Origin of the sequence: Arcobacter pernae (genome assembly GCF_049472135.1) — a bacterium.
In the GTDB taxonomy this organism is placed as follows: domain Bacteria; phylum Campylobacterota; class Campylobacteria; order Campylobacterales; family Arcobacteraceae; genus Arcobacter_B.
Map to the genome: position 1 here is coordinate 230,685 of NZ_JBMOVV010000002.1, position 57,671 is coordinate 288,355.

59 protein-coding genes and 1 other RNA gene (1 of these 60 only partly in view) are annotated in these 57,671 nt (G+C 29.0%); 21 read left to right on the forward strand and 39 right to left on the reverse strand.

Annotation, left to right across the window (positions count from 1 at the left end):
- Nucleotides 1-34 precede the first annotated feature (34 nt).
- Nucleotides 35-328, reverse strand: coding sequence for an ArsR/SmtB family transcription factor (locus ACH5BF_RS03670; RefSeq protein ID WP_423272800.1), 294 nt, complete (start codon nucleotides 326-328; stop codon nucleotides 35-37).
- A gap of 407 nt (nucleotides 329-735) precedes the next feature.
- On the opposite strand from ACH5BF_RS03670, the gene ACH5BF_RS03675 reads away from it, so the two are divergent.
- The 3 genes from ACH5BF_RS03675 to ACH5BF_RS03685 all read left to right on the forward strand — a co-directional run bounded on the left by ACH5BF_RS03675 (nucleotide 736) and on the right by ACH5BF_RS03685 (nucleotide 4,198).
- Entirely contained in the window at nucleotides 736-2,532 is a 1,797-nt protein-coding gene (locus ACH5BF_RS03675; RefSeq protein WP_423272801.1) for a PAS domain-containing protein, read from the forward strand.
- 11 nt (nucleotides 2,533-2,543) lie between these two features.
- The gene (locus tag ACH5BF_RS03680; protein ID WP_423272802.1) at nucleotides 2,544-2,939 is read left to right on the forward strand and encodes a PAS domain-containing protein; all 396 of its coding nucleotides are present in this window, start codon (nucleotides 2,544-2,546) and stop codon (nucleotides 2,937-2,939) included.
- A gap of 647 nt (nucleotides 2,940-3,586) precedes the next feature.
- Entirely contained in the window at nucleotides 3,587-4,198 is a 612-nt protein-coding gene (locus ACH5BF_RS03685; protein ID WP_423272905.1) for a methyl-accepting chemotaxis protein, read from the forward strand.
- Nucleotides 4,199-4,223: 25 nt separating this feature from the next.
- Here ACH5BF_RS03685 and ACH5BF_RS03690 read toward each other — a convergent pair whose 3' ends face one another.
- The 4 genes from ACH5BF_RS03690 to ACH5BF_RS03705 all read right to left on the reverse strand — a co-directional run bounded on the left by ACH5BF_RS03690 (nucleotide 4,224) and on the right by ACH5BF_RS03705 (nucleotide 6,753).
- On the reverse strand, nucleotides 4,224-5,150 hold the full coding sequence (locus ACH5BF_RS03690) for an AEC family transporter (protein ID WP_423272803.1): 927 nt from the start codon (nucleotides 5,148-5,150) through the stop codon (nucleotides 4,224-4,226).
- A 158-nt stretch (nucleotides 5,151-5,308) separates the two neighbouring features.
- Nucleotides 5,309-5,731, reverse strand: coding sequence for an Hsp20/alpha crystallin family protein (locus ACH5BF_RS03695; RefSeq protein WP_423272804.1), 423 nt, complete (start codon nucleotides 5,729-5,731; stop codon nucleotides 5,309-5,311).
- Nucleotides 5,732-5,853: 122 nt separating this feature from the next.
- Entirely contained in the window at nucleotides 5,854-6,237 is a 384-nt protein-coding gene (locus ACH5BF_RS03700) for a VOC family protein (protein ID WP_423272805.1), read from the reverse strand.
- 252 nt (nucleotides 6,238-6,489) lie between these two features.
- The gene (locus ACH5BF_RS03705; protein WP_423272806.1) at nucleotides 6,490-6,753 is read right to left on the reverse strand and encodes a hypothetical protein; all 264 of its coding nucleotides are present in this window, start codon (nucleotides 6,751-6,753) and stop codon (nucleotides 6,490-6,492) included.
- A 111-nt stretch (nucleotides 6,754-6,864) separates the two neighbouring features.
- On the opposite strand from ACH5BF_RS03705, the gene ACH5BF_RS03710 reads away from it, so the two are divergent.
- The 3 genes from ACH5BF_RS03710 to ACH5BF_RS03720 are packed head-to-tail and all read left to right on the forward strand — an operon-like array spanning nucleotide 6,865 to nucleotide 8,442.
- Complete coding sequence (locus ACH5BF_RS03710) at nucleotides 6,865-7,356, forward strand: hypothetical protein (RefSeq protein ID WP_423272807.1); 492 nt, start codon at nucleotides 6,865-6,867, stop codon at nucleotides 7,354-7,356.
- Nucleotides 7,357-7,365: 9 nt separating this feature from the next.
- Nucleotides 7,366-8,094: a dienelactone hydrolase family protein gene (locus ACH5BF_RS03715; protein ID WP_423272808.1), complete on the forward strand. Its 729-nt coding sequence runs from the start codon at nucleotides 7,366-7,368 to the stop codon at nucleotides 8,092-8,094.
- A 9-nt stretch (nucleotides 8,095-8,103) separates the two neighbouring features.
- Entirely contained in the window at nucleotides 8,104-8,442 is a 339-nt protein-coding gene (locus ACH5BF_RS03720) for a DsrE family protein (RefSeq protein WP_423272809.1), read from the forward strand.
- 20 nt (nucleotides 8,443-8,462) lie between these two features.
- Here ACH5BF_RS03720 and ACH5BF_RS03725 read toward each other — a convergent pair whose 3' ends face one another.
- The 5 genes from ACH5BF_RS03725 to purB form a co-directional block, all read right to left on the reverse strand.
- The gene (locus ACH5BF_RS03725) at nucleotides 8,463-8,609 is read right to left on the reverse strand and encodes a hypothetical protein (protein WP_423272810.1); all 147 of its coding nucleotides are present in this window, start codon (nucleotides 8,607-8,609) and stop codon (nucleotides 8,463-8,465) included.
- A gap of 58 nt (nucleotides 8,610-8,667) precedes the next feature.
- The gene (locus ACH5BF_RS03730; protein ID WP_423272811.1) at nucleotides 8,668-8,889 is read right to left on the reverse strand and encodes a DUF3892 domain-containing protein; all 222 of its coding nucleotides are present in this window, start codon (nucleotides 8,887-8,889) and stop codon (nucleotides 8,668-8,670) included.
- A 592-nt stretch (nucleotides 8,890-9,481) separates the two neighbouring features.
- Nucleotides 9,482-10,513, reverse strand: coding sequence for a ribonucleotide-diphosphate reductase subunit beta (locus ACH5BF_RS03735; RefSeq protein ID WP_423272813.1), 1,032 nt, complete (start codon nucleotides 10,511-10,513; stop codon nucleotides 9,482-9,484).
- A 77-nt stretch (nucleotides 10,514-10,590) separates the two neighbouring features.
- Nucleotides 10,591-12,975 (reverse strand): ribonucleoside-diphosphate reductase subunit alpha, encoded by a 2,385-nt coding sequence (locus ACH5BF_RS03740; protein WP_423272814.1) that lies wholly within the window; start codon nucleotides 12,973-12,975, stop codon nucleotides 10,591-10,593.
- 76 nt (nucleotides 12,976-13,051) lie between these two features.
- Complete coding sequence (gene purB, locus ACH5BF_RS03745; protein ID WP_423272815.1) at nucleotides 13,052-14,380, reverse strand: adenylosuccinate lyase; 1,329 nt, start codon at nucleotides 14,378-14,380, stop codon at nucleotides 13,052-13,054.
- Nucleotides 14,381-14,529: 149 nt separating this feature from the next.
- Between purB and ACH5BF_RS03750 the strand changes: the two genes are divergently transcribed.
- Nucleotides 14,530-15,426 carry an RluA family pseudouridine synthase gene (locus ACH5BF_RS03750; RefSeq protein WP_423272816.1) on the forward strand — a complete coding sequence of 299 codons (897 nt, stop codon included), beginning with the start codon at nucleotides 14,530-14,532 and terminating at the stop codon, nucleotides 15,424-15,426.
- Here the strand turns inward: ACH5BF_RS03750 and ACH5BF_RS03755 are convergent.
- Together ACH5BF_RS03755 and ACH5BF_RS03760 are read right to left on the reverse strand one after the other, a co-directional pair.
- Entirely contained in the window at nucleotides 15,423-15,830 is a 408-nt protein-coding gene (locus ACH5BF_RS03755; protein WP_423272818.1) for a YqaA family protein, read from the reverse strand. The two genes, ACH5BF_RS03750 and ACH5BF_RS03755, sit on opposite strands and share 4 nt — an antisense overlap.
- Entirely contained in the window at nucleotides 15,830-16,729 is a 900-nt protein-coding gene (locus ACH5BF_RS03760; RefSeq protein ID WP_423272819.1) for a DMT family transporter, read from the reverse strand. The genes ACH5BF_RS03755 and ACH5BF_RS03760 overlap by 1 nt, the downstream gene beginning before the upstream one ends.
- A gap of 149 nt (nucleotides 16,730-16,878) precedes the next feature.
- Between ACH5BF_RS03760 and ffs the strand changes: the two genes are divergently transcribed.
- Nucleotides 16,879-16,976, forward strand: an RNA gene (ffs, locus tag ACH5BF_RS03765) — signal recognition particle sRNA small type.
- A gap of 68 nt (nucleotides 16,977-17,044) precedes the next feature.
- Here ffs and ACH5BF_RS03770 read toward each other — a convergent pair.
- Both ACH5BF_RS03770 and queF read right to left on the reverse strand, forming a co-directional pair.
- Complete coding sequence (locus ACH5BF_RS03770) at nucleotides 17,045-17,710, reverse strand: DNA-binding protein (protein ID WP_423272820.1); 666 nt, start codon at nucleotides 17,708-17,710, stop codon at nucleotides 17,045-17,047.
- 11 nt (nucleotides 17,711-17,721) lie between these two features.
- Complete coding sequence (queF, locus tag ACH5BF_RS03775) at nucleotides 17,722-18,099, reverse strand: preQ(1) synthase (protein WP_423272906.1); 378 nt, start codon at nucleotides 18,097-18,099, stop codon at nucleotides 17,722-17,724.
- Between the two features lie 149 nt (nucleotides 18,100-18,248).
- On the opposite strand from queF, the gene ACH5BF_RS03780 reads away from it, so the two are divergent.
- Nucleotides 18,249-19,259, forward strand: coding sequence for an NAD(P)-binding domain-containing protein (locus ACH5BF_RS03780; protein ID WP_423272821.1), 1,011 nt, complete (start codon nucleotides 18,249-18,251; stop codon nucleotides 19,257-19,259).
- 162 nt (nucleotides 19,260-19,421) lie between these two features.
- Complete coding sequence (locus tag ACH5BF_RS03785) at nucleotides 19,422-21,692, forward strand: methyl-accepting chemotaxis protein (protein WP_423272822.1); 2,271 nt, start codon at nucleotides 19,422-19,424, stop codon at nucleotides 21,690-21,692.
- Between the two features lie 32 nt (nucleotides 21,693-21,724).
- Here the strand turns inward: ACH5BF_RS03785 and ACH5BF_RS03790 are convergent, their stop codons facing one another.
- The 5 genes from ACH5BF_RS03790 to dnaA all read right to left on the reverse strand — a co-directional run bounded on the left by ACH5BF_RS03790 (nucleotide 21,725) and on the right by dnaA (nucleotide 27,806).
- Nucleotides 21,725-22,048, reverse strand: coding sequence for a hypothetical protein (locus ACH5BF_RS03790; protein WP_423272824.1), 324 nt, complete (start codon nucleotides 22,046-22,048; stop codon nucleotides 21,725-21,727).
- A 281-nt stretch (nucleotides 22,049-22,329) separates the two neighbouring features.
- Complete coding sequence (locus ACH5BF_RS03795; RefSeq protein ID WP_423272825.1) at nucleotides 22,330-22,740, reverse strand: DUF3010 family protein; 411 nt, start codon at nucleotides 22,738-22,740, stop codon at nucleotides 22,330-22,332.
- A 140-nt stretch (nucleotides 22,741-22,880) separates the two neighbouring features.
- On the reverse strand, nucleotides 22,881-25,199 hold the full coding sequence (gyrB, locus tag ACH5BF_RS03800) for a DNA topoisomerase (ATP-hydrolyzing) subunit B (protein WP_423272827.1): 2,319 nt from the start codon (nucleotides 25,197-25,199) through the stop codon (nucleotides 22,881-22,883).
- A gap of 50 nt (nucleotides 25,200-25,249) precedes the next feature.
- Nucleotides 25,250-26,320: a DNA polymerase III subunit beta gene (gene dnaN, locus ACH5BF_RS03805; RefSeq protein ID WP_423272829.1), complete on the reverse strand. Its 1,071-nt coding sequence runs from the start codon at nucleotides 26,318-26,320 to the stop codon at nucleotides 25,250-25,252.
- Between the two features lie 169 nt (nucleotides 26,321-26,489).
- Nucleotides 26,490-27,806 carry a chromosomal replication initiator protein DnaA gene (gene dnaA / locus ACH5BF_RS03810; RefSeq protein WP_423272831.1) on the reverse strand — a complete coding sequence of 439 codons (1,317 nt, stop codon included), beginning with the start codon at nucleotides 27,804-27,806 and terminating at the stop codon, nucleotides 26,490-26,492.
- Between the two features lie 240 nt (nucleotides 27,807-28,046).
- Between dnaA and ruvC the strand changes: the two genes are divergently transcribed.
- Together ruvC and purN are read left to right on the forward strand one after the other, a co-directional pair.
- On the forward strand, nucleotides 28,047-28,514 hold the full coding sequence (gene ruvC / locus ACH5BF_RS03815) for a crossover junction endodeoxyribonuclease RuvC (RefSeq protein WP_423272832.1): 468 nt from the start codon (nucleotides 28,047-28,049) through the stop codon (nucleotides 28,512-28,514).
- A gap of 81 nt (nucleotides 28,515-28,595) precedes the next feature.
- A complete protein-coding gene (purN, locus tag ACH5BF_RS03820) occupies nucleotides 28,596-29,171 on the forward strand; it encodes a phosphoribosylglycinamide formyltransferase (protein ID WP_423272833.1) in 576 nt (191 codons plus the stop codon).
- A 3-nt stretch (nucleotides 29,172-29,174) separates the two neighbouring features.
- Here purN and ACH5BF_RS03825 read toward each other — a convergent pair whose 3' ends face one another.
- Complete coding sequence (locus ACH5BF_RS03825) at nucleotides 29,175-29,663, reverse strand: MarR family winged helix-turn-helix transcriptional regulator (RefSeq protein WP_423272834.1); 489 nt, start codon at nucleotides 29,661-29,663, stop codon at nucleotides 29,175-29,177.
- A gap of 104 nt (nucleotides 29,664-29,767) precedes the next feature.
- Between ACH5BF_RS03825 and ACH5BF_RS03830 the strand changes: the two genes are divergently transcribed.
- Complete coding sequence (locus tag ACH5BF_RS03830) at nucleotides 29,768-30,088, forward strand: DMT family transporter (protein ID WP_423272835.1); 321 nt, start codon at nucleotides 29,768-29,770, stop codon at nucleotides 30,086-30,088.
- 39 nt (nucleotides 30,089-30,127) lie between these two features.
- Here ACH5BF_RS03830 and ACH5BF_RS03835 read toward each other — a convergent pair whose 3' ends face one another.
- From ACH5BF_RS03835 to ACH5BF_RS03845, 3 genes are all read right to left on the reverse strand, one after another.
- Nucleotides 30,128-30,580 carry a hypothetical protein gene (locus ACH5BF_RS03835; protein WP_423272836.1) on the reverse strand — a complete coding sequence of 151 codons (453 nt, stop codon included), beginning with the start codon at nucleotides 30,578-30,580 and terminating at the stop codon, nucleotides 30,128-30,130.
- A 72-nt stretch (nucleotides 30,581-30,652) separates the two neighbouring features.
- The gene (locus ACH5BF_RS03840; protein WP_423272837.1) at nucleotides 30,653-31,264 is read right to left on the reverse strand and encodes a trimeric intracellular cation channel family protein; all 612 of its coding nucleotides are present in this window, start codon (nucleotides 31,262-31,264) and stop codon (nucleotides 30,653-30,655) included.
- Between the two features lie 46 nt (nucleotides 31,265-31,310).
- Nucleotides 31,311-32,228: a glutaminase gene (locus ACH5BF_RS03845; RefSeq protein WP_423272838.1), complete on the reverse strand. Its 918-nt coding sequence runs from the start codon at nucleotides 32,226-32,228 to the stop codon at nucleotides 31,311-31,313.
- A gap of 203 nt (nucleotides 32,229-32,431) precedes the next feature.
- Here ACH5BF_RS03845 and typA point away from each other — a divergent pair, with 203 nt between their 5' ends.
- Nucleotides 32,432-34,249: a translational GTPase TypA gene (gene typA / locus ACH5BF_RS03850; RefSeq protein WP_423272839.1), complete on the forward strand. Its 1,818-nt coding sequence runs from the start codon at nucleotides 32,432-32,434 to the stop codon at nucleotides 34,247-34,249.
- A 282-nt stretch (nucleotides 34,250-34,531) separates the two neighbouring features.
- On the opposite strand, the gene ACH5BF_RS03855 is transcribed toward typA, so the two are convergent.
- From ACH5BF_RS03855 to ACH5BF_RS03920, 14 genes are all read right to left on the reverse strand, one after another.
- Nucleotides 34,532-36,751, reverse strand: coding sequence for a PAS domain-containing sensor histidine kinase (locus ACH5BF_RS03855; RefSeq protein WP_423272840.1), 2,220 nt, complete (start codon nucleotides 36,749-36,751; stop codon nucleotides 34,532-34,534).
- The gene (locus tag ACH5BF_RS03860; RefSeq protein ID WP_423272841.1) at nucleotides 36,751-37,704 is read right to left on the reverse strand and encodes a substrate-binding domain-containing protein; all 954 of its coding nucleotides are present in this window, start codon (nucleotides 37,702-37,704) and stop codon (nucleotides 36,751-36,753) included. Before ACH5BF_RS03860 ends, ACH5BF_RS03855 begins: the two co-directional genes overlap by 1 nt.
- A gap of 95 nt (nucleotides 37,705-37,799) precedes the next feature.
- A complete protein-coding gene (locus ACH5BF_RS03865; protein WP_423272842.1) occupies nucleotides 37,800-40,028 on the reverse strand; it encodes a methyl-accepting chemotaxis protein in 2,229 nt (742 codons plus the stop codon).
- A gap of 10 nt (nucleotides 40,029-40,038) precedes the next feature.
- Nucleotides 40,039-40,425: a PAS domain-containing protein gene (locus ACH5BF_RS03870; protein WP_423272843.1), complete on the reverse strand. Its 387-nt coding sequence runs from the start codon at nucleotides 40,423-40,425 to the stop codon at nucleotides 40,039-40,041.
- 77 nt (nucleotides 40,426-40,502) lie between these two features.
- On the reverse strand, nucleotides 40,503-41,393 hold the full coding sequence (locus ACH5BF_RS03875; RefSeq protein WP_423272844.1) for a metallophosphoesterase: 891 nt from the start codon (nucleotides 41,391-41,393) through the stop codon (nucleotides 40,503-40,505).
- Nucleotides 41,394-41,717: 324 nt separating this feature from the next.
- Nucleotides 41,718-43,019, reverse strand: coding sequence for an aminotransferase class V-fold PLP-dependent enzyme (locus ACH5BF_RS03880; RefSeq protein ID WP_423272845.1), 1,302 nt, complete (start codon nucleotides 43,017-43,019; stop codon nucleotides 41,718-41,720).
- Between the two features lie 100 nt (nucleotides 43,020-43,119).
- On the reverse strand, nucleotides 43,120-44,214 hold the full coding sequence (locus tag ACH5BF_RS03885) for a ferredoxin-like domain-containing protein (RefSeq protein WP_423272846.1): 1,095 nt from the start codon (nucleotides 44,212-44,214) through the stop codon (nucleotides 43,120-43,122).
- Entirely contained in the window at nucleotides 44,214-45,671 is a 1,458-nt protein-coding gene (cysN, locus tag ACH5BF_RS03890; protein WP_423272847.1) for a sulfate adenylyltransferase subunit CysN, read from the reverse strand. Before cysN ends, ACH5BF_RS03885 begins: the two co-directional genes overlap by 1 nt.
- A 1-nt stretch (nucleotide 45,672) precedes the next feature.
- On the reverse strand, nucleotides 45,673-46,587 hold the full coding sequence (gene cysD / locus ACH5BF_RS03895) for a sulfate adenylyltransferase subunit CysD (protein ID WP_423272848.1): 915 nt from the start codon (nucleotides 46,585-46,587) through the stop codon (nucleotides 45,673-45,675).
- A 9-nt stretch (nucleotides 46,588-46,596) separates the two neighbouring features.
- Nucleotides 46,597-47,301 (reverse strand): phosphoadenylyl-sulfate reductase, encoded by a 705-nt coding sequence (locus tag ACH5BF_RS03900; RefSeq protein ID WP_423272850.1) that lies wholly within the window; start codon nucleotides 47,299-47,301, stop codon nucleotides 46,597-46,599.
- 11 nt (nucleotides 47,302-47,312) lie between these two features.
- Nucleotides 47,313-47,543 carry a DUF2061 domain-containing protein gene (locus ACH5BF_RS03905; RefSeq protein ID WP_423272852.1) on the reverse strand — a complete coding sequence of 77 codons (231 nt, stop codon included), beginning with the start codon at nucleotides 47,541-47,543 and terminating at the stop codon, nucleotides 47,313-47,315.
- Between the two features lie 48 nt (nucleotides 47,544-47,591).
- The gene (gene cysK, locus ACH5BF_RS03910; protein WP_423272853.1) at nucleotides 47,592-48,524 is read right to left on the reverse strand and encodes a cysteine synthase A; all 933 of its coding nucleotides are present in this window, start codon (nucleotides 48,522-48,524) and stop codon (nucleotides 47,592-47,594) included.
- A 12-nt stretch (nucleotides 48,525-48,536) separates the two neighbouring features.
- Nucleotides 48,537-48,950, reverse strand: coding sequence for an RrF2 family transcriptional regulator (locus ACH5BF_RS03915; RefSeq protein WP_423272854.1), 414 nt, complete (start codon nucleotides 48,948-48,950; stop codon nucleotides 48,537-48,539).
- 13 nt (nucleotides 48,951-48,963) lie between these two features.
- On the reverse strand, nucleotides 48,964-50,232 hold the full coding sequence (locus ACH5BF_RS03920; protein ID WP_423272855.1) for an O-acetylhomoserine aminocarboxypropyltransferase/cysteine synthase family protein: 1,269 nt from the start codon (nucleotides 50,230-50,232) through the stop codon (nucleotides 48,964-48,966).
- Nucleotides 50,233-50,605: 373 nt separating this feature from the next.
- Here ACH5BF_RS03920 and ACH5BF_RS03925 point away from each other — a divergent pair, with 373 nt between their 5' ends.
- From ACH5BF_RS03925 to ACH5BF_RS03940, 4 genes are all read left to right on the forward strand, one after another.
- Nucleotides 50,606-50,932, forward strand: coding sequence for a cupin domain-containing protein (locus ACH5BF_RS03925; protein ID WP_423272857.1), 327 nt, complete (start codon nucleotides 50,606-50,608; stop codon nucleotides 50,930-50,932).
- A 59-nt stretch (nucleotides 50,933-50,991) separates the two neighbouring features.
- Nucleotides 50,992-52,221 (forward strand): BaiN/RdsA family NAD(P)/FAD-dependent oxidoreductase, encoded by a 1,230-nt coding sequence (locus tag ACH5BF_RS03930; RefSeq protein WP_423272858.1) that lies wholly within the window; start codon nucleotides 50,992-50,994, stop codon nucleotides 52,219-52,221.
- Nucleotides 52,222-52,376: 155 nt separating this feature from the next.
- Nucleotides 52,377-53,324, forward strand: coding sequence for a DUF2971 domain-containing protein (locus ACH5BF_RS03935; RefSeq protein ID WP_423272859.1), 948 nt, complete (start codon nucleotides 52,377-52,379; stop codon nucleotides 53,322-53,324).
- A 533-nt stretch (nucleotides 53,325-53,857) separates the two neighbouring features.
- Nucleotides 53,858-54,325 carry a hypothetical protein gene (locus ACH5BF_RS03940; protein WP_423272860.1) on the forward strand — a complete coding sequence of 156 codons (468 nt, stop codon included), beginning with the start codon at nucleotides 53,858-53,860 and terminating at the stop codon, nucleotides 54,323-54,325.
- Nucleotides 54,326-54,348: 23 nt separating this feature from the next.
- Here ACH5BF_RS03940 and ACH5BF_RS03945 read toward each other — a convergent pair whose 3' ends face one another.
- Entirely contained in the window at nucleotides 54,349-55,170 is an 822-nt protein-coding gene (locus ACH5BF_RS03945) for a hypothetical protein (RefSeq protein ID WP_423272861.1), read from the reverse strand.
- A gap of 115 nt (nucleotides 55,171-55,285) precedes the next feature.
- Nucleotides 55,286-55,477: a hypothetical protein gene (locus ACH5BF_RS03950; protein ID WP_423272862.1), complete on the reverse strand. Its 192-nt coding sequence runs from the start codon at nucleotides 55,475-55,477 to the stop codon at nucleotides 55,286-55,288.
- A 66-nt stretch (nucleotides 55,478-55,543) separates the two neighbouring features.
- Between ACH5BF_RS03950 and dksA the strand changes: the two genes are divergently transcribed.
- From dksA to ACH5BF_RS03965, 3 genes are all read left to right on the forward strand, one after another.
- Complete coding sequence (gene dksA / locus ACH5BF_RS03955; protein WP_423272863.1) at nucleotides 55,544-55,924, forward strand: RNA polymerase-binding protein DksA; 381 nt, start codon at nucleotides 55,544-55,546, stop codon at nucleotides 55,922-55,924.
- Between the two features lie 56 nt (nucleotides 55,925-55,980).
- On the forward strand, nucleotides 55,981-57,264 hold the full coding sequence (locus ACH5BF_RS03960; protein WP_423272864.1) for a DASH family cryptochrome: 1,284 nt from the start codon (nucleotides 55,981-55,983) through the stop codon (nucleotides 57,262-57,264).
- Between the two features lie 83 nt (nucleotides 57,265-57,347).
- Nucleotides 57,348-57,671: the 5' portion of a hypothetical protein gene (locus ACH5BF_RS03965; RefSeq protein ID WP_423272866.1), read on the forward strand. It continues 51 nt past the right edge of the window; only the first 324 of its 375 coding nucleotides appear in the window; the start codon lies at nucleotides 57,348-57,350; its stop codon lies beyond the right edge, outside the window.

Genomic DNA, 57,671 nt, shown 5'->3' on the forward strand with positions numbered 1-57,671 from the left:
ACTAAATAAAGAAAAAAAAGCCATTTATATATGGCTATTTTTCTAAATCTATAAAGTCCTTAATTTTTTCTAATGTATCTTTATTTATCTTTGCAACTAAGATTTTACCGTTTTTTTGTGTTGTAATTAAATTAGCATTTGAAAGCTCTTTTAGATGATGAGAGATTGTTGGTGCTCCTATTTTTAAACATGATAATATCTCTGAGATTGAACACTCATCATTTCTTTCATAATCAATATTTTCAGACTTTGCAATCTCTTTATAAATCTCTAATCTATTCTCATTTGATAAAGCTTTAAATATTTTGGCTAACTCTTTTGAATCCATTTTACTCTTCTATAGTTTGATATTTATCGAATTATAATACAATATTTCTTTTTTGTCAAAGATTACATTTGATTAAAAACAAATAACTTTAGCGTTACTTTAAAAGTTATAACTTAATAATTTTTTAAAAGTTTTAACATCATGTAAAAATAAGCTATTTACAAGGCTTAATTTATGAGTAATAATGATACAATTTAATAAAAATAACAATAATTTTATAAAAAAATCAAAAATGTTACCAATATGTAATTTATTTATGTATAGTAGCATTAAAGTAGCATTTAATACAAGTTATATACCTTTTTATGCTAATAAAATGGCATTTTATCATTAATTTCTGCAAAATTCTTACTTGATAAATACATAAAGATAAGCTATAGTCCTTCAAATCATTTTAAGGAATAAACTTGTCAAATGTAAATGAGATTTTAAAACTATCACAAAAACTAAATATTTTATATGTAGAAGATGATGAAATATTAAGAAGTGAAACAGCAAAGTTATTAAAATACTTTTTTGCAAATGTAATAACTGCTCAAGATGGTATAGAAGGTATTGAAAAGTTTAAAACAAATCAAATTGATATAATAATGTCTGATATTTGTATGCCTAAACTTGATGGACTTCAAATGATAAAAGAGATAAAAAAATCTAACCCAAATATTCCAACAATTATAAATTCTGCTTTTAATGAAGTATCTTACCTACATGAAAGTATAAACCTTAAAATTGACGAATACCTAATCAAACCTTTAAATTTAGAGAAATTAAAAGAGTCTTTAAACAAAACTATAAATAAGTTAATACTTCAAAGAAAATCCCTACTTTTAAACAATTATGAAGAAGCTATTATAAAAAACTCTATATTAACAAAGCTTGATTCCCATGGTAATTTCATTTATGTAAATGATAAATTCAATGAACTATTTAGATATAGAAAAGGTGAACTTTTAAATAGAAGTTTTATTGAGATACTTAAAAATGACTCTTCATCTTTTAAATCTTTACTAAAAAAAATAGAACTTACAAAAGAGCCTTGGCATGGGCAATTAAAATGTAAAAAAAGAAACAATAAAAAAGTATGGCTAAAAATAAATATAACTCCTATCTATGATGAAGAAGATGTATTAAAAGAGTTTTTAATTTTATGTATTGATATTACAGAAGAAGTAAGCCTTAAAAAATACCTTAAAAAAGAGCTTTCACAAACAAAATATAATCTTAAAAACGCTATGAAACTAACTTCACAATATGAAATGGCAATTAATGAAAGTAGTATTCTTACAAAAACTAATTTAAAAGGTAAAATCACTTTCGTAAATGAGAAATTCTGTGATATTTCTGGATACTCAGAAGAAGAACTAATAGGAAAACCACATAATCTAATTAGACACCCTGAAATGTCTAGCAGTGTTTTTAAAGAGCTTTGGGAAACAATCAAAGTAGGAAAATGTTGGCAAGGTATTATCAAAAATAGAAAAAAAGATGGTAGTGATTATTGGGTATCTACAACTATTATTCCAATTAAAAATAAGAAAAATGAAATAAAAGAGTATATTTCAATTAGACATGATTTAACAAAAGTTTTTGAACTTCATGAAGAGATAGAAGAGACACAAAGAGAACTAGTATATAAACTAGGTGAGGTTGGTGAAACAAGAAGTAAAGAGACAGGAAACCATGTAAAAAGGGTTGCTCAATACTCACGAGACCTTGCCTTATTATATGGATTAAGTAAAGCAGAATGCGACATACTTTTTGCAGCTTCTCCTATGCATGATATTGGAAAAGTAGGTATTCCTGATGAAATCTTAAAAAAACCAGGAAAATTAACTACTGAAGAGTTTGATATTATGAAATCACACTGTAATATCGGATTTAATATTTTAAAAGGTTCTCAAAGACCTGTTTTAAAAGCTGCTGCAATTATTGCAAATGAACACCATGAAAAATATGATGGTTCTGGTTATCCGAAAGGTTTAAAAGGACAAGAAATTCATATCTTTGGAAGAATCACAGCCTTAGCAGATGTATTTGATGCACTTGGTTCTGATAGATACTATAAAAAAGCGTGGGAAGATGAAAAAATATTTAATTTAATAAGAGAGGAGAAGGGAAAACATTTTGATCCGATATTAGTTGACTTATTTATGGATAATATAGAGATTTTTTTAAATACTAGAGATAAATACACAGATAAATAATAAGGGAATTTATGAACAAAGAGATTAAATTATCTAAAGATACTATGATTGTTTCTGAAACAAATACAAAAGGAAAAATCATATATGCAAATGATGATTTCTGCAAAATTGCAGGTTTTACAAAAAATGAAATAATAGGTAAACATCACAATGTTGTAAGACATGAAGATATGCCAAAAGAAGCATTTAAAGACCTTTGGGAAACAATAAAAAGAGGTCAAACTTGGAAAGGTATTGTTAAAAATAGTACAAAAGATGGTAGATACTATTGGGTTAATGCAACAGCATATGCAGTAAAAAAAAGAGATGGTAAAACACGATATATCTCAGTTAGAGTTAAACCAACTGTGGAAGAAGTAAATAGAGCAAAAGAACTATATAAACAAATGAAATCAAGGGAAAGATAGTGTTTTTTTCAAAGATAAATGATTTAGATAAAATACTTGGATTTCTAGATGAGTTTGATTTATACATAAAAAATGATATCAATCAAATACATATCCCCGAACAAAACTCAAAGAAATTAAGATTAGTGGAAGAAAAGATATTTAACATAGCCAAATACATTTCAACACAAAGAGAACAAGACATAAAAGTATATGGTGAAATAATGTTAGCTTGCGAAAAGCTTTCTGATGGATTTACAGAAGATCATATAGTTGAAAAGTCAAATGATGCAAAAATCAATTATATTGTTGAGACTGTAAATACTACTATTGAAAAAATAGATAGAGCTTTAAAAATAGTTACTTTAAGACTTAAAGAGTATGAAGAACAAAACTACTTAGAGTCTGTAGATGAAGAGTTATTTAGAGGTGGAGAGTTAAAAAATCTTCTTTTAGGTATCAACTCTCTAAAAGATAAAGTAACTGATAATTTAGCAAGAAACTATAAACAAGGTTTACTTTTAGAAAAAGAGTCAGAGATACTTCTAACAGAGTCAAGAAAACTTGCAAAATCTACAATAACACAAGCAGCTACAATAGAAGAAACAGCTGCATCTATTGAAGAGATCACTTCAACAATTTCTCAAAATAGACAAACAACAGATGAGATGTCAAAACTTGGAGAAGAAGTTAAAAACAATGCAAACAATGGTATTAGTTTAGTATCTAATACTATTACTTCAATGGATGAGATTGAAGAAGCAACAAACACAGCTACTGAAGCTATTAGTGTTATCTCACAGATTGCTTTTCAAACAAATATTCTTTCACTAAATGCAGCAGTTGAAGCAGCAACTGCAGGAGAAGCAGGAAAAGGCTTTGCTGTTGTTGCACAAGAAGTTAGAAACCTTGCAAACAAAAGTGCCGAGGCTGCTAAAAAGATTGAAGATTTGATGAATAACTTAAGTGTAAAAACAAAAGAAGGTAAAGACAACTCTCATAAAATGCAAACAGAATATGAAGTTTTAAATGAAAATATTAATAAAACTATTGAACATATTAAAAAAGTAGAGCAATCTTCACAAGAACAAGAAGTTGGCATAAAACAAATTAATCAAGCATTAAATCAAATTGACAGATTTACACAAGAAAACTCTTTAATCGCAACAAAAGTAAGCGATATTTCACAAGATAGTAATAAAGTTGCAAAAGAAGTTGTAAATGCAATAAGTATTGCAAGTTTTGAAGGAAAGCAAGATATTAAAATAGAAGATATTTAAAACTTCTATTTTAATAAATAATCAACTAAAAACCACCATATAAAGCAAGAACTATAGGTATATATAATATAGAAACTATCGTGCTTAATATTACTGTAAAGCTTGCCTTTTGGGGTTTAGCATTTAAAAGTACTGCTAAAGTTACTGTATTTCCTGCAAGTGGAACTATTGAAAATAAGAATAAAACCTTATATAAATCCTCATTTAAGAACATAAAATAAGTTTTATCTATATAGATTACAGCTAGCATTGCTAAAGGCCAGAAGATAAACTTCAATATAAAAGTAATAGAGATAAACTTAGCATCTAAATCACTTCCCTTTTGAAGTCCAATAAGCCCCATACCTAACATCATCATTCCTAATATTCCATATGCTCCTTTAAACTGGCCAGTATAAGCACTAATTGCCTCAGGAATTTGAACACCTATTAAGTTACAAATAATACCTAAAATAAAGGCATATAAAATAGGAAGTCTTAACATCTTTTGGATTGATTGTTTTACTGTGAAGTTTCCTTTTGCTGTTACATAAAAACCACTTGTGCTTTCATATAAAAGAGAAGCTAAAACCGTAAAAATATAAATATCAGCTAAGTGGGGAGGGAAAAATATAATAGCTAAAGGAATACCGAAATATCCTGTATTTCCTGTTCCTGCACTAAAGGCTAAGATGTTTCCTGTTGGGTCATTCCATGATTTACCCCAAATAAACAAAGACAAAAAGGCAATGATAGAACAAAACAGATATAAAAAGACAGGTAAAAACAGAATTGATAAATCTATTTTAACACTAAGTGTTGCTGAAAATACAACAATAGGGCCTAAAATATAAATCAATATATTAGCTATTGACTCTCTTTTTACATCTAAAAACTTTGTTGATAAATAGCCTAAAACTATATTTATATAAAGTGGAAAAATCTTAAGTAAGATTATAAAAAACAGTGACATACTCTCTCCTAATTTTGACTATATAGTCAAGGAAAGAATATATCACATTTTTTAGGCATAAGTCAAGTTATTTTAAGAAAGGAATAGTAAGAAGTAAGGTAAAAATTGTTTTTATTTATATAAACTTCTTCCATATGGGCTATAAAACTTTTAGTATTTTATTTAATCTGAATTTTTCTTTTTTTATCATCCTCTTTAATTTTTGGTAAAACTATTTCTAATACTCCGTTTTCGCTTGAAGCACTAATATTCTCTATATCTACGTTATCAGGTAGGGTAAATACTCTTTGAAACTTTCCAAAAGAGCTTTCAACTTTATAATAATCCTCTTCTTTTACTTCTTCTTTAAAGTTTCTCTCACCCCAAATAGTAAGTCTTCTATCTTTGATATCAATATTTATATCTTTCTTTTTCATTCCGGGTAAATCAATATCAATATGATAAGCGAACTCACCTTCTCTTGTATTTACACTAGGTGCAAAAGCACTAATAGATGTATCACTATTTTTTGTGTTGTTATAAGTCATCAGACTTGGCATATTCATAAAATCTTTAAATGGATCAAATCTTGTTACTAGCATTTCAATCTCCTTTAAATCAAACTTTATATGAGTTATATCAACTCTTGATGAAATATTAACAAATTTTTTAGCACTTGTCAAGAGTAAGTGCTAATATATTTAGCAATTAAATGTATAAAGTGCTAAATATAGTTTGAAAGCTCAATCAAGTTTTTATCTGGATCTCTTAAATAAATAGAGTTTATTTCTCCATTTGCTCCAGTTCTTTTTACTATTCCTTCTTCAATTTTAATACCTAAAGACTCGATATATTTTTTTGCTTCTATTATTGATGAATCGATTATAAAACATAAATCTGCACTTCCTGTTTTTACATTAAAGGCTTTGGGTTCAAATTCGTTTCCTAACTGGTGAAGATTTATTTTAGAGTTTCCATATTTTAATGCAATTCGATTTTCTTTAAAAATCTCTTTTTTCATACCTAAAACATTTTCATAAAACTTAACAGTTATATTTATATCTTTTACAGTTAATACAAAATGGTCTAAATGAGTAGTTTTTATCATACTTTTGCCTAATCTTTTTAGACAATTTTAACATAAGATTGAAGTATCTATCTGTATTAAAACAGAGTTTTATTTAAACAATGATTGAAAGATAACACATTGCTGTACCTAAAGCATACACACTTGCACATAAACCAAAAAACTTTATATTCTCATAAGTTGACATTTGTTTTCCCTAGTGTTTTAATACTAGTATTATAAAGCCTTTTAGTTTCATGTTGATTACAAAATAACTATTTAGTTATGAAAAATTTATATTTTACTCTCTTTAGTTATTTCAATCCAGAAGAATTTATTTCCAGTTCCCTTATCAACAGCTTTCCATCCAAATGCTGTTGAGTGAAAATATAAAGTATCTTTTATTATTTTGAAAGTTGTTTCAATATCTACTTGCTCTCCAAAAGCCTCTTTAAACATCACATATAAATACTCACCATCTTGCTCAAACTCATATCTAAAATTAGTAAAGTCTACTAATTGCTTATCTAAAAAATCTTTTACTTTTTGTTCTATCATAAAATATCCTTGTTTCTATCTAATACGCGTATTTTATGTTTTTATACCTTGAAGCTTAATAATATAGTAATTTACTCATGTTTTATGTTAGAATGATAAAAAGGAGAGACTATGAAAACATTGCTTACAATTTTAGTGTTAATAAGTGCTGTTTTTGCTTCCCCACCTGATGAGTTTGATAGAGAGCTTTATAATCAAGGAGAGCAAATATTTGATAATAAATGTAGTAAATGTCATGAAAAATCAATGAACATTGGTCTACTTATGAAAAATTTCGTAGAAGAAGATAATAAACTATTAAATCTAAAAGCTCCAACAGGAAATGAAATATCATTTAGATTAAAAAGCCAAATTGGTAGTAAAGATGACATTGAGTTTCAACTTATGGAAACAGGAGATTTTTTAGTGGATTATCTTTATAATCCTGATATTAAAAAAACAATTTGCTTACACGCTGTAATTAGACATTTTGATACTATGCCTAGTATGAAAGGAAAGATTACAGAAGAAGAAATAAGAACAGTTGGGCACTTCTTATACTTTTTAGAAGGCTTTAATGGAGTAAATAAATACTATCACAACATAGATAAAGAGTTTGAATAAGGAATTAAAATGAAAAAGATTTTTACAACGCTTACAGTTCTTTCAAGTTTAGCTTTTGCTAACGGTTATGTTACTTATGAGATTGATGGCAAAGAGTATGAAGGTTACTACAGTTCACCTTCGAAAGATGCTCCTTTAGTTTATATGGTTCATGATTGGGATGGTATTACTGATTATGAAATCAAAAGAGTTGAAATGCTAAATAAACTTGGATATGCAGCATTTGCTGTGGATTTATATGGAAAAGGCATTAGACCAACCGAAACAAAAGACAAAAAAGCTTTAACTAAATCTTTATACATGAATAGAGATGAAATGAGAAAAAGACTTTATGCAGGGCTAGAAATAGCTAAAAAACAAGGTGCAAATACAGCAAATGCTTTAGGTACTGGATACTGTTTTGGTGGTGCTGCTATTTTAGAACTTGCTAGAAGTGGAGCAGGGCTTAAAGCTTATGTTCCTTTCCATGGAGGCCTTGCTACTCCAAATGGGCAAGATTATAAAAATACAAAAGGTAAGGTTGTTGTATTTCATGGAACAGCTGATAAAGCCATATCTATGCAAGAGTTTGCAAACCTAGCAGTTGAACTTGAAGAGACTGGCTTAAAACATGAGATGATTACATACAGTGGAGCTCCACATGCCTTTACTGTATTTGGAAGTAAAAGATACCATGAAGAAGCAGATAAAAAGTCATGGAGTAGATTTACAGAAGTTTTACAAGAAACTTTAAAATAGGAGAAATAAGTGCAAACAGAAGCAAAAATATTATGGACTACAAATAATAAAGAGACATCATTAAATATGGTGTGTCTTTATGCACACAATGCAAAAAAACAAAGTTGGATTGAAGATGTAACTGTTCTTGTATGGGGAGCCTCACAAGAGCTAATAAATGAAGATAAAGAAATCCAAGAAAAAGTAAAAGAAATGGTAGCTGATGGTGTGAAAATCGTAGCTTGTCAAAAATGTAGTGAAAATCTAGGAGTAAAAGATAGCCTAGAAGCTTGTAATATAGATGTTTTCTACACAGGAAAACTTCTAACTGATTGGATACAATCAGGAGATAATATCATAAGCATATAAAGAAGAAAACCTTTTCTTCTTTACTGCTTTTGAGCTGGCTGTTGTGGTAAAACCTTTTGTTTTTGCTGTTGTTCTTGCTCTATGATAGTGTTGTACTTATTAACTAAAATATTTACCATATAACCCATCGAAACAACAATCAAAACTATTACAAATATATTTCTCAAACTCTCTCCTAAGTAATATCTTTATTGTTTTATGTGATTGATTATATAGGATTTTGTTTTATTTTCTTCTTTTATTTATATTATCTAACTTGTTTTTATTTCCATATGCTTTTAAAAAAATCTCCTTCCCTCTTTTATAGAGACCTACATTATGTTTACCTTCCAATGTTTCTTTTACCATAGTTTTACGAGAGACTAAACCTCTTCCTCTAACCATATAAAAATCATTTCTACCATTTAAACCACTTTGTGTTCCTGTAATACTTTTTGATTCTGCCACTATATTTCCTTTTTAATTGACAATAATTGGTTCTTACAAATTAATGCAATAACATATTTAATAAAAGCAAAAAGTATATTTTAAATATATGAAGATTTAATACTAAGAATGGCATAATTTCAATAGTCACAAATAATATGCACCTTTTTAATATATTACTTATATATTAAAAAGGTGCTACTTTTTCTTTATGATAATAGTAATACTTATGCTAAACATTTTTCCTCCTTACAAATTTTAATCAATTCTACCATTAAACATCTTACAGTAAAATTATTTAGATAAGTGTAATTTTACACAAACTCCCAATTATAGGGATTTAGTATAATAATATTATATTACTATAAAATAATTATAGTAATGATTTAATAAAAAACAACTTCTCATTTAATTTAGTAAAATATAATATTTATAATTGGTATTTTAGTAAAGATGAAAGTGTAATAATTTTATTATAAAGAGGTTTACATTTAGTTAGGGGGAAAGTTTAGCTTATACCACAAAGGCATAAGCTAAACTTTTGCGTTAAAGAAAACTGCTTCAGCGCAAAGATTGGGTCAAGCCATTAGACTCTCTTTGAGAAAAAGACCTATTAAAAGTCGTCGAAGTCGATTGAACCCTTCGAATAGTTTACAACATTCCCTTCAAAGAAGTTTGTTCTTTGGTCATTAAATGAAGCATAACCATCTACCCATGGAATAGGGTGTTTTACGTTGTATTCTGGTTTATATCCAACTGCTTCTAGTCTTCTATCGGCAAGATACTGGATATATTGAGTGATAATAGCGTCTGTAAACCCTAAAATCTGTCCTTGAGTGATATATGCACCCCAAGAAGCTTCTAGCTCTACAGCCTTTCTAAACATACCTCTTACAGTTTGTTCTAATTCAGGTGTAAATAAATCAGGTCTTTCTTTTCTAGTAGAGTTAATCATGTTTTGGAATAAAAGTAAGTGTGTTACTTCATCTCTTTGAATAAATCTAATCATTTGAGAAGAACCAAGCATTTTTCCTGATTTTCCTAGTGCATACATAGCTGCGAAACCTGCATAGAAGTATAAACCTTCTAAGATTTGGTTAGCAAACATAGCAAGTAAGATTTTCTCATCAGTAATATCACTCTCATCACCTGCTGTTAAACTTTTATATACATCAGCAATATAGTTGTTTTTCTCTCTAAGCTTAGTATCTGTTTTCCACATATTATAAATCGCATCAGTATTATCAGAAATTGATTCTACCATTACTGCATATGATTTAGAGTGGTTAGCTTCTTCGTATGATTGTCTTGATAAACAAGCATTTACTTCAGGAGCTGTGATGTATGGATTGATATTATCCATTAAGTTGTTTGTTTGTAATGAATCCATGAAAATTAGTTGAGATAGTACTAAATCATACATTCTTTTTTCAGGTGGTGTAAGGTATTTATAATCCTTCGCATCTCCTGTCATTTGAACTTCTTTAGGAAACCATGTATTTGCTTCCATTGTATCCCATAAGTTCAATGCCCACTGATACTTCATCTTTGTAAAGTTAATCATACCATCTGGATTACCTCCAAAGATTCTTCTATCTGTTAAATTTTCATTTGATTGTGGGTTATATATCGTTTTTCTATCCATTAGGATTTTCCTCTAAGTTTTTAATATATTTTATTAATTTTTTTTAATTTTTCGTATGGAAAAAGTGTAAGGTTATCTTATTGACAACCTGCACACTCCATACTTCTATCTTCTACATCATTGTTAGCTTCAGGAGATTGACTTCTTAGGTAGTAAGTTGACTTAAGACCTAACTTCCAAGCTAATGTATAAATTTCATGTAAATATCTACCACTTGCTTTATCTAAACTCATGAAGATATTTGTTGACTGACCTTGGTCAATCCATTTTTGTCTAATTGCTGCTGCTCTAATTACATTTAATTGGTCAACTTCAAATGCTGGCGTGTAGTAAGACCAAGTCTCAGGGCTTAGTTTTGGAACAACAACAGGAATTAAACCTGATAAGTTTTCTTCAAACCATTTTCTTTTATATACAGGCTCAATTGCTTGAGTAGTTCCTACTAAAATAGAAATAGATGAAGTAGGTGCCACTGCCATAAGGTAACCATTTCTCATTCCATCTTTTTTAACTTTTTCTCTTAATGCTTCCCAGTCATAAGAAGAATCAAATAAGTCTCTATTTACTAAAGCTTTTACAGCTTGAGGTGCATGATCGTGAGGCATAATACCTTCAGACCATTTAGAACCTTCAAAAGTAGGGTAAGTACCTTTTTCAATAGCTAAATCAGATGATGATTTAATAGCATTATAAGAGATAGCCTCCATAACTTGGTCTATTTTCTTAAAGTGCTCTTCGCTTCCCCATACTAGTTGATGTTCTGCTAGCATTTGAGCTTCACCCATAACACCAAGACCAATTGATCTAGATTTTAAGTTAGTAGCTTTTACTTTTCTTAGTGGGTAGAAGTTTAAATCAATAACATTGTCAAGCATTCTAATTGCAATAGGAACTACTCTTTCAATATCTTCTTTAGTATTAATTCTAGATAAGTTTACAGATGCTAAGTTACATACAGCTGTATCACCATCTGTTTTATCTTTTTCTACGATAAATACTCTTTTCCCATCTATAGAATCAAGAGCAGTTACTTTGTTTGCTTTCTTTTCAATACCACCATCAACAGTAACAATTTCATTCTCTTCATAAGTCTTGATTGTTCCATCTTCAAACTCTAACTTGATTTTATAGTGGTTAGGGTTTGTGTTTTGGAAAATCTCTGTACATAGGTTAGAACTTCTAATATGACCTACATGAGAGTTTGGATTTGCTTTATTTGCGTTGTCTTTGAAACAAAGGAATGGAGAACCAGATTCAAAGTAAGAAGTTAGGATTTTTTTCCATAAATCTTTAGCTTTCATTCTATCTTTTGTGATAGTTTCATCTTTTTCATACTCTAAATATTTAGCTCTAAATGCATCGCCGTGAAGTTCAGATAAATCTTTTACTTCATAAGGGTCAAATAAAGTCCAGTAAGAGTCTTCTAAAACTCTTTCCATAAATAAATCAGTAATCCATAATGATGGGAATAAATCGTGTGCTCTTCTTCTTTCTTCACCAGAGTTTTTCTTTAAGTCGATGAAATCAACAATATCCATATGCCAAGGCTCAAGATATACAGCAATAGCACCTTTTCTAGTACCTAATTGGTCAACTGCTAAAGCAACATCATTTGTGATTTTTAAGAAAGGAACTGTTCCTCCCGCAGCACTTTTATGATCATCAATAACACCACCTAAAGCTCTTACTTGGTTCCAATCCCAACCAATACCACCACCATATTTAGATAATAGTGCCATTTCATGGTAAGAATCAAAAATACCTTCGATATTATCAGGTGTTGAACCTATATAACAAGAAGATAATTGGTGTCTATTTGTTCTTGCATTTGATAAAGTAGGAGTTGCAAGCATAACTTCAAATTTTGATACTACATCATAGAAATCTTTTGCTGCTTGTTGTTTATTCTCTTCATCTTGTGCTAAGAACATAGCAATTGCCATAAACATTTGTTGTGGTAATTCAATTGGGTTACCATGTTTATTTTTAATTAAATATCTATCGTATAAAGTTTTGATTCCAAGGTAATTAAATAGATAATCTCTTGAAGGGTCCATATAGTCATTTAAATCGTCTAAATCGTATCCTTCTCCAAGATTAGGAATTAATCTTCCTGCATCTTTCCCGTACTCTAAATAGTCTTTTAAATGGCAATATGGCTCACCTTTAATACCATGAGTCTCTTTTCCAACTCTATGGTATAGGTCAAATAAGAATAGTCTTGCAGCAACAAATGTCCAATTTGGAACATCAATATCGATTTTCTCTACTGCTGTTTTTATAAGTGCATCTTGTACATCAGAACTTTTCATTCCATCTACAAATTTGATTTGTGAATCAAGCTCTAATTCACTTTGAGATACTCCATCTAATCCTTCAGTTGCCTCAATAGTCATCTTTTGGATTTTAGTAATATCTAAAACCTCTTTTCGACCATTTCGTTTTTGAATCATAATTGCCATTTTTATTACCTTCTAATATTTAAAATTTGTTTGTATTTATATAAATTATTTGAAAACTTTTACTTAATAACTTGGACTACTTAAAAACTCTTTTGTAAATTGCATCAACATTTTTAGTGTAGTAATCATAGTTGAAACATTCTCTAATTTGCTCTTCGCTTAATTTCTCTCTTAAATCTTTGTCTGATAGTAAGTGACCTAAATATAAAGACTCACCTTTTTTATTTACAGTTGGCTTACCTTCTTTAATTTCAGCCCATACTTTCATAGCATTTCTTTGAACGATTTTGTATGCATCTTCTCTTGAAACACCAGCTTTTGGTAATTCTAATAATACTCTTTGAGAGAATACTAAACCACCAGTTAAGTTTAAGTTTTTCATCATATTTTCTGGCATAACAGTTAAGTTAGCGATTACATTGTTCATTCTATGTAACATGAAATCAGTTGTAATAAATGCATCTGGTAACCAGAATCTTTCATTTGATGAGTGAGAAATATCTCTTTCGTGCCATAAAGCAACATTTTCCATTGCAGGTGCAGCATAAGCTCTAATAGTTCTTGCTAAACCAGTAATGTTTTCAGTTAAAATAGGGTTTCTTTTGTGAGGCATTGCTGAAGATCCTTTTTGACCTTTTGCAAAATACTCTTCTGCTTCATAAACTTCTGTTCTTTGTAAGTGTCTTACTTGAACAGCGAATTTTTCAATAGTTGATGCTAATAGGGCTAATGCAGTTGCAAGTCTTGCATATCTATCTCTATGTACAACTTGGTTAGAACAAGGCTCTGGTTTTAAACCTAATTCTTTCATAGCGTACTCTTCAAGTTTTAAAGGAGCGTGAGCAAAGTTACCCATAGCACCAGAGATTTGTCCTACAGAAATTACTTTCATAGTCTCTTTTAAATTTTGAAGGTGTCTTTTCATTTCATCATACCATACAGCTAATGTAAGACCAAAAGTAATAGGCTCACCATGAATACCATGAGATCTTCCTACCATTAAAGTATATTTATGCTCTTTTGCTCTCTTTTTAATAGATTTCATAAGCATTTTTACATCTTTAATTACAATTTTTAAAGAATCTCTCATTTGTAAAGCAACACCTGTATCAACTGCATCAGATGAAGTCATACCATAGTGGAACCATCTTGATTCAGCACCTAAAGATTCTGATACTGAAGTATTAAATGCGATTAAGTCATGTTTAGTTACAGCTTCAATCTCTTCAATTCTCTCAACTGAGAAAGTTGCATTTTCAACGATTTTTCTACAATCTTCATCAGGAATTAGACCTAATTTATTCCAAGCTTTTACAGCTGCTTTTTCTACTTCAAGCCACGCTGCATATCTTGCATGTTGCGTCCAATGTTTTGCCATCTCTTCTCTTGCATATCTTTCAACCATCTACAAATCCCCTATTATCAATGTTTTATATTTTTTATTAAATTTTTCTGTTAATTTATGTATGATATGTTATCTAAATTAGACAAAAATATAGCTAAAAAAAAAGATAGATTTTACCCTATTTAGAAAAAAATTCTAGGATAAGAAACTTGCCATTTATTTTAAAGAAAATTGAAGCCCAAAAAGGTAAAAAGCTTAGTCTTTTTCTACTTCAAAACCTTACAATACATCACACGAAAGCCCAGAAATACGCCTCTAGAGGAAGAATTTTTGATGAAGACATGAATGTATTAAAACCAAAAGATTTAATTCCAAGTGATTATATCTACATGGCTGTTTTTGAGGGTGTTTCAAGGGGTTTAAAACCTCTAATTGAGTTTGAAAATTTTGCCATTTTTGACAAGCCTACAAACCTTATGGTTCATCCAATTTCTAAAAATACTAAGTATTCATTGTTAGATGAAATTCGATACCATTTTGGAGAAAATGCAAACCTAATTCATAGAATTGATGCAGAAACATCAGGACTTGTAATTGTAGGAAAAAATAAAAAAAGTGAGAAACAATTAAAAGATATGTTTGAAACAAAAGAGTATCACAAATCTTATCTTGCAATTGTAGAAGGACATATACAAAAAGAGATTACTATTGATAGTAAACTTCAAAAAGAAGGCAAAAACATTGGTGTTAGAATGAGTGCAGGAGAAGAGGGTAAAGAATCATGTACTATTATAAAACCAATAAAATATAATGAAGAAAAAAATATCACTTTAGTAGAAGCTCAACCAATAACAGGAAGACAACATCAAATTAGAGTTCATTTATACTCAATAGGTCACAGAATTATTGGTGATCCAATTTATGGTGTTGATGATGAAATTGCAGAAGCATATTTAAATAAAACACTAGACCAAGACTTAAGAGAAAAAGAGACAAAAGGTTCAAGACTTTGGCTTCATGCTAACTATTTAGAGTTTACATTCCAAGGTGTGATTTATAAAATTTTCTCTAAAAATAAAAATATTTTAAATGAGTTTAACTCTTAAATCAAAAGTGCTATAAAAGCATATCTTGAAAACTTAGCAATAACAACAAGTAAAATAAAGAGTTTTAAATTAAATTTTAAAACTCCTGCTATAAAAGTTATTGGATCACCAATAATAGGAACCCAAGAAAGTAAAATACACCAAGCTCCATATTTATCGAAATATTTTTTGGTTTTTAAAACTCTTTGTTCATTTAAAAGCTTTTTCTTTACTAAAAACTCCTCACCTTTTAAACCTAAAAAATAGTTTATTATAGAACCCAAAGAATTCCCAAAAGTAGCGAAGAAAAGCAATAAATAAAGGTTATATCCCTCTTTAATATCATAAATTAGTAAAGCTTCACTACCAAAAGGAATTAATGTTGCTGAAACTAAAGCTGATATAAAAAGAGTTAAATAAACCATTAAACTTTTTTCTTCCTTTTTAAAGGTGGCATTTGAGATAGTATAACACCCACTAAAATAACTGCAGAGGCTGTTAATTCAAAAGACGTAAGCTTTTCTCCTAAAATAAAAAATGCTAATATTAAAGTAAATACTGGAATTAAGTTTACAAAAACTGCTGTTTTAGAGGCTTCTACTTTTGTAAGAGCAAAATTATACAAACCATAACCTCCCAATGTTACAACAATACCTAAATATATTGTCCAACTTAATGCTTCAACAGAGAATACCATAGGAGTATTAAAATATTCGTAAACAAAGAAAGGAAAGAAAAATATTGCACCAATAAACGCCTGAATTGCTGTAATAAATAGTGCAGAAAACTTATGCGTTAAATATCTTGCGACTATTGTATATCCTGCCGCACAAGTCATCGCTAAAAGCTCTAAAAAATTCCCTAAAAGAGGGTTTGGGGCACTAGCACTTGTAGTTGCATTTACACTTAAGCTTACAACACCTATCATAGCTAAAGCCGAACCTAATATAAGCTTTCTTGTAATAATCTCTTTTAAGAAATATCCTGCTGCCATTGCTGTTATTAAAGGCATAAGTGATGCAATCATACCTGCTTGAGAAGCAGATGTAAGCTGTAAAGCTTTAGCTTCAAAAATAAAATATAAACAAGGTTCAAATAAAGCTAATAAAAGAATAAACTTTATATCCTTTTTTGTAAAGTCATACTTTAAAAAGCTTTTTATGAAATATACGAAACATAAAGAAGCTGCAAGCATTCTAATAAAGATTACAGTAAAAGGTGCTAAGTCATTCATAGCTGCTTTTAAAGCAATAAAAGAGCTTCCCCAAATGAACATAGCAAAAACTAGGGATATAACACCGATTAAATTAAAATTTTTTGTCAATTTTTATACTTTTTAAATGAAATTTTTTCGAAATTATAGCCGATATTCCAAATAAAAAAATTAATTTATAAAAAGTTAAAGTTTATTTTTGTATAATTTCGTTTCCTAAAGAGGAACACTGAGAATATTTTTAATATTTTGAGTGCTCTTCTTTAGACCCTTACAATCATTATGTTGAGATAACGCCCCAGGATGGGAACATAGCAAGGCACCTCTCTTAGTGGTGTGTTTGGGTATCTGGAGAAGAGTACTTTTTTAAAGTGCTCTTTTTTTTTGCCTACATAGAAAATCTTATAACAATCTTTTTTACTAAATTTAAATTAAATCTTGGAAATCTGACTTTAATATTAGAAGTTTTCTCTCTGCTTTATTATAAATAAATCTTTTATCGCCATTTTGAATAGCTTTAAAGATTAAAAGTTTAATCTCTTTTTCTGTTTTATTATATCTTTTCATTAGTACAGAAAACTCTTGTAAAGTCATCAGATTTAAATCTTTATTTTCTCCTGTTTGTTGTGTTTGACTAGAAGCTTGAAGATTTTGAATTTGTGCAGGTTGATTTTTGTAAATAGTTCTCATCTCATGAAATGCACTTTGAAGAAGTTTAATTTCTGAATTAAAAACTTTTACTATTCTTTTTTGATTTTTTTCTAATCTATTAATTTCAGATTTATACTGTTTTTTCATCCATTTCATAGAATCTTTTAAAAGTAAAATCTGCTCATTTTTTACTTCTATAATAGATTGAATATGTTCTTCATCAGGTTTCTGAGTTGTAGTATTATTTGAAGATTTTACTGCTTCAACACTAAAATTGTTGTTTGTTGAAGCAGCTTTTTCCATCTCATCAGAAATATAAACATAAGTTCTTCCTGATTTTTTGATAGATTTTAATTGTTCTTTTTTAATTCGATAGTGTACACCTTGTAAAGAAAGACCCAGAATCTGGGCAGCTTGTGAAGTCGTAACTAATCTTTCCAAGGCATAATTCCTTACATTTTTGCACTATCAATTTCAATTACAGTATGAACATTTCCTCTTGGTTTAAAGTCAGCAATAACTTTCATCCATTTTGGTTCTAATTTTTCATATAAAGTATCAAAGATTTCATTTGCAGAGTTTTCATGAGATACTTCTCTATACATAAATGTATTAATATAGATTTTTAAAGCTTTTAATTCAATAACTTTTTTATTTGGAGTGTATTGAATTTTAATTGTAGCGAAGTCAGGATATCCACTTCTTGGACATTTTGCCATAAACTCAGGTAATTCAATATCTATAATATAGTTCTTATCATTTGTATTTGGCCAAAAGTTTTCTTCATTGTTAATATCAAACTCAACAATCTCTTTTTCACCATATTTCATTTCCATATCTTTTATAACCTTTATAATAATTAATTTTAAGAGATTTTATCAAAATCTTACTTACAAATGTTACTAATTGAAAAAAAACATGAATTTAAGTATAATTGCTATATTCATGCTATAAATTAAAATATAATATAAGAGGTAATATGGAACAAAAGATATATGACATTGTAATTATTGGTGGTGGTCCTGGTGGTATCGGTACTGCTATTGAAGCTTCAGCTCATAAAGTTGGAGAAATATTACTAATTGAAAAAACAGATAATCACTCAAATACAATTAGAAAATTTTATAAAGATAATAAAAGAGTTGACAAAGACTATAAAGGTCAAGTAACTCAACTACAAGGAAATGTTGATTTTTATGATGGAACAAAAGAAACTACTCTTGATTACTTTGATGACTTATTAGATTCAGAAAAAATTGATTCACTTTTTAATACAGAAGTAGAAAAAATTGTAAGAGAAAATGATAATTTATTATATATTCATACATCAGTAGGACTTGTAAAATCAAGAAATGCCGTAATTGCTATTGGAAAAATGGGGAAGCCAAATAAACCATCATACAAAATTCCACCATCAATAAAAGCAAATGTAAACTTCAACTTAGACAAATGTTCTTCAAATGAAAAAATCTTAGTTGTTGGTGGAGGAAACTCTGCAGCTGAGTATGCTTATGATTTAGCAGATCAAGATAACAATGTAACTTTAGTTTATAGAAAACCAGAGTTTTCAAGATTAAATGAAACAAATGAAAATATCTTATACAAATATCATGGTGAAGAAAAATTAAGACTTAGAATGAATACAGATGTTGAGTCTTTAGAAAATGAAGGTGGTAAAGTAAAAGTAAACTTCAATGATGGTTTCTCTGTAATCTACGATAGAGTAATTTACGCTATTGGTGGAACTACACCTGTTGATTTCTTAAAATCATGTGGTGTTGAGGTAAATGAAAATGAACAACCAATTTTTGATGAACATCAAGAAACATCTGCAAAATGTGTTTATGTAGCAGGTGATATTGCATTTAAATCTGGTGGTTCTATTGCTATTGCTTTAAATCATGGATACCACATTGTAAATAATATTATTAGAAAAAGAGGAAGAATTTTCTCTCACACTGAAAAAGTAGCTAGCTCAATCGATTCATAAAACTATTTATAGATAAAACACTTAGGTGTTTTATCTCCCACTTATTTGTTATTTTTATAATAATTATAAAATTTTTTCATAATTAATACCAAAAAGATACCATTTTTAGATATTATTTCGTTTATATATACGTCATAAGTAAATTATTTTTAAAGGAAAAACATGGAATACCTCAAAAAGTCTGTCATTCGAAAAATTCTTTTCGTTTCAATCTCAGCTATCTTTTTATGTATGTTAATACTAACATTTTTCATAGCAGATAATACATTCTCTTCTATGAAAAGTAATACTCAGACATCTATTCAAAAAGAAGTTGCTTTAATAACTGAAAAAATAGAGACTTTTAACAATGTTGCAAAAACAGGTGCAGATAAAATGGCATCAGTATTTGTTAAAATGATAAACAATATAGAACTTGATAAAAGTTCAACTATTGATATTAAAGGTTTAAAAACACCAGAAATTAAAATCAATAATAAAACAGTTAATTTAAATTTTGATTTAGTTGACAGCTTTACTGAAATGACTGATGGATCTGTTGCAACAATTTTTGTAAGAGATAATGAAGATTTTATTAGAGTATCAACAAGTTTAAAAAAGCAAGATGGTAATAGAGCAATAGGAACAAAACTAAATAAAACTCATCCTGGATACAAAAGTGTTTTAGAAGGGAAAGAGTATTTAGGTAAAGCAAAACTATTTGGAAAAGAGTATATGACGAAATATATTCCATTATTTATAAATAGTGAAGTTGTTGGTATTGCTTTTGTTGGTTATGATATTAGTAGAGATATAAAACAATTAGAAGAAAATATCTCATCTAAAAAAATAGGTAAAAATGGATACTACTATATTATTAATAGTAAAAAAGGTAAATCTTACGGTCAATTCTTAGCACACCCAACATTAAAAGGTAAATCAGCTTTAGAGGTTAAAGACACTCATGGGTACAGCTTTATAACTGATATGTTAGAAAAAAAGCAAGGATTCTTAGAGTATGACTGGGATGATGGAAAGAAATATGTATTCTTCAAAGATTTTAAAGAGTGGCATTGGTTAATAGTTGCTGGTGTAAATGAGAGTGAAGTTTTAGAAGATGCTAATAGAATTATGTATATTACAATTGCTTTAGCAATTATTACTTTAATACTTATTTCAATTGCTGTATTTATTACCTTAAGAGTATCTCTAAACTCTTTAACAAAAATCAATGAAGGTTTATTATCTTTCTTTAAATACTTAAATAGAGAATCTGACACAATTAATAAAATTGATGTTAAAACAAAAGATGAATTTGGCCAAATGGCTATACTTATCAATGAAAATATAGAAAAAACTCAAAAAAGTATTATTGAAGATAGACAACTTATAGATGAAACTATCCAAGTATTAGGTGAATTTGAGCAAGGAGACCTATGCCAAAGATTAAATATAAGCGTAAATAACCCCGCATTAATGCAATTAAAAAATGTTCTTAACAATATGGCTGATAATCTTGAAACAAATATAGATAATGTACTTAATGTATTAGAACAATATAGTAATTACAACTATTTAAACAAGATAGATAAAAAGAATTTAAAAGAGCATTTACTTAAACTGGCAAATGGTGTTAACAATTTAGGGGATTCTATAACAGAAATGTTAATTGATAATAAATCAAATGGTTTAACTCTTGATAAGAGCTCTGATATATTACTTGAAAATGTAGATAAGTTAAATGAGAGCTCAAATGAAGCTGCAACTAGTTTAGAGGAAACAGCAGCAGCCTTAGAGCAGATTACAAGTAATTTAAGACAAAATACACAAAATATCGCAAAAATGTCTAACTTCTCAAATGAGGTAACAAAATCAGCAACTCATGGAGAAGAACTAGCAAATCAAACAACTCTTGCAATGGATAGTATTAATCAAGAGGTAACAGCTATTAATGAAGCAATTACAATTATTGATCAAATTGCATTCCAAACAAATATCCTTTCATTAAATGCAGCTGTAGAAGCAGCAACAGCAGGTGAAGCAGGAAAAGGTTTTGCAGTAGTTGCACAAGAAGTAAGAAACCTAGCTGCAAGAAGTGCAGAAGCAGCAAAAGAGATTAAAGAGCTTGTAGAAAGTGCTACAATTAAAGCCTCTGATGGTAAACTTATAGCTTCTGACATGATTGATGGATATAAACAATTAAATGAAAATATATCTCATACAACAAGTCTAATAAATGATATTGAAAATGCTTCTAAAGAGCAATTATCAGGAATCGAACAAATTAATGATGCTGTAACAAGTTTAGATAGACAAACTCAGCAAAATGCACTAGTAGCAACTCAAGCACATCATGTAGCAGTACAAACTGATCAAATAGCTAAGCTTGTAGTTAATAATGCAAATGAAAAAGAGTTTGCAGGTAAAGAAAACGTAAAAGCAAAAGATTTTTAATACATAAAGTTTAGAAAAGTTTAAAAACTTTTCTAGCTTGCCTTATAACTTGTAAGCTCCGGACAATTTAAACAATTTAATCCTTTTTCTTCTTTAGTACATGAAACACAAGGTCTTAGTTTTCCAAACTCTCTTTTGAGTTTAATTTTAGGATGTTTTGAAGCCATATAAGACACATTCTCTACAGCATCATAGAGCAAATTATTTAAAACTTCATCTGAAATATTAACATTTCTTGCCAATGATCTTCTTACATTCATAGAAGGATGTTTTTGTAAAAATAACATTTCATTCAAATTAGTAGTACTTTTTGCTATATCAATATATTCATCTACAGTTTTTCCAAATACGCTCATATCTATCTCCCTTAAATAGTTATTAATTGTGGAATTATAGCAGAAATTTTATCTTTTTTTAATATAAAAAACAATAAAAAATAGACTTTTTGGACTTTTTACTATACTTTAATAGTATAGATATGGATAATGAAAGAATTATTTTAAATATTAAGAAAAAATTTTCTAATCATTAATATTTTAATTTTTTGTTATAAGTTTGTATATTTTATAGAGAAAAGCAAGATAAATAAATAGTATTTGAAAATAAAAAAACTTATAATAACACTATTTATAACATATTATGCAACTGAAAGTAATGTAAGATATGAACCTTCTTGATATTTTTTTAGAGTATGAGGAAACTCAATCATGTTTCTTTTTTCAAATGAGCTTATTGTTTGAGAAGAGACTAAATCAACATCACAAATACTATTTAGTTGTAAAACTGTTTCCATTTTGAAAGTAACTGCACCACCTGCAAAGTTTCCTTTTTTTGCTCTTTTTTTAACATATAGCTTTTCAATTTTATTCTCTTGTAAAAAGTCATTAATCTCTTTAGAGAACTTTTTTACTGCTTCTTGAGACTCATCATCCTCTAATGTAATCTTCTTTATTTTTAGGTCTATATAAATTACTATATCGTCATCATTTTTTTCAAATACTGAAAATATCGCATTATTAGCTTTTAATTCTACTCCACATAGTTTCATAATAAATCCTTTTTAAAAATATGGAAGTATTATATATTAAAAAAGTAAACAGTTGATTTTTTATTTCAATTTGTAAGATTTTAAAAAAGGAGACTTTTTAGAGACTTTTTAAAAAAGTCTCTATTTAGTCTCTAAATAGATTATACGTCTAAGTGTTCTACGTCTTTTGCGTGCTCTTCGATGTAGTTTCTTCTTGGTTCTACCTCATCACCCATAAATAGAGTAAAGGCATCAGAAGCTGCTTCTGCATCATCAATTTTAACTCTAAGAAGTCTTCTATCTTCAGGTGTCATTGTAGTTTCCCATAATTGCTCAGGGTTCATCTCACCAAGACCTTTATATCTTTGGATATAAGCACCTTTCTTAGCTAAACCTTCTACTTCTTCTAGAATTTCAATTAAATCTCTTCCATCAAACATAGAAATATCTCTTTCTACTAGCCTAGAGAAGATATACGTAGCTTCAGAGAAGTAAGGCGATGCAAATAGCTCATCATCAATAATAAGCTCTTCTAGCCCCTCTTTTGTTTGAACAAACAGCTGTATCATATCTTCATTTATATTTTTAGATAAGATATTGTAACCTTTGTCTTCTAAGAAGCCTTTTACAACTTCATAAAGATCCATTTGCTCTAATTTAACTAAATCTGGGTTTTCAATTAAGTGTTTTAATACCTCAACTAATGAGTATCTTTTTTCTAATTGTTGTAACATACCTCTATATCTAGAAACAGTTTTAAATAGATCAATTAAATCATTTGTTCCTAAACCTGCAAAAGAGAAGTTTTCTACTCCATTTTCAATTAGGAAGTTTGATAATGCTGTATCATCTTTTAGGTAAATCTCATTTTTACCTTTTTTATATCTATATAATGGCGGTTGAGCGATATATAAATAACCTTTCTCAACGATAGGTCTTAAGAATCTAAAGAAGAAAGTTAATAATAGTGTTTGAATGTGACTACCATCAACATCGGCATCCGTCATGATGATTACTTTGTGATATCTAATTTTTTCTTCATCAAAATCTTCACCAATACCACAACCAAGAGCTGTAATCATATTTCTAATTTCATCAGATTTTAAAATTTTATCTAATCTTGATTTTTCAACATTTAAAATCTTACCTTTTAGTGGTAAAATTGCTTGATAAACTCTATCTCTACCTTGTTTTGCTGAACCACCTGCAGAATCCCCTTCCACCAGGTATAATTCTCTAACTTCTGGATCTTTTGATTGACACTCAGCAAGTTTCCCTGGAAGAGTTCCAACACTCATAGAATCTTTTTTTCTAGTTAATTCTCTAGCTTTTTTAGCAGCTTCTCTACCTCTTGCTGCCATTAATGCTTTTTCCATTACAGCTTTTGCTTGAGCTGGATTTTCTTCAAAATATCTATCTAAACACTCAGAAGTTAATTTTTGACATAAAGGCTTAACATAAGAAGAACCTAATTTACCTTTAGTTTGACCTTCAAACTGTGGTTCAGGAACTTTTACAGAAACGATTGCAATTAAACCTTCTCTTACATCATCACCTGTAATTTTTGTATCTTTTTCTCTAGCATTTGCATTGTTATTTAAATATTTAACGATTGATCTTGTAAGTCCAGCTTTAAAACCAGCTTCGTGAGTACCACCATCAATTGTTCTAATATTATTTACAAAAGAAATAGTTTTTTCTGTATATGTTGAGTTATACATTAATGCAATATCAATCTCTACATCTTCTGCTTTATCAGAGAATGCTACAGCTTCACAAATTGGAGTGTCTTTGTTTAAGTCACTTACAAATTGCTTGATACCACCTTCAAAGTGGTAAACTTCTTTTGTTTTAGTTTTTTCATTTTCTAAAGTAATAGAAATAAAAGGATTTAAATACGCAACTTCTCTAAATCTTTTAGCTAAAGTTTCAAATTGGTATTCAGTTACTTCAAAAATAGTATTATCAGCTAAGAATTCGATAGTAGTACCAGTTTTTCTCGGAGCATCACCAATTACTTCTAAAGGAAATTTTGGGATACCTTTTGAGAATTCTTGATAATGAATCTTTCCTTCTCTGTAAATAGTCATTTTAAGTTCAGAAGATAAGGCATTTACAACAGATACACCAACCCCGTGTAATCCACCAGAAACTTTATATGTATCTTTATCAAATTTACCACCAGCATGTAAAACTGTAAGTACAACAGTAGCTGCTGACATCTTTTCAGTTGGATGTTCTGCTACAGGAATACCTCTACCATCATCTTCAACTCTTATCCAACCATCTTTTGTCATTGTAACTTTGATATTTCTACAGTAACCAGCCATAGCTTCATCAATAGAGTTATCAACAACTTCATAAACCATATGATGTAAACCATTGATGTTTGTATCACCAATATACATACCTGGTCTTTTTCTAACTGCTTCTAAACCTTTTAAAACTTTAATATTACTAGCGCCGTATTCTTGACTCATCTATTTTTGTCCTTATTTCTAATTTCTATTTTAATTTTATATATTTAAATCTATTTTTCTAAAACAATTGGCATTACAATTGTAAAGAATTTTTCATCTTCTAAGTAAAATGGTAAATTTGATTCATTAAATCCAACAGTTACATTTTCATTGTTTGTCATACTTAAGAAATCTAATAAATATTTAGCATTTACTGCTAAATAGAAGTTTTCTTCTATATTTAGATTTATATCAATTTGTGTTTGTGATTCACTATCTTCATCTAAAGATTCAAATATGATTGCATTTGAAGTAAATGTAATTTTAATATTTGAGAAAAGAGATGTAACTAATTTAATAGATTCTACTAATTGATTTTTTGGTAAAGATAAACTATATTTTAAATTAGTAGGTATAATTCTTTCGTAATCTGGAAATTTACCATTAATTAGCTTTGTAAAGAATTTAGAGTTACTATTTTGAATTACTAAGTTAGTATCATCATAAGAAATAGTTGCTTCATCTATAAATAGTTTTTGTATTTCAATAATTGCTTTTTTAGGAATAATAAATTGAGATTCAATATTTGCAATATTTTGTAAATGAGATATAGCTAATCTTCTAGTATCAGTAGCAACAAAGTTTATTTTTTCGCTTTTAACATCAATTAATGCACCATTTAATTCAAACTTAGGATTATTGTTATCAACTGCAGGTGTAATCTTTCTAATTGAGTTTATAAAATTTAATGTAGATATATCTAATTTATTTAAATTATCATTTTTAAGCATATCTGGATATTCTGATGCATCATACATAGGTAATTTAAAGATTGATTTATTTTGTTTGATTACTAAGTTGTTACCTGATGTTTCAAATATAATATCTTCATTTTTTAATCTTTTAATAATACCAAGTAAGTTAGAACCATTAACAGTTGCTTTACCTTCTTCTATTTCATTAATGCTATCGATATGAGACTCTAATCCTATTTCATAATCAGTAGCTTTTAAAATTAACTTTGTATTTGCAATTTCTAAATATATATGTGATGTAATTGCACTAGCATCTTTTTTTTCTAAAAAAGGTTGCATAGAAGCTATTACATTTTCAATGATATTTTTTGTAATTATAAACCTCATTTTATATCTCCTATTATTTATATATCTTTAGTGGAAGTAGTAGTGTGTGTGAAAAGATGAAAATACATTCAAATCGACGACTGTATCGAAACACTTTCAAGTGATATAACGAAATGAAATATTCACACCTTTTCACACAAGTTGCTTAAACTTTTTTTTCTGACTACTTTTACCACTCCTTATTTATGATTTTATTTTTTAAATTTTCAATGATTAATTTAAAGTTCTCATCTTTCTCTATAAGCTCATTTGCTTTCTTGATATTATGAGAAATTGACGAGTGATCTTTCATTCCTAAGAACTTTGCAATATCAGGCATAGAGTTATGTGTTAATTCTCTTGCTAGATATATAACAACTCTTCTTGCATTTGCAACTGTTGCTGTTCTTTTTTTAGATTTGATATCACTTGGTTTGATATTAAGCTCACGTGCGACAATATCGATAACATCAGGAAGTTTGATGTTCTCTTTTGTTTCTTTAATTTGCTCTTTTAGTAAGCCTTGTACCATTTCTAGGGTAATCTCTTGGTTTAATAAAGAAGCACTTGCATTAATTCTAATAAGTACTCCTTCTATTTCTCTAATAGAGTTATCTAGGTTTGTAGCAATAAAATTAATAATCTCTCTTGTTAAGGCAATACCATTAAGTTCAGATTTTTTCTCAATAATTGCTATTTTTGTCTCTAACCCTGGAATTTGAATATCTGCTGTTAAACCCCACTCAAATCGAGACTTTAGCCTATCTACAAGACCTGCAATTTGTGATGGAAGTCTATCACTTGTCATTACAATTTGTTTTTTTGCATTATGAAGTTCATTAAAAGTATGGAAGAACTCTTCTTGTGTTTGTTCTTTTCCACTTAAGAACTGAATATCATCAATTAATAAAACATCACACTTTCTATATTTACTTCTAAAGTGTTCCATATTTTTATTTTTAATTGAGAAAGTAAAGTCATTCATAAACTGTTCAATTGTTACATATATTACAGTTTGACCTTTCTCAATTGCTGCGTTTCCTACTGCTTGAAGTAAGTGTGTTTTTCCAAGACCTGTTCCACCATAAATAAATAGTGGATTATACTGAGTTCCTGGTTTATTTGATACAGCAAGTGACGCATTATAGGCCATTTGGTTAGAAGGTCCTACTACGAATGAATCAAATGTATATGATGGATTTAGGATTGTACTTTCAGCTGTTTCATTTTTGATTTGTTCTTGAATAATCTCTTTTTTAGATTTTTTTTCACCAGCAATTTTGATCTCAATTTTAGGCTTAGAACCATCGTATTGCTCAAAACAATGTTGTATTAGTCCTGTGAATTTACTCTTAATCCATGAAGCTATATATTTATTTGATACTTCAAATACAGCAAGCTTCTCATCTGATGAGATTTTCTTGTAAGTAAGTTGTTTTAAGTATCTGTCATAATCAATAGATGTTGCTTCTTTTTGAATAAGCGCTAAAAAATCTTTATTTGTCATATATCATTAACTCTTTATTTTATAAATAGTAGCTATTATAACCAATTTTTGATAAAAGTTATTCACATGTTAAAAATTCCTTAAAAATAAAGTGAATAAAATGATGAATAAATGTTGTTCACATGGTGAATAAGTAGTGAATAACTAATGTTTTTTAAGTGAATATTTAGGTGAAAAATACCATTATACGGTACTTCAAACTATGTGAATAAAAATATGATGAAAAAAGAGTAATAAAGCGTGAAAATATTAGGAATTGACCCCGGAACTAGAAACTGTGGATATGCAATTATTGAAAAAGATGGAAGAAATTTAAAGCTTATTGAAGCAGGACTTATAAAAATCAAAACAAAAGTTTTACAAGAGCAGATTGTAGAAATGACAGAAGGCTTTGATTTGATTTTTGCTAGACATGAAATTGATGAGGTATCAATTGAAGATATGTTTTATGCTTTTAACCCTAAAACCGTAATTAAACTAGCACAATTTAGAGGTGCTATTTCATTAAAAATCTTACAAGTATTTGGAAACTTTGCAGAGTATACACCTCTTCAAGTAAAACAAGCAGTTACAGGAAATGGTAAGGCTGATAAGACTCAGGTTGCATTTATGGTAAAAAGACTTCTTGGAATAAAAAAAGAGATTAAACCTCTTGATATTACAGATGCAATAGCAATAGCATTAACACATGCTCAAAGAATTAGATAATTGGTAAAAAATATTTAACTTATATTATAAAAACTTTTTATTTGTTATAATCTCGCCTTAATTATAAGTAGGAATAGTAAAATGAAAAGAATAGGTATCCTAGCTTCATATAATGGAAGTGGTTTTCAAACAATTCAAAAAGCAATAGATGAAAAAATTTTAGATGCAAAAGTTGTTGTAGTTATTTCAAATAACTCAAATGCAAATGTTTTAGAAACAGCAGAGTCTTTTAACATACCAAATTTTGTAATAAACGATAAAAGGTATCCAGGGCAAGACTGTGATGATAAAATAGCTAGGTTGCTTTTAGAGTTTGAATGTGACTATGTTTTTTGTTCAGGATATATGAAAATGATAGGACCTAAACTTGTTAATGCCTTTGAAAATAAGATAATTAATACTCACCCTGCAATTTTACCTTCTCAATATGGAGGAAAAGGAATGTATGGAAGATATGTACATGAAGCAGTTATTAAAAATGGTGAGAAAAAATCAGGTGTTACTATTCATTATGTAAATGAAAAGTATGATGATGGAGAAATTATTCTTACAAAAGAGTTGTTCTTAGATGAGAATGAAACGCCTGAAACACTAGAGAATAGAATTAAGCAGTTAGAATCTATTGCTATTGTAGATACATTTAAAAAACTACTTTAAAATTTAATCAAGGAGTTTGTTTAAAAGTTTAGCAAACTCTTTTTGCTCTTTATTATCAAGTTTATTGAAATAATCATCCTCAAAACTTATTATTCTATCTATTGCACTAAGCATAATATCTATACCTTTTTTTGTTAATTGAACATTTTTAACTCTTTTATCTTCTTTTGAATCAACTCTTTTAATAAGTTCTTTTTCTTCAAGTTTCTTTAAAAGTTTTGTCATTCCTCCTGAAGAAAAAAGCATAAGTTCATAAAGCTTAGTAGGTGTTAGTGTATGTTCTTCTTCTGAACTGTAATAAAGACATGAAATTACATCTAATTCGCTTTGTGTAAGATTGAACTCTTCTTTTAAAACACTCTCTCCTTTATCAAATAAAACCTTATGAGCTCTAAAAAAAGGAAGGGTTACATGAAGTACTGATTTATAAATATGTGGTGTTTTTTCTTTTAGTGTTTCTATACTATTTTTATTAAACTCTTTTAATTGCATTTTTTATAATAGCATAGGTATATTTAATTTTATCTTTCTAGGAAAGATAAATATAAGTGGAAATAAGGTATCTTTCCAAGAAAGATATTTTAAAAGGATTATTTATGAGTGCATGGATATATTTAATATTAGCAGGTTTACTAGAAGTTGGTTTTGCTTCAATGCTTAAATTAACTGAAAACTTTACAAAATTAATACCAACAATTATATTTTTAGTATTTGCAACGGGTAGTTTTTATTTTTTAACGAAAGCAGTTCAGACAATTCCTATAGGAACTGCATATGCAATTTGGACGGGAATAGGGGCTTTTGGAACTATAGTAGTTGGAATTTTATTTTATAATGAACCAGCAGGATTTTTACGATTATTCTTTTTATTTACGTTGATAAGTTCTATTGTAGGTTTAAAATTAGTATCTAATTAGAAAATTAAAAATAAGCTATTAGCCATAAGGCTAATAGTCTTAGTTAAATACTGCGTCTAATTCTTCAGCAGTAGTAATATATTTTACGTTTGAAACTTTACCATTTTCTACAGAGTAAACAGTGATTTGTCCCTCTTTTTTAGTAAATGATTTTGATTGCTCTTCATCTACTAATAAAATAGAGAAAGGATAATCTCTCATCTTAGGTAATGCAAAAAACTTAGTAATTAAACTTGGCATTCCTGAAATATCAGCAACATAGTAAGAGTTTTTAGACTCTAAGAAACCTTTTTCTTTTTTTAATAAATAGTCTCTAATTACTTCACTTGCATCTCTGTCACCAGCAACGATGATGTTTTTAGCATCTGATTTAATAGTTTGTTTTTTTTCAAATTGATCTTGAATTTCAAATGCTGGAGTTGTATCTCCAATGTTTAATGCGTTAGCAAATGTCGCAGCTAATAATGCAGCAACGAATAAAATCTTCTTCATTTTTTCTCCTGAATTTAAATTGCGAAATTGTATCAACAAAAAGTAAATGAAAGGTTAAGATAAAAATTTAATCTATTTTGATAAAGTTGGAAGATTCCAATTTTTGTAATATGCAAGTAGCCTTAATGCAACTCCAAAGATAAAAACTAAGATTAATGAATAGATATTTTTTAAATCTAATAGATATAAACCATAAGTTATAAGTCCAACTATAATTGCAACAGTAGCATAGAATTCAGATACTAAAATAGATGGTACCCTATTAATTAAAATATCTCTAATAGTACCTCCACCTACAGCTGTAATAAATGCAAGAATCAAAACTCCAAGGAAATTAAAATCATTTTCAATAGCAACAAGAGAACCCGTAATAGCGAAGGATACAAGGCCAATTGCATCTGAAACAATAAAGGCAGTTTTACCTTCTAAATCATCGATTTTATGAAGTTTTAGAATTAAAGAAATAAATACAGTGGCTACCACTAAGGTTACTGGTAATACATCTGTAAATACATAAGGTGTTTTATTTGCAAGTACATCTCTTGTCATTCCTCCACCAAGGGCAGTTAAAAAAGCAGAGATAAAAACACCTAATATATCTAGTTTATAATGAACAGCAATTAAAAACCCTGATAGGGCAAAACAGATTACACCAATAATATCTGCTAATTGTAGTGCTGTCATTTATAAACCTTTTATTTTTAATAGCGTGATTATACTAAAGCCATATTTAAAAGATGGATAAACCTGTCTTATTTGTAAAAAGTTCTAAAGCTTTTGTTCCTGCATGGGAATTTCCGAATCTATTTAGTCTAGGAGAGTAAACACAAATTGCCATTTTTTTAGGAACAATAGCTACAATTCCTCCACCAACACCACTCTTCCCAGGTAGTCCTACTTTATATGCAAAATCTCCTGAAGCATCATAGTGTCCACAAGTTAACATTAAAGAGTTTATTCTTTTTGCTTTACTTTCATTTACAACTTGTTCATTTGTAAGAGGATTAATTCCATGATTTGCTAAGAAAAGAACTGATTTAGCTAGTTGTTGTGTACTCATATCAATAGAGCATTGTTTAAAATATGTTTGCATTACATTATCTGTAAAGTTTTTGATATTGTTAAAACTTTTCATCATATTTATTAGTGCAAGGTTTCTGTATCCATGTTTTAGTTCAGATTTATAAACTTCTTTATCATAGTTTATACTATGGTCATTTGCTACTTCTTGTATAAAATGAAGTATATAATCAAAAGTACTTTCTTTATATAAAGATATTAAAGCATCTGTTGTTACTATAGCTCCTGCGTTTATAAAAGGATTTCTAGGAATACCATTTTCATACTCAAGTTGCACTAGCGAGTTAAATGGATCGCCAGATGGTTCATGTCCCACTCTTTTGTATAGCTCTTTGCTGTAGTTTTGTAAAGCAAGGGTAAATGTAAAGAGTTTAGAAATACTTTGTATAGAAAAAGGTTTTTCATAAGAACCTACATGATATTCATTTAAATCTAAATCAATAATACTCATAGCAAAATCATTTTTCTTTACTTCTTGTAAAGCAGGGATATAGTTTGCTACTTCACCTTTTTTTAAATGGGGTTTGATTTCTTCTTTAATCTCTTCTAATATTTCTTGATAATTCATTTAGAACCTTTTTGCTTTTTAATTGAATTTTGTATTGTAACAAATAAGAAGAAGATAAAAAGTGTATATTATGTTATCAATTTGTAATTAGTCATATATAAAAGCTAATGTTTAAGCAAGTTTTTAGTATAATCGCGAAAACTAATCAGGAAAATTTTAGCTAAAATTAAAAAATTCCTTCAAAACTACTATAAAGAGAATAAATGAGAGATATTAGAAATATTGCCGTTATCGCACACGTTGACCACGGTAAAACAACACTTGTTGATGAGTTATTAAAACAATCTGGAACATTTGCAGCTCACACTCAAGTTGATGAAAGAGTTATGGATAGTAATGCTATCGAAAAAGAAAGAGGAATTACTATTCTTTCTAAGAACACAGCTATTGACTATGAAGGTGTAAGAATTAACATCATTGACACTCCGGGACACGCCGATTTTGGTGGAGAAGTTGAGAGGGTTCTTAAGATGGTTGACTCAGTATTATTACTAGTTGATGCTCAAGAAGGTGTTATGCCTCAAACAAAATTCGTTGTTAAGAAAGCTCTTCAATTAGGTCACAAGCCAATCGTTGTTGTAAACAAAATTGATAAGCCAGCTGGTGAGCCAGAAAGAGTTGTTGATGAGGTATTTGACCTATTTGCTGATATGGATGCTAATGAAGAACAATTAGAATTCCCTGTAATTTATGCAGCAGCTAGAGATGGTTATGCAAGATATGAGGCAAATGATGGAAATATGGATTTAAAACCATTATTTGAAACAATTTTAGACAAAGTTCCAGCTCCTAAAGGTAGCGATGATGAAGGTTTACAACTTCAAGTATTTACACTTGATTACGATAACTTCATTGGTAAAATCGGTATTGCTAGAATTTTCAACGGTACTATTTCTATGGGTGAGACTGTTTTATTATGTAAAGCAGATGGTGAAAAAGTAAAAGGTAGAGTTACAAAACTTATTGGATTTAAAGGTCTTGATAGAGTTGAAATCCAACAAGCAGGTTCTGGTGATATCTGTGCTGTTGCTGGTTTTGAAACTATTGATGTAGGTGATTCTTTATGTGACCCTGCAAATCCAATGCCATTAGACCCAATGCACATTGAAGAGCCAACACTATCTGTAACTTTTGCAGTTAATGATTCTCCATTAGCGGGAACAGAAGGTAAGTTTGTAACTTCAAATAAAATTGATGAAAGACTTTCTGCTGAAATGAATACTAATATTGCTATGAATTATGAGCAAATTGGTGAAGGTAAATTTAAAGTAAACGGAAGAGGTGAGCTTCAAATTACTATTTTAGCAGAGAACATGAGAAGAGAAGGTTTTGAGTTCTCTATTGGTAGACCAGAAGTTATTACAAAAGAAGAAAATGGTGTAACTATGGAGCCATTTGAGCACTTAGTAATTGATACTCCTGATGAGTTCTCTGGAGCAATTATTGAGAAGTTAGGTAAGAGAAAAGCTAACATGACAAACATGGTACCAATGGGTTCTGGATTTACAAGATTAGAGTTTGAAATTCCAGCTAGAGGATTAATTGGTATTAGAACTGAGTTCTTAACTGAAACTAAAGGTGAGGGTGTTATGAACCACTCATTCTTAGAGTTTAGACCATACTCTGGAACAGTTGAATCTAGAAAATATGGTGCTTTAGTTTCTATGGAAAATGGAGAAGCATTAGGTTACTCAATTTTCAACCTACAAGATAGAGGAATTATGTTTATTAAACCTCAAGATAAAGTATACGTTGGAATGGTAATTGGTGAGCATGCAAAATCAAATGACTTAGATGTTAACCCAATTAAAGGTAAAGCACTTACAAACGTAAGAGCATCTGGATCTGATGATGCTATTAAATTAGTTCCTCCAAGAGCAATGTCTTTAGAAAATGCACTAGAGTGGATCGAAGAAGACGAACTTGTTGAGGTAACACCTCTTTCTATTAGAGTTAGAAAAAGAGATTTAGATCCAACAGCAAGAAAAAGAGCAGCAAAAAAAGCTAAATTCGCTGAATAATAAGATTTAGAAATAAATATCTTATAAAGGGGGAAGGGCTTTGGCTCTTCCCCCTTTTTTTATGTAAAAAAATTAAATAAAAGGAAAATTTTTATGTCCAGTGATATGTGGCTTAGGATTTTAAAAAGTTTTAAAAATAGTTTATATTAATAGGAGATTTTTATTCTCCTATTAGAAGGAGAATAAAATGAAAAACAATATTAATACAAATAAAAAAGATTATATAATTTTAATTACAATATATTTTTTAACAATTACTACTAGTTTTTTAGCTATTACTAACTAATTGTTAAAAGAGATTTTAAACTTAGCACCTGTGTATTCTATATCATTGTATACATAGGTGCTATTTGATGCAATGATTTTTGCATCATGGTGCTCTGTGATAATTTGGTAAGTCATAGAAAGCCCGATACCTGTACCAATATTCTTATGTTTTGTCGTGAAATATGGCTCAAATATTTTATCAATCACTTCTTTTTTTATACCCCCACCATTATCAACAATCGTTAAATCTAAACCTGAATCACTCTTTTTTGTTTTTACGAAAATAAGTTTTGTTTCATGTTTTTGAATATTTTCATTCATTGCATCTTTTGAGTTGTTAATTATATTTATTAATGCTTGCATTAATTGATTCTCAAATGCAGGGATTTCCATATCTTCTTCAATATCTAAAATAAGTTGAATTTCATTACTATTTAGAGTTGATTTTAAGATATTAATAGTTTTTTCTACTATATGAGAGATTTTAACAATCTCTTTTTGCTCTTTATTTCTAATAAAGTCTCTAAAGTCTTCAATTGTATTAGATAAATATTTTGCTTGTTTTGTAATATTTTCCATACTTTTATATAAGTCTTCTTTAGTTAGTTTATTTACTTCATTTTTTAGAATAGTTGCACTTGATATTGAAGTTATTACACTTAGAGGCTGTCTCCATTGATGGGCAATATTTCCTATCATTTCTCCCATTGAAGCTAGTTTTGATTGGGATTCCATAACTTTTGTTTGTGTAATATCCCTTGAGATTCCTAAGTAGCCATAAATTTCATTCTTTTTATTTTTAAGTGCAGTAACTTTTAAACTAACTGGAAGGTGTTTACCATCTTTTGTAATATAAGTCCATTCAAGTTCACTTTGTCTTAAAGCAGATTTTGCAATAAATACATTGAAGTCTGGTTCAATCTCTTCTCTTAGCTTTTTACTAAACTCTTTGGCTACCATATTTAATTCATCTTTTAAGTGGAAAATTAAAGGAGTTTGTTTATCAACTAACTCTTCTTGAGTATATCCTGTAACTTTTTCAACTTCTTTATTTACTTGTTTTATGATACCTTTTTTATCAGTTCTTATAATCATATAACCAGAGTTATCAAAAATTGTTGTTTGAAGTTCTACTGCCTCATACAATCTATTTTCATTGTTTTTCTCATTTGTCACATCATAAAACCATCCAATAATTGCATTTTCATTATCAAAACTAATATTCATATATGAAGCAAGAGCCCAAACTTTTTTGTTTTGAATATTTAGTTCAATTAATTTATTGTAAATAGTTTCATTGTTTTTAAGTCTTTCTATTATTTCATTGTATTCATCTTCATTTTCATAATATTTTCTAGGTTTTCTAAAATCATTATCTTTTTTAATTAGTTTTTTATAGGCATGATTTGCAAAAACTACATCTTCTGTATCATTTTTTGCAATTCTTACTGCAATAGGACTATTTTGAAGTAAATACTCTAATCTATTTTGTTCATTCTTTAGAATAAATGTTGATTTTTTAATACTATTAATCATCTTATTAATACTGCTTGATAGATTATCAATCTCTGTAAACATATTATCTTCAAGAATTTTTGTTGGAATACCATCTTTATCTATAATACTTATAGTATTAGTGATATCAGATATAGGTTTTAAGATAAATGCTTTAATTGTTAGGAACAAAAACAAAATTAGAAATAGAGATAGAATAAATGTATTTTTTATATTCTCTATAATAATCTCTTTTAGTTCTTTTTTCATTTTTTCATCTGTAATATAAATAGTAATTGTACCTATTTCAGTTCCAAAAGAGGATACAATTTTATATGTATCAGAGTAAAAAGAGTTTTTTAGTTCTTGATTATGAATTACATTTGTAGGATCATAGTCAATGATTTTTCCATTGTGTTTGATTTTTCCAGTAGAGAGGTATTCTTCTCCTAGAATTTTTCCCATATTGTAGTCATTTATAATAATTGCAAAAATATCTTTTCTACTTAATTCATTATAAATTAGATTGTTATACTCATTTATAGCATAAGCTGAGATTAGATTTTTGATATTATCTTTTATTGATAAGATTGTAGTTCTTGAATCATTTTTCATATTATCAATTATCTTATCTTTTGTATAGATATAACTGTATGTTGAGTTAATAGCCATAGTTAAAACAACTGTACAAATAATAGTTATAGCTAATGCAAAGTATAAAGATAATTTAAATTTTCTCATTAGTTTTCAATTCCTAAAACATTTAAATTGATTTCTTCTTTTATTTCATTGATATTTTTTGTAGTTACTGTTAAAACAGGAATTTGTATATCTTGCATTACATTTTGATTATCTAAGTATTTGTGCATAGAAAGTGCAGCTTTTTGTCCCATTAGGTATGGTTGTTGCATTCCTGAGGCAATAATAGTGTTGTTTTTAATAAGCTGTATAAATTCAGGCTCTGCATCAAAGGCAATTAGTAGTACTTCATTTTGTTTATTTAAATCATTTATTGCTTTTATGGCACCTTTATAAATATTTGATGTCTGTAACCAAATAGCCCCTAAATTTGGGAATCTAGTTATTAACTCTTTAGTATATTCATAGGTTTCTTCATCACTCCAATTAATAAGTTGTTTGATATCAGCACCTTTAATATTTGCTTGATTTAGTGCTTCCATAAAACCAGCTGTTCTTTGCTGTCCATTTAATCTTTTTTGAGGGATAGCAATTATTCCTACTTTTTTATTATCAAAGTCTCTTTTTTTCATTTCTTTTACTAAAGTATTTCCAATATGGTAAGCACCTAGTTTATTATTTGAAGAGATATAAGATACATAATCTCCTCCATCAGTACCCACATCAGAAATTACAACAGGGATATTAGCTTTTTTTGCAAGTTTTAAAATAGTTACACAAGCAGATGAGTTTGTTGGTGATACAATAATCCCATCAACTCTATCCTTGATAGCATTTATTGTGTGCATTAGCTCTATTTTTGCACTGTTTTTAGAGTCATAAATTTCAAATTCATAATTATGATTATGAGTAATATTTGAAATACCTTTTGACATAATACTCCAAAATGGTATTTTCATATCAGCAGTTATATAAACAATTTTTTTTGAAGGTGAGGCATGTAATAAGTAGCTATTTAAAAGAATAAATATTACAAAAAATTTAATATGTTTCATTGTAAACCTAAAGTTATTTATTTAGTTATACATTGTACATTTTTTTATTTTTAGATTTAATTAAAATTGCAAGACTAAAAAGAGTATTACTCTTTTTAGTTAAATTGTTTACTATCAGTATTTTTGATAATTTCTAAAGCGATATCATTTGTTTTAGAAGCGATATCTTTAGCATTTGTAGCAACTTTAGCATTTTCTTGAGTTAATTGGTCTATTTTTGTAATAGCCTCATTTATTTGTGAGATTGTTCTACTTTGTTCTTGCGTTGAGTTTGTTACTGATGAAATTATCTCACTAGTATTTTCAATTTTTTCATTTAGTTTACTAAACCCTTCAATCATCATTTCAGAACTGTTTTTACCTTCACTAGCTTTCAGATTAGCTTTTTCAACAAGTTCTTTTATTTCTCTTGCTGCATCTGCACTTCTTCCAGCAAGGTTTCTTACTTCTTGAGCAACAACAGCAAAACCTTTTCCTGCTTCACCAGCCGTTGCTGCTTCAACAGCTGCATTTAATGAAAGGATATTTGTTTGGAATGCAATTTGGTCAATAATTGTAATTGCTTCATTAATCTCTTGTGTTGCGTTATTGATCTCTTCCATAGAGTTTTGAGTTTTTTGAGCTAAATTTTTACCTTCATTTGCATAAGTTAATGTCTCTTTTGATAACTCTTGCATTGTAATAGCTTGAGATGAAATCTCTCTAATAGAAGCAGTTGTCTCCTCAATAGAAGCAGCTGTTTCTTCAATAGAAGCAGCTTGAGATAATGCAGAACTATTTAAATGTTCTACATTTGAAGATAATTCTTGTGAATTTTGACTTAACACATCCCCATTTGATTTGTTTTCTCTAAGCATTGCAGTAATTGCTTCACCTAAAGCATTAATTCCATCAATTAACTTCTTAGTTTCCCCATGAATATTATCATTATTGATTTTAGATAAGTAGTTGTAGTTTGTATATTTATCTAATTCATCTAAAATATTGTTCATTAAAGTCTCTTGATTTACAAGCATTTTATTGATTGTTTTTGCAAATGTTTTGATTTGTGGGTTTGCAGGCATTGACATAACTTGATTGTGGTAACTTCCTTGCTCTAGTTTATTTAGAACTAAAATAGCTTCACCAACACACTTCATATCTTGCTCAAGTTCTCTTTCTAAAGTCTCTAAGTTTTTATTTATAAATTGTGCAATTTCGCCTAGCTCACCTTTTGTTTTAACATCAATATGATCAAATGTATTTCTTTTTCTATTCATAAAGTCAAAGAATATTTCAATACCATTTCTAATTTTCATAATAGAATCAATAATTGTTCTTGTATTGTAAGAAGCAATAAATAGAGTTATCGCAATTACTAAAACAAGGAAAACTGTTAACATTATAAATTTATTTAATGCCTCTTTTTCTTTTATTAATGTGTCACTTATTATTTTCTCTGAAAGATAATCATCTGTTTTTTTAAGTAGATTAATCTTCTTTGTGATAGTTTTAAACCAATAAGTGGCATCAACATTGAAATTACCTTGACCATCATTATTTGTAATAATAAGTTTTCTTAATCTGTTTACTTCATTTACTGACTCACCTTGAATTGTTGCATCTTTGAAATCTATTAACTCTTTTGTTGCTAAAGTCTCAAAAGAGTTCATATAAGCATCTTGTTGGGCAATAAGCGTAATAAATCTTGCTTGAAATCCAGGAATAAGATTATTAGCTCCAAATATAGCTGATCCTACAGCTCTTTCAATACCAGCTCTTTCTTTTGATTCAAGAAATGTATAATAAGCCATTGTTTCAATGGCAATTTCATTATCTAAAGACTGTTTTGAAGTTAAAGTAATATATTTTAAAAACATAGAGTTTAAGTTTGTATAGTAACCTAATGCATTTTTTAGACTTATGTTAAATCCATCAACCTCTCCTCTAATGCTGTTAACTTTACCTATTTCATTTAATATGTTTTTTAATCTATTTGCATTTTTTTCATTTAGAATTGAGTATAGGTTATTAGATGAAATATAACTATTTAAATCTTTTAGTTTTTGATTTGTAAGTTCTCTTTGATTAGCAAGAATGTCTTTAAACTTAGCACCCTTACTTCCAATATAACCAGCAGTCGCTCCCCTTTCTTTTTGTGTTTCATGTACAAGATGAGAGATACTAGCATTTAAACTCATTAGAGTTTCTAGTTTTACGTAGTTTTTATACTTTATATATCCTTGAAAAAGTAGTATTGATGAGACAACTAAAACGGCAAGCATAGGTATGATTATCGAAACTAAAAGCTTCTTTTTTATTGGTAGATTTTTTAAGAAGTTCATTTCTTTTTCCTTATTTCATTGTCTTATATAGTGCTTCAGCTTTGTTTATTTCATCTCTTGAAGCTACTTTTCTACATGACATATAACCTTTTGAACCATCACTTGATTCTAAAGGATAGATTGTTGCATATACCCAATAATAGTTACCGTGTTTAGTTTTGTTCTTTACAAAACCTTTCCAAATATTACCGCTTTTGATAGTTTTCCATAAGTCTTCAAAAGCTGCTTTTGGCATGTCTGGATGTCTTAGAATATTGTGGGGTTGACCAATTAACTCTTCAAGTGTAAATTCACTTATTTCACAGAACTCATCATTTGCATATTTTATGAAACCTTTTTCATCAGTTTCAGAAACAATAAATGAGTTGTTATCTAGATGTATCTCTTTACCACTCATAATAATACCTTTGGGGGAAAATTGTTACTAATTATATAACAATAATTATTAATTAGTAAAATATCTTTGTCTATTTTTTAAATTATTTTTATGTGAGTAATTTCGGAACTGGCACCTAGCCTCATAGGTGGACCCCAAAATCCTGTTCCTTTGTTTACATAAACCTGTGTAGTTTCATTGTGTCTATTAAGACCTCTAACATAAGGTTGTTGTAGTTTTACAAGATAGTTAAAAGGAAAGATTTGCCCACCATGAGTGTGACCACAAAGGGCTAAATCTATCTGTTTTGTATTAATTTCATTTAAATATTTTGGTTGATGTGCAAGTAAAATTGTTGGGGCATTTTGTTTATTTTCTAATGCTTTTTCAAGGTTTGGTATAAAGTTACCATATCTATGTCCAAAGATATCATAAACACCCACTAAATTAAAGCCTTGATGTTTTTCTCCTATATAAATTGACTCATTTTCCAAGACTTTTATGCCTAAAGAGTTAACATAGTTTATTATTGTATAAACATCATGGAAATACTCATGATTTCCTACAATAAAATAAGTCCCATACTTAGATTTTAGTTTTGATAGCTCTTGTAAAGCTGGTTTTGCAAACTCTAGTTTTGTATCAACTAAATCTCCTGTAATAACAACAGTATCTGCATTTAGACTATTTACTTTTTGAACAAGGCTTTTAATAAAATCCTTATCTATTAAGCCACCTATATGAATATCACTTAATTGAACTATTTCATATGGTTTCTTTAAATCTTTGATTTTGATTTCAACTGTTTCAAGTTCAATAGTTTTTGCATTTTGCATTGCTTTTGCATTTGTTCCAACAACTAAAGATATGGCACCTATATCAAGGGATTTTTTAAAAAAAGCTCGTCGATTTTCTTTGAATGAAGTTTTATTAACACCAAATGAGATGATTTCATGAATAATTGTTATGATAAATGTAAGGAAAATCACCCCAATAGGTAAAGATAATAGGAAATATAGCCAGTTTGGGAAAACTGGATTATATCTAGCGACTGGGTATAAACATACCCCAAAAAATGTTATATATAAAAATGCGCTTAGATATTTTTTTGTCTTATCATTAAAGTCAAGTTTATTGATAAGACGTTTTTTTATTATATAAGTTTGGAAAGCAAATACCAATAAAAAAACTGTAATAAATATTATAAATTGCATGAGGGAATTATATAAAGCAAAAATTAATAGATATTTAATGAAAAATAAAATCTATATTAAATAAGAAAAATTATCTTTTAAGTAAAGTCATATATGACTTTACTTACTTTGATTAGTTATACACTTAACTAAATTTAGGATTTCTTCTTCAGTTTGAGTATAGTGGATTGAGATTCTAAGCCAACCTGGTTTATTTGAGATATTTGCATCATCAATTCCTAATAAATCATGACCATATGGCCCAGCACATGAACAACCAGCTCTTGTTTGGAAACCATCAGTAGCTGATAGTTTTGCGCATAGTTCATAAGGGTCGATACTATTTATATTAAAAGAAACAATACCTATATTATCTTCTTCTTGATTACCATATATCTCACAATTTGAAAGCTTACTTAGCTCATTTATAAAAAGTGTTTTTAGTTTTGTTTTTTGTTCATTTATAAACTCAAAACCTACTTCATTTCTAAGTTGATATGCTAGTGAAGCTCTTATAAATTGTAAAATACCAGGTGTTCCGGCGTCTTCTCTTACTTCTATATCTTTTTGGTAAACTTGCTCTTTTTTATTTACATACTCTACAGTTCCACCTGCTGCAAAAGTTGGTGAAAGTTCTGTATTTATAAGAGACTTTCTAACTATTAAAAGTCCACAAGAACCAGGACCTCCTAAAAGTTTATGAGGTGACATAAACATTGCATCATAAAGAGAACTTGGTACATTCATATAAGGTGAGCTAGCAGCTGCATCAAAACAAACTAGGGCATTGTATTTTCTAAGTAGTTTTGAGATTTTTTTATAAGGTGTAATGATACCAGTTACATTTGAAGCAATACAGAAAGAACCAATTATTTCTCTTCCTTCATTTTTCTTCAAAATCTTCTTTAGGTGTTTCATGTCGATTAAACCTTCATCATCAAGTTTAACCCTTTTTATCTCACAAAGTGCTTCTCTAAAAGAGACTTCATTTGAGTGATGTTCATATGGTCCAACTATAACTAAAGGTAATTTAGATTTATCTACTTGTATTTCATATCTCTTTTTTGTCGCAGGCGGGATATAAAGTCCAAGAAGTTCTTGTAAGTGTTTAATAGCAGCAGTTGTTCCACAACCACTAGGAAGTATTGCAAACTCTTCATTTATATCAAGGTTTTTAGCTAAATTTGCTCTTGCTTGTTCATAATAGTATGTAGTAGCTTTTGCATTAGTTGATTCCATAGAGTGAGTGTTTGCATATGTTTCTAAAACATCTCTTATTCTATTTTCAATTGGTCTAAAAGCAAGTCCTGATGCAGTATAGTCAAAATACTCACTTTTACTTTTTCCAATAGTATTGTATTTTAAAAAGTCTAATTTCTTTGTATTTTCATTAAAAAAAGGTTTAAATATGTCTCTTGTCATTTATTGCTCGTTAAATTAGTTGGGATTATTAGTTTTATAATTTTAAGTTATTTTTGATAAGAGTTCGCTTGTATATTGTATAAGAGCCTTTTTTTAGCTCTTATACAAAAGGATTAAATTCGATTGCTTCTAAATCTTTTGCGAAATCTTGGGCTTTGTTTGTAGGTGCATCTAAAACTATCACATTTGCTTTGTGTGTTAGTTTTATTTTTGTTGCACCATATTTTTTAAGTAAGTTTATAAGTTGTGCTAATTTTTCAGAACCTAAGTCTAAAGTTTTTAGTTTACAACCAATATAACTTTCATCTTCGATTTTACTTTCATTAATTCCAAGTCTTGGAGCTTTACCTTCTACAAACTCTTCATCAATATCAAAATCTTTTATTCTAAAAGTTACAGATGATTCTAAAATATCAAAGAATTTACTAAACCCCCAAGACCCTACAAGGTATTGGAAAGTACTATCTTCAATATCATCTCTTATTCCAAAATCTTTATAGATTTTTGCGATTGCTCTTGCAGTTGGAACAATTTGAGATGAAGTAATAAAACCTAAGTGCTCACCAATAACTCTAAGAGAGTAAACAACTTTTCCTTTTTCATTTTTAGTTGCATTAAAACTAATATCAGGTGTATAAGTAAGAGCACAACCTTGTGCATATCCACTTACTGCAATAGTTAGTTCATTTGGTAAATTTGAAAAGCTTTTATTACCTATAAAAGTCTCATTTAACTTTTGTGCAATTTTACTTACATCAGCTATTTGAGTTTTATCTATTCCATTTACAGGACATGTAATGATGTTTTTTACATTATGTCCTGCTTCAAAAATAGTTTTTAATCCCACATTATGTAGTAGATTAAAAATCTCTGGTAAATCGTGAATTTTAAGCCATTTGAACTCTACTTTTTGATAAGTATTTAAAAATAGAGTGTCTTTTGCATATTTTTTGGATATTTCTAATAAAGTCTCTAATTGTTCTAGATTTAATTGACCTAAAGGCAATGGAACTTTTAGTGTAAAATGATCTTGCGTATCCTCTTGTTTGTGAATACCATACCATTTAAATCTAATTAAATCCTCTTCGTTTGCCTTTTCACCTAAAACAGCGTAGATATAGATGTCACTTAAGACATCTAATCCATCTTTATTTTTTTTAATTTGTTCTATATCCATAGCTAAATTCTTTGACATTAAATAGCCTTACAATTCCATTCAGGGTAATTTTTTCTGATGAATTGGTTTAGCTCAATTTCAGCTTGTGTATACTCTTTTGTTTCTTCTTCAAGGTGTGCAAACCCTTCAACAGAAGATACAATCATACCAGCACCTACAGTTGCATTAGTATATTTATCAATAATAATGAAACTACCAGTATATCTATTTTCGTGGTATGGGTCAACTGCTATTTCTCTATCTAATGAAAGAGTTACTTTAGCAATATCATTTAACTCTAGTTTATCAGCAGAAATTTCTTCAAAAGTATTAATATTCTTTTTAAACTCAATTGAGTTAACTGCACCATTTAATACAGAAGTTGCTCTTTTGATAATGTAGTTTTGGTTTAAAGTTAATGGAGCTTCATCCATCCATACTACCATTGCTGATAAGTGGTTTGATACTTTAGGAATATCATCAGATTTTACAATCATATCCCCTCTTGAAATATCAATCTCATCTTCAAGTGTAATAGTTGTTGCCATTGGTGCAAATGCAGTCTCAATAGTTTCAACTGTTTCATCTTTTCCTATTGGTCTTAAATCTTTAATATCATTAGATACAATAGATTTAACCTTAGAAGTTTTTCTTGAAGGTAATACAGTAATCTCATCACCAACTTTAATAGAACCACTTGCAATTGTCCCAGAGAATCCTCTGAAGTTTAAGTGTGGTCTTACTACATACTGAACAGGTAATCTAAATGAGTTAGACTCTTTTTTGTGAATCTCTGTTGTATCTAGTAATTGCATTAATGGTTGACCTTTATACCAAGGCGCTTTTGGCGAGTTAGTTAAAATATTGTCACCATCTAAAGCAGAGATTGGAATAAATTGAATATTTAAATCTTCATTATGTGGAAGATATTCAATAATCTCTTTGTAATCTCTTTTGATATTTTCAAATACTTCTTCAGAGAAGTCAACTAAGTCCATCTTATTAATAGCAACGATTAAGTTTTTAATACCTAATAATGATGCAATGTAAGAGTGTCTTTTAGTTTGAGTTAAAATACCTTGTCTTGCATCTACTAAGATAATAGCTAAGTCAGCTGTTGAAGCTCCTGTAGCCATGTTTCTTGTGTATTGCTCGTGCCCTGGAGTATCTGCAATAATGAATTTTCTCTTATCAGTTGAGAAGAATCTATATGCAACATCAATAGTAATACCTTGTTCTCTCTCAGAAGCTAGTCCATCAACTAAAAGTGCTAAGTCAATCTTCTCACCAGTTGTTCCAACTTTTTTACTATCTTTTTCAATAGCTGCTAATTGGTCTTCAAAAATCATTTTTGAATCATATAATAATCTTCCAATTAATGTTGATTTACCGTCATCAACTGATCCACAAGTAATGAATCTTAAAATCTCTTTGTTTTCGTGCTCTTTTAAATATGCTTCAATATTTTTTGAAATTAAATCTGATTGATGTGCCATTTTAGAAATATCCTTCTTGTTTCTTTTTCTCCATTGATGCGTCACCATCACTATCTATTAGTCTACCTTGTCTCTCAGATGTTGTACAAGTTAACATCTCTTGAATAATCTCTGGAAGAGTTGTTGCTTCACTATTAACTGCACCTGTTAATGGGTAACATCCAAGTGTTCTAAATCTTACTTTCTCTTTTTTAGCTGTTTTTCTTAAATCTTCAGGAACTCTATCATCGTCAACCATGATTTTTGTACCCATGTACTCTACAACTTCTCTCTCTTTTGAGAAGTATAAATCAGGAATATCAATATTTTCTAAATAGATATATTGCCAAATATCAAGCTCTGTCCAGTTAGATAATGGGAATACTCTAATTGACTCACCTTGTGTATGTCTTCCATTGTAAATATTCCATAACTCTGGTCTTTGGTTCTTTGGATCCCATCTATGGTTTTTATCTCTAAATGAGTAGATTCTCTCTTTAGCTCTTGATTTTTCTTCATCTCTTCTTGCTCCTCCAAATACAGCATCAAACTTTTGGATATTTAAAGCATTTTTTAAACCTTCAGTTTTCATGATATCTGTATGTAAAGCAGAACCGTGCTCAAATGGAGAAATATCCATTTCAATACCTTTAGGATTTGAGTAAACGATTAACTCCATTCCTACTTCTTTTGCTCTTCTATCTCTAAATTCAATCATCTCTTTGAATTTCCACTTTGTATCCACGTGCATTAATGGTAGTGGCGGTGGAGCAGGGTAGAATGCTTTTTGTAAAAGGTGTAACATTACAGAAGAGTCTTTCCCCACAGAGTAAAGCATACCTGGGTTTGAGAACTCTGCAACTACTTCTTTCATAATGTGCATTGATTCAGCTTCAAGCTGTTTTAGATGTGTTAATCTCTCTTGACTAATTTCCATTTGATTCCTTTATTTCTTGTGTAATCCACACTCTTTATGTTCTGGGTTTTCCCACCACCATCTTCCGGCTCTAATATCTTCACCTTCTTTTACGGCTCTAGTACATGGAGCACATCCAATACTTGGAAAGCCTTGGTCATGTAACTTGTTATATGGAACTCTATTCTCTTTGATGTAGTTCCATACATCCTCTTCACTCCAATTAATAATAGGGTTTACTTTGATAACTTTAAAGTTGTCATCCCACTCAATAACTGGCATATCTGTTCTTGTTACACTTTGAGCTGCTCTAAGTCCTGTAATCCAAACATCTAAATCTTTTAGTGCTCTTGTTAAGGGCTCAATTTTTCTAATAAAACAACAGTTTTTTCTTTTTTCAATACTTTCGTAGTGACCATTTACACCTTGTTCTTGATATAACTCTTGAACTTTTTGGTTATCTGGGAAAAATACATCTATTTTAATATTGTATTTTAAATTTGTTGCATCCATAACATCATAAGTTTCTGGATGTAATCTTCCTGTGTCTAATGTAAAAATCTTAGCTTCTTTGTCCGCTTTTAGCATTATGTCTGTTACAGCTTGATCTTCTGCTGCTAAACTAGAACTTAGAGCAACTTTACCTTTATAGTTTTCTAAAAAGAAAGCTATTACTTCTTGTGTTGATTTATTTTCTAAATCTTTATTTAATCTATCTACTATTTCTTTACTCATAAATACCTTACCTAAATTTGATAATCATTCTCTGCTGGTTTAACTCTTCCTAGATTTATCTTATTCCATGCTCTTTCATGGAAGTAGTATAAAACCATCTTTGTAACTAACTCAATTGAACCAATTGAAGCAGCCATTCCTAAATTACCAGTAACAAAATAAGAGATTACGATTGTGTCAAGAGTTCCTAGAGTTCTCCAAGATATAGTCTTTACGACAGATCTATAAGGTTTTTCATGCATATTTATTTTGCCTTTCTTCTTAAAGGGCTATATAATAACGAAGAGTTTTTACTCTTCGTCATAGTTATATAGTCCTGAGCTTAAGTATCTCTCACCTGTATCACAAAGGATAGTTACAATTGTTTTACCTTTATTTTCAGGTCTGTTTGCAACTACGTCTGCTGCGTAAGCATTTGCACCTGCAGAAATACCAATTAATAAACCTTCAGTTTGTGCAAGGTTTCTTGAAGTCTCAATTGCAGTTTCGTTTGCAACTGTAATAATCTCATCGTAAACTTCTGTATTTAATACATCTGGAACAAATCCTGCACCAATACCTTGAATCTTATGAGGACCTGGTTTACCACCACTTAATACAGGAGAAGCTTCTGGCTCAACTGCAACAATTTTAATATCTGGGTTGTGTTGTTTTAATACTTCACCAACACCTGTAATAGTTCCACCTGTACCAATAGCAGCAACTAAAATATCAATTTTTCCATCAGTATCTTTTAAAATCTCTTGTGCAGTAGTTTTTCTATGGATATCTGGGTTAGCACCATTTTGGAACTGCTGTGGGATGAAAGAGTTTTCTGTTTGCTCTGCTAATTCGCTTGCTTTATCGATAGCACCTTTCATTCCTTTTTCTGGCTCAGTTAATACTAAATCAGCACCTAAAGCTTTTAATAATCTTCTTCTTTCAATACTCATTGATGAAGGCATTGTAAGAACTAGTTTTATTCCTAACGCTGCACAAACAGAAGCTAATGCAATACCAGTGTTACCAGAAGTTGGCTCAATAACTGTTGTATCTTTGTTGATTAAACCTTGCTCTAAAGCTGAGTTAATCATGTTTGTACCAATTCTATCTTTAACAGAGTGAGAAGGGTTCATAAACTCACATTTACCTAATACTGTTGCACCACTTTTGTTACTTGAACCTTGTAGTTTTACAAGTGGAGTGTTTCCAATTAATTGTGTTAAATTTTCAGCGTAATTCATAATTTATTTCCTTTATATACTGTAATGTAAAAATTCATTGTATTTATCTTGATATTCATCTAGACCAGCTAGAGTCACATCAAATATTTTTTTCATGCTTTGCTTCGAATCATCAAAAAAGATATTCAAAATTGGATTTGAAGCTTTTGCATCAACAATCTTTAAATCATCCTCCAATGCTATAAGAATATCAACAACTTTGATATCTTTAGCATCATGAGCTAGGATATATCCACCCTTAGCACCTCTAATACTTTTTACTAGTTCGGCTCTTCTTAACTTACTTAGAAGTTGTTCTAAGTAGTTTTGAGGAATGTTAGCATTTGAAGAAATCTCTTTGATTTGCATCGGAGTTTCCTTCTCATGCTTACTTAGTTCGTACATGGCCGTAAGACCATATACACCCTTTGTGGATATTAACGGCATTTTAATTTCTCTCTTAATTTAACGCTTGATTTAAGTCTTCAATTAAATCAGCAGAATTTTCTAAACCAATTGATAATCTAACCGTAGTAGGGTTTACACCAGCTTTTGCTAACTCTTCAGGGCTTAACTGAGAGTGAGTTGTAGAAGCAGGCTGAACAATTAGTGATTTAGAATCACCAATATTTACAACAACGCTAAACAGTTTAGTACTATCAATCACTTTTTTTGCTGCTTCGTAAGATTCAGCTTCAAAAGAGATAAGACCAGAAGCTTTTCCACCTTCAAAGTACTTTTGTGCTTTATCGTAGTATGGGCTAGACTCTAATCCAGGGTAGTTAACAGACTTAACTTTTGGATGAGACTCTAAGAATTTAGCAACCTCTAAAGAGTTTTTAGAGTGTTTTTCCATTCTAAGTTCTAAAGTTTCAATTGTTTGTAATAATAACCAAGAGTTGTGTGGAGATTGACAAGCTCCAATATCTCTTAGTAGTGCTAACCTAATTCTTAAAGTGAAGTTTGGTAATGGCACATCAGTATAAACTAAACCATGGTAACTTGCATCTGGTTCTACAAAGTGATAGTATCTTTTTGGATTCGCTTTAAAGAAATCTGCTAAACCATCTCTTTCAATAACAGCACCACCAACAGAAGTACCTTGACCATTTATAAACTTAGATGTTGAGTGAACTACTACGTCAACTCCCCATTTGATTGGATTAAATAAAGCTGGACTTGCTACTGTGTTATCACAAATAGTTAAAACTCCATTTCTTTTACCAATCTCTACGATTTTTTCCACATCTGCAATTGCAATTTGTGGGTTTGATAAAGACTCAAAGAAAATCGCTTTAGTATTATCATCAATTTGCTCTTCTAAATCAGAAGCATCTGCACTTTTAAATACTTTTGCTGTAATTCCAAATCTTTTAATAGTGTGAGTTAAAAGTGTAACAGCTCCACCATATAATTTGTCAGAGATAAGAATATTGTCACCTGCTTCAGCTACGTTTGAAATAGCATAAAAAATAGCAGCTTGACCACTAGATACACAAATTGCTCCAGCTCCACCTTCAAGTTGAGCAAGTCTTTGCTCTAATACATCAGTAGTTGGATTTGTTAATCTAGTATAGATTGAACCTAACTCTTTTAATGCAAATAAGTTTGCAGCGTGCTCAGCATCTCTAAATGCGTACGCAGTTGTTTGAGCAATCGGCACAGACATAGTACCCCAACCCTCTTTATTGTTGTAGCCTCCATGTACTGCAATCGTTTCTTTATGCATTTTTGTATCCTTTATATTTTTTCTTCTTTCTTCTTTTTGTATGTCGAAATTGTAATATATTTTAAAATTAATGTCAAGTGATTTAATCATAATTAACTTGATATTCTTTACTAAATTACTTTAATTTAGGGTTTTACGGATAATTTTGACTAAAAAACACTAATCTTGAATAGATTACTAAAGTACCATAAAATGGTACTTACAATACTATTTTATCAAGTTAAATACAATCTTGAGTAAAAAAATAGACAAAATAGAAAATTTTTTTAAAAATTAGTGTAAAAAAGTAAAGTTGATTAGTTTACTTTAGAATAAAATCAACTAAAAAAGCTAAAAAAATGCTATAATTTATACTAAATAAAAGAGGTTATATATGGAAAAAAGTTCTATTTTAGATGGTATAAACATAAATGCTAAAGAAGAAATCTTTAGTGATTTAGTAAAGAATAATAATGTAAGAATTGAAAGAATTGTATCTACAGGACAAACAAGTCCAAAAGATTTTTGGTATGACCAAGAGGAAAATGAGTTTGTTTTACTTTTAGATGGTGAGGCAATCTTGGAGTTTAAAGAAGATGATAAAGTAAAAGAAGTGAAGTTATGTAAAGATGATTATATAGATATAAAGGCTCATGTGAAACATAGAGTTAAATATACAGATACAAAAAAGCCAACTATTTGGCTAGCAGTATTTTACTAAACCTTGCTGTCATCATATATAAAGTATAATTCCATCAAGAAATAAAAAGAGGATAGATTTTGAAGATAGCGATTATTGGAGCAGGGGCTGCTGGTATTATGGCAGCAATAACTGCTAAGAGATTAAATAAAGATTTAAATATAGATGTATTTGATATAAACAAAGGAATTGGAAAAAAGATATTAGCATCAGGAAATGGAAGATGTAATATCTCAAACTCAAATATCACATATAACAACTATATTGGAGAAAATCCCTCTTTTGTAAAAGATGCCCTAAAGCAGTTTACTTTTAATGACTTTGAAAAGTTCTGTAAAAGTATAGGACTTTTACTTGATATAAAAGAGACTTGTAAAGTATATCCCCTATCAAATGAAGCAAAATCAGTTGTAAACTTACTTGAAAGTACATGTGAGTCTTTAGGTATAAACCTAATTTTAGGTGTAAAAGTAGAAGACATAGAAAAACAAAACGATAAGTTTGAACTAAAAACAGAAGAGAAAAGCTATAAAGAGTATGATAAAGTAGTGGTAAGTTGTGGTCTAGCAGCAGCTCCACAACTAAATGCAACTGAAAATGGAATAGATTTTGCTTCAAAATTTGGACACTCTTCAAACCTAACATATCCATCACTTGTAGGACTTCATACAGACTATGAGCAAAAAAGCAGACTTCAAGGTGTAAAAAAAGAATCAGAAGTTACACTTTATATAGATGGAAATAAAGAGGCTTCTATAGTAGGAGATGTGCTATTTACAAAATATGGAGTATCAGGTTTTGCTATATTGGATATATCTCAATATGCAGTATATCCTCTAAGTTTATACCAAGATGTACAGATAGCCATAAATCTTTTCCCAACTATAAATAGAAATGAACTTTTAGCTTCAATAGAAACACTTTTAAAATCCTTACCAAATCAAAAAGCCTCACTTTTACTAACAGGACTAATCTCAAATAAACTAGCTCCAATAATCCTAGAAAACTGTAAAATCCCAACAGAAACCCTAGCAAAAGATATAAACGCAAAACAAATAAGAGCAATAATAAATAACCTAATAAACTGGCGATTCAAAATCACAGACACCCAAGGCTTCAAACACGCAGAAGCTAGTGGAGGAGGGGTGAGAACCGATGAGGTTGACCCAAAAACATACGAAAGCAAAAAATGCAAAAACCTATACTTCGCAGGAGAGGTACTAGATATAGTAGGAAATAGGGGTGGATTTAATCTACACTTTGCGTGGGCGAGTGGGTATTTAGCCGGAAAATCACTAGGGAGAAAATAATAGCTATAAACTAGTCACTTTTGTTCAATTTCGGCGTTGTCAAAAAAATTAACTTACTCACTTACTTCTAGTAAGCTCCTAAGCTAATTTTTCCTCCGCCTTGAACTAGAACAAAATTGACTAATTTCTAGCTATTATTAAAGAAAGGATCTCTATTGACGCATTTACTATATAAATTTGTAGCTAATCATGATTATATTTTAGCAGATGGTTATATAAGAGCAACACAGTTAAATGCACTTAATGACCCTTTTGAAGGAGTTTATTGTAAAGATAGTCTTACAAAATTATCTAAATATTTTGAGAGTGAAGATTTACAAGATGAGAAGTTAATTAATAATTTAGAGGAAGAAAAACATAAAATAGGTGTTATCTCTTTTACTGAGGCAAAAGATAATTTATTAATGTGGGCACATTATGCTAATGAGTATAAGGGTTCTCTTATTGGAATAAGTAAGTCTGGGTATGTTAGTGGCTCAATATTTGATAATTTATTCATGCTTGATAAACCTCTTTTTAATGCTCCAATTTTATTTGATGGTAAAATTATTCCAATTAGTTATCGAAAACAACCAATGTATAAAGTAGATATGTTTGATAGAGATTATTCTAATATTTTAGTAACAGGTGAAAATCAAATTTTATATGAAATTTTTCAACAAAAAAGTGAAGAGTGGATTTATGAAAAAGAACATAGAATTATTTTGAAATTAGAACAAGCAGACAAGGTTGTAATTGAGTTTTTAGCAGATGATGAATTAAATAAATTAAAAGAATTATTTATTAAAGATAAATCTATAGTAGAGAGTAATATAGAGAAGAATCAAACAACTTTTTATTTAGATAGAATTGATAATCATGAAGATAGATCAATACTAGCTTTTTTATTAACTAAATATTCAAAGAACCCAAATAATATGTATTTATTTAAAATGTGTCCTCATTCTATATGTTCATTAACTTATGGACCAAATGCAGAAAGTATGGATTATACTTCTTATGTTGAAAGATGGGATAGTAAAGGTTATTTTGATATTTATAAAGCAAAGATTAATAAATCTACATACACCTTAGATTTTGAGAATTTATATAGTAAATGGTGATTTAAAGATGTGAGCATTTTCAAAATCGCGTAAAGAAAAATTAAATTAAATCTGTAAAGAAATTTGAACTGTTTGAGCGGAGCGAGTTTTCAAATTTTAAGATTTCATTTTATTTTTTAGCTATTTTGGAACTTAGCTCACGCTTTTCTTTTCTTTCTTTTCTTTATAAAAAGAAAAGAAAGAAATATCCTTTTTATAAAACTTAAAAGTCCAAACTAAAAGTAAATAAACCAATATTTCAATCAAAACCCAAAAATAAAATAGCAATTCAAGCTATAAATAAATCTAATAAACCAATAAACTAAATATATACTATGAACAAGACATAAAAACCAAATAAACAAAATCAATAAATTTATATTTTCATTATTTTATTTATGATAAATAATCAAGTTTATTACTAGCTAATAATGAGATTCATAATAATATTTTAAAATATCCACTATTTTGTAAATTACAAATTATAGCAGTTTTGCGACACACCCCTGCACCTATACATGGTAAAATTGTACTATAAAAACACAGGAGCATAAATGAGTCTTAGAATTATTGATAAGGAAGTATTTCTTAATGATACGGTTATCAGCACAAGAAATTTTATAGATCAAAGTATAGTTGAAGTAGTAAATATCCAAAAAGAACACTTAAGTGATTTTTATAGATTAAAAAACACAGATATCTGCGATAATATCGAAATCTACTGTGATAGTGATACTTACTCTTTAAATATGTTCAAAGAAGATGACAAGGCTTTTATCTCAAAATCTATTGAGATTTTAGATAAAGATGAATTTATTTCTATTGAGGATTTTAACAAGCTTATTTTAGAACAGTTCTCACAAATCAATGAAGTTGAAGTATTTGCAGATGAAGACTCTATAGAAGATAGTTTAAATATTGTTTTATCAACACAGTTAAGAGATAGCGAGTCTATCGAGGAAGCGAACTCTAAAATTGATAGAGCATACAAAGAGTTAATCTCTAAAGTTTTTAACTCTTAATAAAAGTATTTGAAATTGTGGAGCTACTCCACAATTCCACTCATACAAGTAACTTCTACTCCTTGACTTCTCCAAGCTTTTACAATTTCAAGTAAACCTATGCTATCACTTGGCATATGAGGTGCTATTATTACATTTCCTATATTTTGTTCAATTACAGCTTTTTTTACATCTTCTGGAATATGCATAGCAATAATTGTTCCAACGCCTGCTTCAAAATAAGCTTTATATACATCAGCACCACCACTAGTACCACCTGCCATAAGTACTTCTATTCTTCCTGCATAATCATCATTTGAACCAACTCTAATAACAGGTTTTGCTATCTTATCTTGATAATATTCCCACGAGTTTAACTCATCCATAATATCTTTTAGTTTCGTAAGTGGTTTATCTTCAAAAGCTTTGTTAAGTCTTGATTGAACTATCTCTTCTGTTATAAAATCAGCTGGAATATGGATATTTAAATATGGCATTTTCATAAGTCTAGCTGCTGAACTTACTCTATCGTAGTTTAGAGCATGACTTCCTAAATCAACGCTTGCTTGTCTTTTTCTAAGAAGCTTTTGTGCTTTATTTATTGGAACTCCAGCTTTTACCATTCTGTGTATTTGAACATCCATCACTTTTGCAAAATCAACAAGAGAGGCATCTGCTTTTGGATGATGTGATACTACACAGTCATATCCTAACTCTTTTGCAAGGAGTAATTCAGGCGTTTCCATATCAATTCCAATAAGGACTTTTTTTATATTTTCACCTTCAACAATTATATTTGTATCATAAGGCATTTCATCTAGATTTGCTAAATCTAAAGCTGTATTCATTAATTCAGTTGTATTCATCTTTCCACCATCTTTTTTTGTTTTAAACTATATAAAAAATATACAATTATTCTATAAAGAAAAGTTCTTAAAACAGTATAATTCCCATCGAAATTAAATTAGTAATAAAATAATATTAAAATCTATCTTTTAATACAGTAAGGTTTTTGATTTTTGAAAATTCAAAAGTACCTTGATCTGTATGAAGTATTTTATCTTCAGATAGTTTTAGTGGCTGTATAGGCCTATATAGCTTGTTTTCGTAAGTAAAACTTATATAGTTTTTATCATTTATTGCTTTTTTAATAAAACTTAAAAATATATTCATAACATCTTTCTTTATTCGCAACTAAGTTGCGGTATTGTAAAATATAAAGAAATTATAGGAAAACAAATGCCAAAAAGAGCTTTAAGTAAAAAACATATTGAAGAAATTAAAACTCTTCTTTTAGAAAATAAAGCTAAGATAGAATCTACGCTACAAACTATTTCAAATGAACATGATTCATTAAGTAATATGGACTTAAATGATGAAGCAGACTTTGCAGCTGCTAGTAGAGATTATACAAATGATACTCATATCAAGAATCAACAGTTAAAAGAGTTAGGTTTAATTAATCATTCATTATTAAAAATAGAAAATGGAACATATACAGGCCTTTGTGAGATGTGTGATAGTGAAATTACTATTAAAAGACTTAGAGTAAAACCACACGCTAAATATTGTATTGATTGTAGAAACTACATAGATAAAGAAAAAGTTTCAATTGCATAAATAAATAGCTTCGAAAGACATTTTTTCCCTATCAACAAAAAGGGATTTATATTAAAATGTCTTTTATGAAGTTAGCCATAGTTATATTTAGAAATAATCTTCGAGTAGAAGACAATCCATGTTTATATCATGCTACAAAAGAAAATGATGTAGTTTTAGGACTGTATAGTTTTGAAATCTTAGAAGGTGAACTATTTGGATTTAAAAAGTGTGGAAAATTTAGAGAAACCTTCATAAAAGAATCACTACAGCAGTTATATACAAACCTAAAATCATATGGTGTAAATTTGTGTTTTACAAATGATTTTTCAAATACACTAGCTAAACTGTCAGACAAATTTGATATTACTATTTACTTCAATAACGAAGTAGGAGTTGAAGAACAGCTTCTTCAACAAGTTTTTACAGCATATAAACATAAAAGCTATTTCAATCAAACTATGATAGAACCATTTGAGTTTGATTTTACAAAAAGTTTTAGTCATTTTAGAAATAAAGCTGAAAAATTAGAAGTCCCAAAACCCTTAGGATTACCAAATAAGGTTAAAACTGTAGAGTTTGAATCACTAAGTATTTGTAATAAAGTACTAACTTATCCAAAAAATGCCATATTTTTCAAAGGGGGTGAGTTAAGTGCAAAACAAAGAGTAGAGGATTATATGAATAATATCCATAGCTATAAAGATACAAGAAATGCTATGAGTGGTTTTGATAACTCTACAAAGTTTTCTCCTTATTTATCAGCAGGTAATATTTCAGCAAGAACAATTTATCACAGACTAAAAGAGGAAGAAAGAAGAGGTTATAGCAGTCAATCTTCTTATTGGATTTATTTTGAGCTTTTATGGAGAGATTTTTTTCATTTGGTGATGTTATATTCTAAAAATAGACTTTTTTTAAAATCAGGATTAAAAGGTATAGATTTTAATTTTAGAAATGACAAAAAAAGTTTAGATAAATTTTTTAATGCAAATACAAACATTGATATTATTGATGCAAGTATTGTTGAGTTAAAAAGTACCGGTTGGTTATCAAATAGAAATAGACAGTTAGTTGCTAGTTATTTTGTAAAGAATTTAGGATTAGATTGGCGTATTTGTGCTGCTTTTTTTGAAAGCTACTTAGTAGATTATAATCCGGCTTCTAACTATGGCAACTTCGCTTATCAAGCCCATGTAGGGAATGATAAAACTTATAGAGTTTTTGATCCTATAAAGCAGTTAAATATGTATGATGGTGATTCTTATATCAAACTTTGGTTAGATAAAAAAAGTAAAAGCAATATTGATTATAGAAAAATGGCAGATGAGGTAAAACTGGAAGTATTTAATGAAACTTAAATAAAACACTAGTTTTTAATTGTAAGTATTAATCCAAAAGATTTGTCTTATAATTAAATAAAAGTCAATAGAAAGGATAAGTCATGGTAAGAAATGGTATATATTTATCGTTAATACTTTTCCTTGGAGTTATAGGCTATTTTATTGTAAATACATTAATTCTGGAAAATAGTATTATGTTAGCTGGTCTTATGTTTTTACTTATTAGTGTAGGTATTTTTGTACTTACAACCCACTTCAAAAAGAAAGTTTCTCTTGTTCCTGCTCAAAAGTTTATAAATGTAGTTTACATATCTTTATTTGCTTTATATGGAATCTTTTTAGGTCTAACTTTCTCTTATGTGCCTTATGTAGAAGTGGCAACTATTAAGTTTGAGGGAATACTATTTTTATTAGCGAGCAGTGTG

Coding starts and splice junctions, on each gene's coding strand:
- ACH5BF_RS03915 (WP_423272854.1), bottom strand. CDS start 48,950: ATGCCGTTAATATCCACAAAGGGTGTATATGGTCTTACGGCCATGTAC.
- ACH5BF_RS03695 (WP_423272804.1), bottom strand. CDS start 5,731: ATGCTAGTAACAAGATTTGATCCATTTAAAGATTTTATGAATATGCCA.
- ACH5BF_RS03680 (WP_423272802.1), top strand. CDS start 2,544: ATGAACAAAGAGATTAAATTATCTAAAGATACTATGATTGTTTCTGAA.
- ACH5BF_RS03755 (WP_423272818.1), bottom strand. CDS start 15,830: ATGGTTTATTTAACTCTTTTTATATCAGCTTTAGTTTCAGCAACATTA.
- ACH5BF_RS03780 (WP_423272821.1), top strand. CDS start 18,249: ATGGAACAAAAGATATATGACATTGTAATTATTGGTGGTGGTCCTGGT.
- ACH5BF_RS03845 (WP_423272838.1), bottom strand. CDS start 32,228: ATGAATTATCAAGAAATATTAGAAGAGATTAAAGAAGAAATCAAACCC.
- cysN (WP_423272847.1), bottom strand. CDS start 45,671: ATGGCACATCAATCAGATTTAATTTCAAAAAATATTGAAGCATATTTA.
- ACH5BF_RS03950 (WP_423272862.1), bottom strand. CDS start 55,477: ATGAATATATTTTTAAGTTTTATTAAAAAAGCAATAAATGATAAAAAC.
- ACH5BF_RS03885 (WP_423272846.1), bottom strand. CDS start 44,214: ATGTCAAAGAATTTAGCTATGGATATAGAACAAATTAAAAAAAATAAA.
- ACH5BF_RS03835 (WP_423272836.1), bottom strand. CDS start 30,580: ATGAAGAAGATTTTATTCGTTGCTGCATTATTAGCTGCGACATTTGCT.
- ACH5BF_RS03790 (WP_423272824.1), bottom strand. CDS start 22,048: ATGAGCGTATTTGGAAAAACTGTAGATGAATATATTGATATAGCAAAA.
- dksA (WP_423272863.1), top strand. CDS start 55,544: ATGCCAAAAAGAGCTTTAAGTAAAAAACATATTGAAGAAATTAAAACT.
- ACH5BF_RS03795 (WP_423272825.1), bottom strand. CDS start 22,740: ATGAAACTATGTGGAGTAGAATTAAAAGCTAATAATGCGATATTTTCA.
- ACH5BF_RS03920 (WP_423272855.1), bottom strand. CDS start 50,232: ATGCATAAAGAAACGATTGCAGTACATGGAGGCTACAACAATAAAGAG.
- ACH5BF_RS03940 (WP_423272860.1), top strand. CDS start 53,858: ATGAGTCTTAGAATTATTGATAAGGAAGTATTTCTTAATGATACGGTT.
- typA (WP_423272839.1), top strand. CDS start 32,432: ATGAGAGATATTAGAAATATTGCCGTTATCGCACACGTTGACCACGGT.
- gyrB (WP_423272827.1), bottom strand. CDS start 25,199: ATGAGTCAAGAATACGGCGCTAGTAATATTAAAGTTTTAAAAGGTTTA.
- ACH5BF_RS03855 (WP_423272840.1), bottom strand. CDS start 36,751: ATGAGAAAATTTAAATTATCTTTATACTTTGCATTAGCTATAACTATT.
- ACH5BF_RS03865 (WP_423272842.1), bottom strand. CDS start 40,028: ATGAACTTCTTAAAAAATCTACCAATAAAAAAGAAGCTTTTAGTTTCG.
- dnaN (WP_423272829.1), bottom strand. CDS start 26,320: ATGAGGTTTATAATTACAAAAAATATCATTGAAAATGTAATAGCTTCT.
- ACH5BF_RS03700 (WP_423272805.1), bottom strand. CDS start 6,237: ATGATAAAAACTACTCATTTAGACCATTTTGTATTAACTGTAAAAGAT.
- queF (WP_423272906.1), bottom strand. CDS start 18,099: ATGAAATATGGTGAAAAAGAGATTGTTGAGTTTGATATTAACAATGAA.
- ACH5BF_RS03690 (WP_423272803.1), bottom strand. CDS start 5,150: ATGTCACTGTTTTTTATAATCTTACTTAAGATTTTTCCACTTTATATA.
- purN (WP_423272833.1), top strand. CDS start 28,596: ATGAAAAGAATAGGTATCCTAGCTTCATATAATGGAAGTGGTTTTCAA.
- ACH5BF_RS03900 (WP_423272850.1), bottom strand. CDS start 47,301: ATGAGTAAAGAAATAGTAGATAGATTAAATAAAGATTTAGAAAATAAA.
- cysK (WP_423272853.1), bottom strand. CDS start 48,524: ATGAATTACGCTGAAAATTTAACACAATTAATTGGAAACACTCCACTT.
- ACH5BF_RS03735 (WP_423272813.1), bottom strand. CDS start 10,513: ATGGATAGAAAAACGATATATAACCCACAATCAAATGAAAATTTAACA.
- ACH5BF_RS03710 (WP_423272807.1), top strand. CDS start 6,865: ATGAAAACATTGCTTACAATTTTAGTGTTAATAAGTGCTGTTTTTGCT.
- cysD (WP_423272848.1), bottom strand. CDS start 46,587: ATGGAAATTAGTCAAGAGAGATTAACACATCTAAAACAGCTTGAAGCT.
- ACH5BF_RS03870 (WP_423272843.1), bottom strand. CDS start 40,425: ATGAGTGGTAAAGAGATACATCTAGATAACAACTCATTTATTGTTTCT.
- ACH5BF_RS03670 (WP_423272800.1), bottom strand. CDS start 328: ATGGATTCAAAAGAGTTAGCCAAAATATTTAAAGCTTTATCAAATGAG.
- dnaA (WP_423272831.1), bottom strand. CDS start 27,806: ATGACAAATAAAGATTTTTTAGCGCTTATTCAAAAAGAAGCAACATCT.
- ACH5BF_RS03905 (WP_423272852.1), bottom strand. CDS start 47,543: ATGCATGAAAAACCTTATAGATCTGTCGTAAAGACTATATCTTGGAGA.
- ACH5BF_RS03825 (WP_423272834.1), bottom strand. CDS start 29,663: ATGCAATTAAAAGAGTTTAATAAAAATAGTATAGAAACACTAAAAGAA.
- ACH5BF_RS03685 (WP_423272905.1), top strand. CDS start 3,587: ATGTCAAAACTTGGAGAAGAAGTTAAAAACAATGCAAACAATGGTATT.
- ACH5BF_RS03860 (WP_423272841.1), bottom strand. CDS start 37,704: ATGAAACATATTAAATTTTTTGTAATATTTATTCTTTTAAATAGCTAC.
- ACH5BF_RS03880 (WP_423272845.1), bottom strand. CDS start 43,019: ATGACAAGAGACATATTTAAACCTTTTTTTAATGAAAATACAAAGAAA.
- ACH5BF_RS03705 (WP_423272806.1), bottom strand. CDS start 6,753: ATGATAGAACAAAAAGTAAAAGATTTTTTAGATAAGCAATTAGTAGAC.
- ACH5BF_RS03945 (WP_423272861.1), bottom strand. CDS start 55,170: ATGAATACAACTGAATTAATGAATACAGCTTTAGATTTAGCAAATCTA.
- purB (WP_423272815.1), bottom strand. CDS start 14,380: ATGGTTGAAAGATATGCAAGAGAAGAGATGGCAAAACATTGGACGCAA.
- ACH5BF_RS03925 (WP_423272857.1), top strand. CDS start 50,606: ATGGAAAAAAGTTCTATTTTAGATGGTATAAACATAAATGCTAAAGAA.
- ACH5BF_RS03715 (WP_423272808.1), top strand. CDS start 7,366: ATGAAAAAGATTTTTACAACGCTTACAGTTCTTTCAAGTTTAGCTTTT.
- ACH5BF_RS03785 (WP_423272822.1), top strand. CDS start 19,422: ATGGAATACCTCAAAAAGTCTGTCATTCGAAAAATTCTTTTCGTTTCA.
- ACH5BF_RS03840 (WP_423272837.1), bottom strand. CDS start 31,264: ATGACAGCACTACAATTAGCAGATATTATTGGTGTAATCTGTTTTGCC.
- ACH5BF_RS03960 (WP_423272864.1), top strand. CDS start 55,981: ATGTCTTTTATGAAGTTAGCCATAGTTATATTTAGAAATAATCTTCGA.
- ACH5BF_RS03830 (WP_423272835.1), top strand. CDS start 29,768: ATGAGTGCATGGATATATTTAATATTAGCAGGTTTACTAGAAGTTGGT.
- ACH5BF_RS03740 (WP_423272814.1), bottom strand. CDS start 12,975: ATGGCAATTATGATTCAAAAACGAAATGGTCGAAAAGAGGTTTTAGAT.